This is a genomic window from Streptomyces yaizuensis (assembly GCF_034961445.1).
Classification (GTDB): domain Bacteria; phylum Actinomycetota; class Actinomycetes; order Streptomycetales; family Streptomycetaceae; genus Streptomyces; species Streptomyces yaizuensis.
On sequence record NZ_BSBI01000004.1, the window covers coordinates 115,344 to 173,014 of the forward strand.

Genomic DNA, 57,671 nt, shown 5'->3' on the forward strand with positions numbered 1-57,671 from the left:
CCGCCAGGCCGACGGAACGACGGAGGAGTGGGTCGAGCGCTTTCACCGCGATGCGGGCCGGGACGTGGGCCGGGACGTCGGTCGGGATGCAGGCCGGGATGTGGGCCGGGATGCAGGATTCCGCTTTCCGAGGCGCCGTTGACGCGCGGATTTACCGCGCTATCGTGCCAGATACCCATCACCGTATGCAGGGAGGGACCCATGAGCGCTGTCATGCCCGAGGCCACGATGGACGCCATAGCCGACGAATTCGCCGAGCTGGACGGGCTCGAAGTGATCGAGTCCAGCGAGCTGAAGATCGGCGGTGCGTACCACTCGTACACCTACATCACGTCGAACAACGAGGACGACGTCATCCGCTAGATCCCGTAGCGGATCCCACCAGTTCTCACCGGATCTCAGAGCAGATCCCCACAGCGAGGTGCGTCGAGTGTCGTCCGACGAACAGGCAGACGGCGGTGGCCCGGTCGACACCCTGCTGATTTTTCCGCCGCAGACCGAGGCCAGGTTCTTCCCGTATCTGAGCCTGCCGTACCTCGCCGGTCATCTGCGGCGCCGTGGCCGCCGCGTGCACCAGGCCGATCTGAACATCGGGCTGGTGCACGACGTGCTGCGGCATCCGTGGACGCTGGCCGACGCGGTCGCCGCCCGAGGGGTCACCGGCCTGGCGGGCTGGTACCAGCGGGCGCTGGCCGATGTCGTGATCCGGCACGCCGGCGAGGTCCGCGCCCAGGTCCTGAAGGAGACGGCACAAGCCCGTGCGCAGGCCCAGGCGCAAGCCCGTGCGCAGGCCCGTACGCAGGCTGCGCAGGCCCACGCGCAAGCCCCGGCACCCGCGCCGCACCCGCCGGAGACGGCCGCTCCCGCCGGGGCGTTCGACGCCCTGCGGCTCGCCGGGAACGCCGTCGAACTGCTCGTACGCGACACCTTCCTCGCCCGGACCTGGCCCGACCTCGGGCGACTCGACACCGCCGTGCGCGCCGCCGCCACCGGACCCCCCGCCGCCCACGGGATCGCCGTGGACCGACTGCACCGGCTCCTCGCCCCCCTGCTGACCCGCCACCGGCCCCGGACCGTCGGCCTGTCCGTCGCCTTCTTCAGCCAGCTCGGCCCGGCGCTCCTCATCGCCGCCTGGGTCCGGTCGCTGAGCCCCGGCACCCGCGTCTGCCTCGGCGGCCAGCAGGTGATGCTCCGCCATGAGGACCTGGCCGCCCTCCCCTCGGTCCGCGCGAGCGTCGACGCCCTCTGCTGGACCGCAGGTGAAGAACCCCTGGAGCGCTGGCTCGACGCCCTCGACGGAGACCTCCCGCACGCCGACGTCCCCGGCATGACCTGGATCTCCCCCGACGGTCCCGCCCACCGCGCCACCCGCCCCGTCCGGCTGCGCTTCCGCGACCTCGGCCCGCCCGACTTCGGCGACCTGCCCATCCACGGCTATCTCTCCGGAACCACCCAACTCGCCCTTGTGTCGTGCGTCGGCTGCTACTGGGGCCGCTGCGCCTTCTGCGCGTACGGCAACCGCTCCCTCGCCCCCGGCGCGTACCAGCAGGGCACCGCCGAGCAGATCGCCGACGCCGTCGAGGACGTGGTCCGCGCCACCGGGGTGGAACTCCTCGCGATAGCCGACGAGAACACCAACCTGCGGCTCGTCGCCCGCGCGATGCGACTGGCCAGGGAGCGGGGCATCCGCGTCCGGTTCGATGTGCGCGGCCGTCTCGAACGCTCCCTCACCGACCCGGAGTTCTGCCGTGAACTCGCCGACCTCGGCTGCGCCCAGATCGCCGTCGGGTACGAGGGAACGTCGCAGCGCCTCCTCGACCTCCTGGACCGGGGCGTGCGCGCCGCCGACTACCAGCGGATCCTCGGCAACCTCGCCGACGCGGGCATCACCGTACGGCTCTCCGTGATGGGCCATGTGCTGGACGAGAGCCCGGCGGAGTTCGAGGACTCCCTGACATTCCTCGTGGCCAACCAGGAGCGGATCGGCATCGACGCGCTGGAACTCCTGGTCGCCGAGCCCGGCAGCCGGCTCGCCCGCGACCCCGGGCGCTTCGGCCTCGCCCTGGACACCTCGGGACCGCTCACCGGCAACCCCGAGCTGAACTACCTCTCCGGCCGTGTCGGCTACCCCATGGCGGTCGGCGGCGGCCCGGCGCGGGCCGAGGCGCTGGACCGGCTGGAGCGCGTCTTCCGTACGGTCACCCCGGGCCGCGCGGGCAGGCTCGCCCCGCCGCGCACCGCACCGGGGGCCGGCCCCGGCGCGACGGGGCCGGTCCGACCGTACTCCTGGGTGCGGACCGTCCCCGCCGACGCCGGTCCGACCGGAGCCGGTGCCGGAGCCGGGGGCGCGGCGGACGACCGGATCGTGGTCGCCGACCTCGTCCGGGAGGAGTTCTACGGGCTGCCGCGCCGCGATGTCGAACAGCGCGCGGACGGGCTGCTCGCGGCACGCACCCCGCGCGGGCAGCGGCTGCTGGCCCGGCTGGTCGCCGCGTCGGCGGCCGAGCCCTGCCCCGAGCCCCGTTCCGGCCCCGACCCCGAGTACCAGGCAGTACACCAGGCAACACCCGTGGAGGGGGATGCCGCGTACATGAGGAGACCGTCGTGACCACAGCAGCGCCCGGCACGGTGACCAGACTGGGCCTCGGCCTGGTCATGGACATGCCCTGGGGTGGGGGGAGTCTGGGCAGCCGGGGCGTCGGCTTCGTGGAGACGCCCGACGGCGGGGACATCTCCCCCCGCGTACGTGCCTTCCTCCAACGGCACGGCGGCGACTTCGCGTACGCCTGCCCCTCCTTCCAGCCGCGTTCCCGGGCGGCCGTCCGGGCGGACGACTACCTCCCCGCGTACGACCGCTTCTTCGCCGAGCTGCCCGCCGGGACCGTCCGGGCCCTGCACCAGACCGAGCTGAACATGGGGACCCCCGAACCGTACGACCGGGGACCGGCCATCGACTTCACCAACCGGCTCGCCGAGCGGTACGACCTCGCCTGGGTCGTCGAGGATCTCGGCATCTGGAGCCTGCGCGGCTGCCCGCTGCCCTATCCGCTGCCCCCGCCGCTCACCGGACGCGGCCTGGAGATCGCCACCCGCAACACGGCGGAGGCGGCCCGCCGGCTGGTACCGCCGCTGCACGTCGAGTTCCCCGGGTTCACCGAGGGCGGATCGTTCCGCCTCGGCAGGGCCGACGCCTTCGTCTCCTTCGCCCGGCTGGCCGAGGACGCCGACGTCCACGTCACCCTCGACGTCGGCCATCTCCTCAGCTACCAGTGGCTGCGCGGCCGCACCGGACGGCACATGCTCGACGGGATCGACGCGCTGCCGCTGTCCCGCTGCCGCGAGCTGCATCTGTCGGGATGCCAGATCGTCGGCGGCAAGTTCCGCGATCTGCACCACGGCGTCCTCCTGGACGAACAGCTCGAACTCACCGAGTACCTGCTGCCGCGCTGCCCCGACCTGGTCGCCGTCAGCTACGAGGACCCGATGTTCCGGGACGACGGCCGGCTGGTCGAACGGTCGCGCCGGAACTACGAACGGCTCCGCGCGCTCGCCGGGGCCTGGCGGAAGGGAGAGACGGACCGCCCGGAGACCGACCGCCGGGAGACGGACCGCCGGGAGACGGACCGCCGGGAGACGGGCCGCCCGGAGACCGACGTCCGGGAGGCCATCACCCTCGCACCCCCCGCCCCCCACGCCCCCCACCCCGACGAGGTGCCCCCCGCCGAACAGCTCGACGGCGAACGCCTCACCGACCTGCTCATGCGCCTCTTCCTCGACGGCGACCTCCGCGCCCGCCTCGCCACCGAAGGACCGGCCGCCGTCGCCGCCGACGCCGGTGAGCGGGAGTGCCTGGAGACCGTCGACCTCGAAGAGCTGGACTCCGCCGTACGCCGCTTCCGTTCGCAGATCCGGCGACTCGGCCGCGACGGCGGACTCGCGGCCACCTTCCCCCGCAGCGTGCGCGCCCTCGGACACGACCGCTACAGCGAGGCCGATCTGCTCGACGGCTTCCTCGCCTCCCGGCACTTCGGCGGCTTCCGGCTGCTCCCCTACTGCGGCCCCGGCCTCTCGGCGGAGGAGGCGTACGCGCGCCACCTGCTCGACCTGCCCGAGGCGGCGGACGACCCCGCCGTGCGCGACACCGTCGGCCACGAACTGCTGCTCTCCCTCTTCCCCGCGCTCTGCCACGAGCAGCCCCTGTCGTTCGTGGTCGAAGCCGGGGGAGTCGTCGCGACCGAACGCGGCCACGCGGCCCTCCGCCGGTACGCGCCGGGGACCGTCGCCGGCTGGAACCCCGCGTCTCCCTCTTCCTCGCCTGGTACGACCGACTCGGAGGACACCGTTCCGTACGCCTACTTCGCCACGCCCACCGGCTTCGCCCACGGCCCCGTCTCCGCCCGCGTGGCCACCGCGTTCGAGACCACGCCGACACCCGAGGGCGCCGCCGCGCGCGCCGCGCTCGTCCGGCGCGGGCTGTGGTGACCGGCATGCGCCTCGTCCTGGTGGACATGCCGTGGTCGTCCATCGACATGCCCTCGCTCGCCCTCGGCGTCCTCAAGCGCCGGGTCCTCGACGTCTTCCCCGACGCCGAGGTCACCGTCGTCCACGCCAACATCGACTTCGTGGACTGGCTGGTCGCCCGCACCGGCTTCACCCCGAAGGAGTACGAGTTCTGCGCCAACTCGTACTTCTCCGGACTCAGCGAATGGATCTTCTCGGCGGCGCTGAACGACCGCCCCCGCTGGCAGGTGCCCGAGTTCGCCGCGCGCCTCGCCGGCAAGGTGTCCGACGACGTCCTCACCCGGACCCGCGAACTGCACGAGCTGGCACCGCTGTTCGTACGGGAGACAGCCGCCCGGATCATCGCGGCCGGGCCCGACATCGTCGGGTTCACCACCATGTTCGCCCAGAACGCCGCGACGCTGGCCACCGCCCGCGCCGTCAAGGAACTGGACCCCCGGGTGACCACCGTGCTCGGCGGCGCGAACTGCGACGGACCGCAGGGGGCGGCACTGCACCGGAACTTCCCCTACGTCGACGCCGTCGTCCGGGGCGAGGGCGAGGCCGCGTTCCCGAAGCTGCTCGCCGCCCTCACCGACCCCGGAGCCACGGACACGGGGACGGTCCTCGCCGGCATCGCCGGGCTCTGCTGGCGCACCCCCGACGGCACCTCCGTCGTCAACCCCATGGAGGCCCGCCCGCTGCCGCCGGGAGCGCTCGTACCCCCCGACTTCGGCGACTACTACGAACGGCACGCCCGCTCCGTCGCCGGCTCCTGGGCCGAGCCGAGGCTCGTCCTGGAGGGCTCGCGCGGCTGCTGGTGGGGCGAGAAGCACCACTGCACCTTCTGCGGGCTCAACGGATCGTTCATGACCTTCCGCAGCAAGGACCCGGGCCGGTTCGTGGACGAACTGCTCGCCCTGGTCGAACGCCACCGGATCCTCAATGTCTGGGTCACCGACAACATCCTCGACATGGCCTATCTCGGCTCCGTCGCCCCCCGGCTCGCCGAGTCCGGATACGACCTGCGGATCGGCTACGAGATCAAGTCCAACCTGCGCAGGGAACAGCTCGCGACCCTGCGCGCCGCCGGGGTCAGCCATGTCCAGCCCGGCATCGAGAACCTGAGCAGCCGGGTGCTCGGACTCATGGACAAGGGCGTGACCGGCTGCCTCAACGTCCGCCTCCTGCGGGACGCGGAGACCGTCGGCACCAACGTGAGCTGGAACTACCTCTACGGCTTCCCCGGCGAGGGGGACGACGACTACGCCGGCGTCATCGACCAGCTGCCCGCGCTCCACCACCTCGTACCACCCGCCGGCGCCACCCGGGTCAAGGTCGAGCGCTTCAGCCCGTACTACGAACGGCCGGAACTCGGCTTCGGCCCGCCCCGGCCCGCCGCCCACTACCGGCACATCTACGACCTCCCCGAAACGGAGCTGGCCGACCTCGTCTACATCTTCGACGCGCCCCGGCGCGGCATCACCGACCCCTGTCTCGACCGGCTGCGGCGGGCCGTGGACGACTGGGCCGACGCGTACGAGAGCAGCCGGCTGACCCACTGCGACCTGGGGGAGCGGATCGTCCTCGTGGACACGCGGCCCGGTTTCGACTGGCATGTGCTCGATATCGCCGACCCGTTCGAGGTCACCGTCTTCCGGCTGCTCGACACCCCGCGCAGCCCGGCGGCGCTGGTCCGCAAGGCGGGGGAGGCCCACGAGGGCGTCACCGCCGCGCGGATCGACGGCCTGCTCGCGCGGTGGCGGGCGCTCGGCGTCGTCTTCGAGGAGGGCGGACACGCGATCCACGTCGCCCCCGCCGGCGCCAACCAGGACCTGATGCGGCTGCGCCGGGGCCCGGCCGGGCCGCGCGGGACCCTCGTACCCGCGCTGGCCACGGGGGAGTGTGCCGATGACCGCTGACACATCGGTACGACTGGCGCTGTGGCGCGACCGGGACCCGGCGGCCCGGCGCATCCCCGGCATGTACCTGGGGGAGACCGACCTCCTCGGCGACCCCCTCGACGCGGTGGAGCGGCTCGCCGCGAGCGGCGTCCGCTTCGCCCGGCTGCGGGGCACGGTCGACCTGGCGCAGGCCGAGGCCGGGTCCGGTTCCGGGTCCGGTTCCGGCGGCGCGGCGGCGGTCGCGGCGCTCGTCGTCGTCCGCGAACTCACCGGCCACGGCATCGCCGTCGACTGGACGGTCCGACTGCCCGCCGGGGGCCCCGGCTGGCGCCCACTCGGCCATCTCCACCCGCCGGCGGACGTCCTCGGCGCCGGCGGGGGCGGCGACGTCACGGCCGCCTGGCGGGACACCTTCCACGCCGCGAAGTGCGGCTACCGCCACGGCCCCGGCTTCATCGAGGTCCGCGACCACCGCATGGACACCTTCCGCCGCCTGGTCATCCGCAATCCGCAGCACGAACAGATCGTCGAACCGCTGCTGCGCGGTGTCCCGGCGACCGACCTGGCCGAGGCGGTGTCCACGCGCTACCAGCGCGCGGGCCTGCTCCACCGGGCGGGAGGCCATCTGTGGTGGGCGCCGTACCGGCTCCGGCGCTGGCCGCTCAGTACGACGGTGTCGTAGGCCGGCACTCCGGCACTCCGGCAGTCCGGCAGCCGGACTGCCGGGCAGCCGACAAGCACCGGGAACTGCGCCGGCGCCCGGCGGCCCGGCAGCCCGCTCAGAGCGCCACGAAGGACCAGATCAGGAAGACCACCGGAAACACCAGCAGCAGCTCCGGCACACCCCACCGGACCCACCTCCGGGCCGGATCCGCCCCCTCCGCCCCCTCGTCCCTGTTCGCGGCGAGCCGCTCGCGCAGCTCCTGGCGGGCGGCTCGGGCCCGCGCCCCGTCGAAGACGGAACGCGAGAGCACCCAGGGGTGGATCACCCCGACCCCCTCGATCCACAGCCCCAGGGCCCCGCCCCGCCCGTGCAGCCGGACCCGGGAGAGCGGCGCCCGGTACGAGAAGACCGGATTCCGCACGACGATCGTGTCCTCCTCGCAGTCGACCACCGGCTGCACACCCACCCTGACGAAGAGCCACGAGGTGAACAGGAACAGGGCGATCAGCGCGGCGGTGTCCTCCGCGTTCCCGGAGAAGACCTGGTCGAAGAAGACGATCCAGACGAGTACGGCGGGCTGGGCGACGAGGCCCGCGACCGCCAGGGCGAAGACGAACGAGTTCCTGTAACGCAACGGATTCCTGCAACGCATGGATGGTGTCCCGGGTCGGGCGGGGGTGGCGCGTGCCGCGCACACGCTACCCCCGCTGTCGGAAGGGTCGGTTCAGCGGGCCCCGCCCCCGGTCGGGCCTCGGCATGACGAGGCCCGACCGGGGGCGGGAGCCGGGCTCAGCAGTAACGCATCTTCCAGCTCATTCCGCAGGTGAGCGTCCCCGTCCACGCGTTGGCCGCGTAGTTCAGGCCGGTCCGCCGGTACGAGAAGCGCTTCGCGTGGCTGCTGCGCCCGGCCGCGTGCCGGCCGCCCCTGGAGAAGCCCCGGCTGGACTTCCACCAGGAGCCGGCGGCGAAGCGCCCGGCGCCGACGCCGAACGCGGTCCAGGCCGCGTTCCGCGCGATCGACCCCCGGGACTTGCGCCAGCCGTGCCGCCGGACGTCCGCCGCCGACGTGGCCGCGAAGACGGCGACCGAGGCGACGGCACAGGTACCCGCCGAAGCGACGATGCAGGCGGCGGTCGCGCCGTACCCGGCGTACGTGCGCCAGTTCTTGCGGACATGGCGCTTCGCCCGCTGGAAGCCGCGCTTCACCTTCTTCCAGCTCCACCGCTTGCCGTCGAGGTCGTAACGGTTCAGCGGATCGCCGTTGACGTACTCGTACGCGTTGGCGCCGCCGCCGTACACCGGGTCGACGGAGAGGAACCGGCCGGTGGCCGCGTGGTAGAGCCGTACGCCCATCAGGGTCAGCCCGCTCAGGGTCTCGCTGGAGCGCTGCTTGCCGCCCAGCCAGCCGTAGCGGGTCGCGTCCTGCCCGGCGCGCGGATTGCCGTACTCGTCGCTCTCCAGCGCCACGGGCGCCGCGCCCCCGGACAGCGGCAGCTGGAGCGCCACACCGCCGTGGACGGTGGTGAGGTGGAGCACGGTGTCGCCGCTCTTCCCGGTGGTGGCGGCGAGGTCGCCGGACGCGGACTCGACCATGCGGGTCAGCGCGCCGGTGGTGGTGTCCTCGACGATCCAGCGCGGGTTGTCGCCGTCGCCGTCGTAGTGGTTCACCTTCGCGGCCGTACGGGTCCAGGTGGTGCCGGAGCCCGTCTCGACCGTCCAGGAGCGGAACCGCTGCGCGGCGTCCAGCTGCCAGGTCTGCCGCTGGCCGCCCACGGTCTGGCGGTGGACGAGGTCGTGGGCGTAGTAGCCGATGGTCCCGTTGCCGGGGACCGCCGTGGTCCGGCCGAACGCGTCGTACGCGTACCCGGCGTCCACGATCCGGTCGGCGCTGTCGTAGGTGTGCCGGGTGGTGGTCCCTCCGCTTGTGGGGCAGTCCGCGCCCGGTGTGCCGGTGGCGCTGGTCAGCGCGGTGCGGTTGGTCCGGGCGTCGAAGGTGTAGCCGCGCCGGGAGCACTGCGTGTTCCAGGTGTCGTCCACGCCGGTGAGCCGCCCGGTCGCGTCGTACCGGTAGGTCTGGTCCGACCAGCCGCTGTGGCCGGTGACCTGGCCGTGGACGGACTCGGTGGTCGAGTCCGCGTAGACGGTCGTGCCGTCGCCGTCCCGGGTGTAGACGCGGCCGACGGTGGCGCCGGTGGTGTCCTCGGTCTGCCGCAGGGTGTAGCCGCCGGGCAGCTTCTCCTCGGCGACCGACCCGTCCGCGTCGTACGTGGCCCGGAAGGCGCCCGCGACCGAGTCGGTGACGGTGGTGGCCAGACCGCGCGGCTCGGCGGCGTGGTCGTAGGTGTGGGTCACGGTCGACGGCACCGAGTCGGTGACCTTCACCGGCCGCCCGAGCAGGTCGTACTCGGTCCGGGTGGTGCCGCCGTCGGCGTCGGTGTACGCGATCTGCCGGCCGAGGCGGTCGTACGCCCGCGTGATGGTCCCGCCGGTCGGCGACACCGTCCGGACGGCCTGCCCCGACGCCGGGTCGTACTCGGTGACGGACTCGGGCGCCGCCTGCCCCACGCCGCCGGTGATCGCGGTCCTGGTCTGCCGGCCCGCTTCGTCGTAGGTGGTCGTGGTGGTGCGGGTGACGCCGTTCGCCGTCTCCGTGACCTTCGCCGGGTTGCCCCACCAGTCGTACTCGGTGGTGGTGGTCGGCAGGTTCGCCGGGTTCGAGCCGCCGCCGGTGATCGCACCGGCCGGGCCGGTGGAGCAGAGCAGGTCGGCCCACTCCGGGCGGCCCTGGCAGGCGCCGGTGCCGGTCGCGGACCAGTACGCGGTGACCCGGGTCGCCGCGTCGGTGCCGGTGGCGCCGGGCAGCAGCTGCCGGACCACCCGGCCCTGCCCGTCGTACTCGGTGCTCGTCGTGATCGCGAGCCCGTCCGGGTCCTGGACCGTCCTGGACGGCTGGCCCTTCGCCCAGTCGTAGTCGGTCCGCGTCACCCGCCGCTCACCGTGCACGGTGGGGTGCTCACGCACCTGCGCGCCCGTGGTGACCCGGGTGACCTGGTCCTTCACCTTGGCGGTGCCGTCGGTGGGACGGCCCTGGTCGTACGCGTTGACCGTCCACGAACGCGCGGTCACCGACGTGCCGGACGGTACGAGGGCGGTCGGCCCCGACACGAGGTCGGCGGTCAGGTCGACGCGCCGCAGCGGGCCGAACTCCTCCGTCTTGCGCGTGCCCGCCTCGTCGTACACGGAACGCGTCGCCAGCAGGGCCGCGCGTTCCGCCGTGCCGAGCGCGCCGATGCCCAGGTCCGCCTGGACGGCCCGGTCGGCGGCGGTCAGACCGAGGGCGACGGCGCGGTTCGCGGCGGTCAGCTCACGGACCGTGTTGCCGAAACGGTCGTACTCGGTGGTGGTGATGTGCCCGCCGGGGCTCACCGCGTTGGTCTCGCGGCCGGAGGCGCCGAGGTAGTGCACATCGGCCCGCCGGTAGTCGCCCGCGTTCAGCGCGGCACCCGAGTGGGAGGCCGGCACCGCGTCGGCGGGCAGGACCGCGGTGGCGTCGGTGGGCGTGTCCGTCTGCCCCCAGCCGGCCACGTCCCCGTCGCCCATCCGGTACGGGGCCCGGGCGCCGGTCAGCGGCACGTCGTACACGAGCGAGGTGGACGCGGTGCCCTCCTCGGTGTCGGCGCTGCCCTGCTTCAGACCGGAGCGGGACGCCTTCAGCAGCATGCCGTCACCGGCGGTGGCCGCGTTCCCGGCCCTGCCGTAGGTGAAGCTCCAGGGCAGTTCCCCGGGCGGCGCGAAGGAAGTGACCCGGCCCGCCGTGTCGTACCCGTACACCGACTTCTGCGCCGGGGAGATCTTCGGGTTCCACGCCTCGCGCAGCCGCCCGTTCCCGTCGTACGCGTACACCTGCACGGGCTGCGCGGTGGCGGCGGTCGCGCCGGGCGCGGTCGACCAGAGCCGGATCTCCCTGACCCGGCCGGTGTAGTCGCCGTGGGCGGTGCCGGTGGCGGTGGTGGTGTTCGCGTAGACGAACTCCAGCGCGCGGCAGCCCCGGGTGGCGGGCGTCGCCGTGCAGGCGGCGGCCGTGGCGGCCGAGGTGGGGGCGATGACCCGTCTGGGGCGGGCCAGCTTCTTCCCGTCGACGGTCACGGTCTCGGAGACGACGGTGGTCGCGGAGTTGGCGAGGCCGTCCAGCAGGGTGCTGGAGACCTGCCAGGTCGTCGCCGTCGCGTCGGACTTCGTGAACTCGGTGACGGTGCCCTCGGTGTCCGTGAGCGTGAAGGATCCGGAGACGGCGCCCGTGAGCGTCAGATCCTCCGAACCGGGCTCGGGGATCCACTTCTTCCGCGCGGCGTCGGCGGTGAAGTGGGTCTCCTCGCCCTCGGCGTCGACCACCGCGACGGCCGTGTCCGAGACCCGGCGCAGATGCGAGAAGTCGGAGTCCGTCAGTTCGGCCGCCGTGCCGGCCACCCACTCCGGGCCGAAGATCGCGGCCTGGCCCTCCTGCCGGGCGCCCTTGTCGGGGGTGCGGGAGGAGGCGGTACGGGTGAGGGCGAGATCGAACGCGGAGGCGTCGGTGGCGGAGAGGGTGTAGTCGCCGGTGAGCAGGTTCACCGAGCCGGGGCCGACGGTGTCCGTGGCGGCGCCGGAGGCGTTGCGGTCGACGACGACCGTGAGGGGCTGGGTGCTGCCGCTGCCGGTGCCCGTGAAGTCGGCCTTGATCTGGACGGTGCCGTCGGGGTCGACGGTGTCGGTCGCGTTCCAGACCAGCGGCGCGTTGCGGCCACTCGTCAGCGGGACGGGCCAGGCGGTGACCGGGCTGCCGCCGGAGGTCACATGGCCGGTGGGGATCGCCGTCCAGGGGTCGGCCTCGGAGCGGCGCCAGGAGAAGGCGACGGCGTCGTACTTGGTGCCGTCGGCCTCGGCCGCGAGGGTCAGCCGGCGTGCGGTGCGCTCGCCCTCGGCGGGCTGGACGAATCCGCCGGGTCCGGCGTGGAAGGTGTGCTCGACCGGCTCGGACTTGTTGTCGGCCTTGTCGACCGAGCGGACCTGGAGGGTGTGGGTGCCGTCCTTGGGCGGGGTGAGGGTGAGGTTCTTCGCTCCGGCGGTGCCGCCGGTGGGGACCTTGGTCCAGGTCACGCCGTCGAGCGACCACTCCAGCCAGTTGTGGTCGGTGCCGCTGGGGGTGACGGTGAAGACACCGGGCTGTCCGGCGCCCTTGACCCACTGCCCGGCCGGGTAGTCGGTCGAGCCGATGGCGGTGGGCGCGGAGGGGGCGGCCGTGTCGACGGTGAACGTCTTCCACGCCGACCAGCCCGTGTTGTAGTGCACCCCGTCATAGGGGTTGGTGCGGAACTTGTACGTCTTGCCGTTCGTGAGGACCCCCGCCGGGACGGTCACCGAGGCGGGCTGCCCACTGGGCACGTACTTCGACACGATCACATTGCCGACCTGTGCGTTGGTCGCGCTGTCGAAGATCTGGAAGGTGCCGTTGACCTGGTCCCCGTTGGCGTCCACGAAGGTGTCGCGCAGGGTGGGGGTGAGGGTGTTGACGGTGTAGGCGCCGCCGTAGGAGAAGTACGGCGGACCGGCCTCCTGCTTGGTGCCGGTCCGGGGCCGGTAGTTGTACGTGACCGTCAGCTTCGGCGGGTTCGTCGCGGCGTTCGCGGAGTTGACCCGCTTCCACTGCGCCGTCACCGTCTCACTGGTGGCCCGCAGACCCATGTGCCCCCGGGTCGCCTTCGCGGACGCCCACTCCTGCACCAGGGTGGCGACATCGGCCTCGATCCAGCCGTCCGGCGCCGCCGTACACGCGGGATTCCCCCGAGTCTGGGTCGACGTGGCCTTCTTCGCGGTCCACGCGGGCTGCGCGGTCCACCGCGAGGAGGTCGACGCGGCCCCGGTGGACCACACCTCCCACGGGTACGCCTTGCAGTCCGTGTTCCCCGAGTGGAAGTTCCACAGGGACAGCTTCGCGCTCGTCACCAGCGCGTCCTGGACCGGCGTCGTGTTCCACGAGATGAACGAACGCGCGGTACGGGGGGTGCCGTCGGCGTTCTTCGTGCCCGGGTTGCCGAGGTCCAGCTCGGTGTCCGTGGACCAGTCGCGGGTCTCGCCCTGCTGCACGTAGGTGTCGAAGACGTTCGACAGCGCCGACGTGGAGGGGTCCACCGTCACCGGGTACTTCGTCTCCGGGTCCGCGAGGAAGTCCGCGTCCGGCGTGACGACGAGGTCGATCGAGCCCTCGCGCCGCACCACCTCCATCGCGACGGGGACCCGGCGGGTGTGCTCGCCGGAGACCTTGTCGACGGTCGCGTCCCACATGATTGGCGCGGGCATGACCGCGCTCGTGTGGTTCTTCCGGTCGGTGAACAGCACACTGCCGTCGGGCTGCGGCTTCGCCGTCAGGCCCTTCGCCTTCAGCGGCAGGGTGTAGGTGTACCCGGCGGTGGCGGGCCGCTGCTTGATCTCGACGAACTGCTCGAACCCGGTACGGGTGGCCTCGACCACCACATCCGCGCCCGGCACGGCGTCCGTGTACTCGGCCCGGGTCCCCCTCAGCTTCGGCGCGGGCAGCCCGCCCTTCCACTGGAGGGTGATCCGCTCGTCGCCCTCGCCGAGGGTCACCAGATCCGTCGCCGCCGACGACCGCGCGGCCCGCAGCGAAGCGGCCGGGACTCCGGTGCCGCCCGCGAGGGTCAGCCCCTCGGGGTGCGCCCGGGGCCGGACCGAGCCGTCGGCGCTCTCGACCAGATCGAGGTCGACCGCGCGCCAGCTGCCGGCGCCGTCCTCGAACCGGACCGGACCGGCCGACAGTTCACTGGTCAGCGAACTGTCCTTGTTCACCCAGGTGGTGGAGGTCTCCGTACGCTCCGACAGCGCTTCGACCCGCTGGCCCGCGAGCCGGGCGGCCACCCGGGCGGAGGGTATGTCGGCGGCCGTGGTGGGCGGCTCCGGGGTGCCCCGCCCGTCGCCGGCGCCGGCCGTCACCGGGGCGGCGAGCGCCTGCTCGGCTCCGTACAGGCCCGACAGGGACATCACGAGCGCGAGCCCGGCGGCGATGGCGCGGGCCCCCGTCCCCTGTCCGAGCAACGGGTGATGGCGTTCCGGCAGCTGTCTGCGCCCGGGTTCGGGCTCTGCCGCGTGGCTGTTCACGTTCTCCCTGATCCTTCTCTGTGTCTCGTGTGTTGTGTGCTTTGCGTGGTGGTCTCGGTGCCGGAATCGGGCGCGGCGAAGCAGCCGCCCGGCGGGGCGGCTGACAGGTGCTTCGGAGCGGTGGGGGGAGGTGGAGCTACGGTTCGATCAGGCCGACCCTGATCGCGTAACGGGTGAGCGCGAGCCGGTCGCGCAGCCCCAGCTTCTGGAGCAGGTTGGCGCGGTGCCGCTCCACGGTCTTGGCGCTGATGACGAGGATCTCGCCGATCTCCTTCGAGCTGTGCCCCTCGGCGACCAGCTTCAGGATCTCCTCTTCCCTGGCGGTGATCGCCTTCTCCGGCAGGGGCAGCCCCTGCCGGGCGCGGTCCAGGTACTTGCGGATCAGGGTGGTCTCCGTCCCCGGATAGATGAACGGCTGGTCGCGCACCGCCGCCCGGCAGGCGGCGACCAGATCGCGGTCGGCGACGGACTTCAGCACATAGCCGCAGGCCCCCACCCGCAGGGCCTCGAAGAAGTACTGGTCGTTGTCGTACATGGTGAGGATGAGGATCCGCAGGCCGGGCTGGATCCTGGAGAGTTCGCGGGCGGCCTGGAGACCGGTGAGCCGGGGCATGGCGATGTCCAGGACCGCCAGGTCCACGGGCACGCTCCGGGCCGTCGCCACGGCCTCCGCGCCGTCACCCGCCTCGGCGACCACCGTCAGGTCCGGTTCCGCGTCCAGGATCAGCCGTACGCCCTGCCGGAGGAGGGCGTGGTCGTCGGCGAGCAGCACACGGACGGGGGGTGTCGTCGTCATCGGGATTCCCTCTCCACCGGGACGAGCAGCCGTACGGTGGTGCCACCCGTGCCGTCCGCGCCGCCTGTGCCGTCCCTGCCATCCGTGCCGCCTGCGCCGTCCGTACTTTTCGCGCGGCCGGCACCGGACTCCACGAGGAACCGCGCCCCGACCAGCAGCGCGCGCTCCCGCATGCCCCGCATGCCGAAGCCCTCGTCGGCACCCCGGAGGCCGTGCCCGTCGTCCTCGATGACGAGTTCGACGACTTCGACGAGTTCCGCGTCACCGTCGGCGGCGCGGCGCAGCCACAGCTCGATCCGGGAGGCGTCCGCGTGCCGTACGGCGTTGGTCAGCCCCTCCTGCGCCACGCGGTAGACCGCCAGCTCCGCCTCGTGGCCGAGCGGCGGCAGCCCCGGGCCGAAGTGGTGCCGTACGGTGATCCCGGGCGCCGCGAACTCGTCGAGCAGGGCCCGCAGCGCGCTCACGAGCCCCAGGTCGTCCAGGACCCCGGGGCGCAGCCGGCGGGCGATCCGCCGGATCTCGTCCAGGCTGTCGCGGGTGGTCTCCTGCGCCGTGCGCAGCCCGTCGCGCAGTTCGTCCGGCGCGGTGTCGGCGAGCCGCTTCAACTGGAGCAGGACGGCGGTGAGGGTCTGCCCGACCTCGTCGTGCAGCTCCCGGGCGACGCGGTGGCGTTCGGCCTCCTGGGCGCTGACCACCCGGGCGCTGCTCGTGGCGCGTTCGGTCTCCAGCCGTTCCAGCATGGTGTTGAACGTCTCGATCAGCTCCGCCACCTCACCGTGCCCGGTGACCTCCGGCCGACCGCCGGGGCGCAGCAGGTCGGCGGAGGCCATGGCCCGGGAGAGCCGCTGGAGCGGGGCGAGTCCGACCCGCAGCAGCAGCCCGTTGGCGACGAGCATGCAGAGCACACCGGCGATGACGACCAGGGCCTCCCGCAGCACGACGGGGGAGGAGACGGTGACCCAGGGGCCGAGCAGCAGGACGGCGGCCACGACGAGGACGGCGGCGTTCATCGAGAAGATCCGCCAGAACAACGACACCGCCGTCAGTCTCCCTGTCCCTCATCCGCTGTCTCCAGCTGCCCGGTTCTCACATCTCATGCTGCTTGTTGCTTGTCGCTCGCTGTCTGCTGCTCGCTGTCTGTTGCTCCGAGCCGCCCACCGGGACAGCCTCCGTCACAGGGCGCGGCCGGTCCATACATGCCGACACCCATCTTGGCGGCCCGGCCCGCGCGGGTGCCGGAGGCCGCGCGGGTCGCGGGGTTCGATCTGACGCCCCTGCACCTCTTCCCCGCGGGGTGAGCGCGGGCTCCATCCGCTGGTTCGAGGGCGGGGCCACCGACTGGTCTACCGGGGGACCGAGCTGGTCGAGGCGGGTCAGCCCGTACGCATGCCCGCGGTCATGCCCGCGGCCCCGGCTCCGGTTCCGGTTCCGGCCGTGGTCCCGGTTCCGGTTCCGGCCGTGGTCACGGCGGCGCGGTGGGCGGACGGGCTGACGCCCCGGACGCGTTTGAAGGCCGCGCTGAAGGCGAAGCCGTCCGCGTAACCGACCGCCCTGGCGACCGTGGTGACGGTGGCGCCGGGCGCCCGGAGGCGTTCGGCGGCGAGGGTCATGCGCCACTCGGTGAGGTAGGTCAGCGGCGGCCGTCCCACGAGGGCGGTGAAGCGGCGGGCGAAGGCCGTACGGGACATGCCCGCCTCGGTCGCCAGCAGGGCCACGGTCCACGGATGGGCGGGGTCCTCGTGGAGGCGGCGCAGGACATGACCGATCTCCGGGTCGGCGAGGGCCCGGTAGCCCGGCGGCGGAGTGGCGTCCGCGCGGGCGAACCACGACCGCAGGACACGGACGAGCAGCAGGTCGAGGAAGCGGTCCAGCACCACCTGCTGGCCCGGTTCCTCGTGCTCCACCTCGGTGGCGATCAGGTCGAGCAGCGCCGCCAGGCCCGGATCCGGCCGGACGACAGCGACCGGCGGCAGGGCGTCGAGCAGCGGTCCGCTCAGATCGCTGCCGACCCGGTAACCGGCCGTCAGGAGAAGATCCGTGCCGCCGGGATCCGTGGTCTCGCCGACGGTACGCGCCGTGATCCGCCAGGTCCGCCCGTCGCCCTCCCGCGTGGGGCCGCCGGTGAGTACGCACCGGTTGGCGCCGTCGACGTACACCCGTGGTTCGCTGTCCGGCCGGTCGGCGACGGTGAACGGGGACGCCGTGCGGACGAGGGCGATGTCCCCCTGCTCCAGCCGTACCGGGTCGGCGCCCTCCGTCAGCAGCCAGCCGCTGCCGCGTGCCAGGGCGCCGAGCGCGAGCGGCGCGGGATCGGTGAACCGCAGCCCCCAGGGCGGGGTGCTCACGGCGTTGCAGAACGCCGCCCCCTGGGCCCGGACACCGGTCAGATAGTCATCGAGAAGATCCACCCCGGGACGATCACACAGGTAATCGGCCTTTTCAACCATGGAACGTCCGATTCCACGCAGGTTGACTGATGTCCATGACAGAGATCCTGGTTCTGGGCGCCACCGGCAAGACCGGCCGCCGCGTCGTTCCCCTCCTGAAGGCCCTCGGCCACACCGTCCGCTCCGCCTCCCGTTCCGGCACCACCCGCTTCGACTGGGACGACCGCACCACCTGGGACCCGGCCCTCGCCGGGGTCGCCGCCGCCTATCTGGTGCCGACCGAGACCCTGGGGCTCGCCGAACGCGCCGAGTTCGCCGCGCGGGCCGCGGCCGCCGGGGTCCGCCGCATCGTCCAGCTCTCCGTACGCGGCATCGACACCGGCGGGGGCGTGCCGGAGACGGAGGCCGCCGTCCGCGCGTCGGGACTGGAGTGGACCATGGTGCGGCCCTGTTGGTTCTCGCAGGACTTCGAGGCACCGGACTTCTTCCTCGCGGGCGTGGCCGACGGAGTCCTGACGACCCCGGCGGGCGAGGGCCGCGAACCGTTCGTCGACGTGGCGGACATCGCCGGCGTGGTGGTCGCCGCGCTCACCGGCGAGGGCCACCACGGCAGGGTGTACGAGCTGTCCGGCCCGCGCGCGCTGACCTTCGGCGAGGCCCTCGGCCTCATCGGCGACGCGATCGGCCGCCCGGTCGTCCACCGCCACCGGGCCCCGGACGCCTACGCCGCCGACCTGGTCGCCGCCGGCTACAGCGCGCGGGACGCCGAGGCCGTCGCCGGCTACCTCGACGGCATCGGCCGGGGTGAGGACGACTACCTCAGCACCGGGGTACGCGAGTGCCTGGGCCGGGAGCCGCGCTCCTTCGAGGAGTACGTGAAGGAGGCGGCGGCGACCGGGGTGTGGGGGCGCGCCGAGAGGTGACCGTGCCCCGGACCCCCGGCCCCGGCCGTGGGTGACCGGCACGACCGCGCGGGCCCGCTCCCGGGCCCGCGCGGTCGCGTACCCTGCGTACCCGCCAGCCCGTGTGTCCGCCCCTCCGCCTGTCCGCCCGTCCGCCCGTCACTGGAATCCGAGGCCCGCCATGCCCGTACGACGCGTACCCGTACCCGTCCCCCGTGAACTCGCCGACCTCCCCTACGCGCACCATCTGGAACCGCTGCGGGACGACCCGGTACGGGAGGGCGACTACGACACCGTCCACGCCGACGGGAACACCTTCGAGGACACCGACGCCGGCGGCGCCCGCTTCACCGAATCCGTCCTCTCCTCCGTGACCTTCGCCGGCGGCCGTATGCGCCGGGCCCGGTTCAACGACGTCTGGCTGCACTCCGTCCGCTGGGTCGGGACCGACCTCGCCGAGACCGACTGGCTGGACGCGGAGATCATCTCGGCCGCCCTGGCGGGGGTGGAGGCGTTCAGCGCCCAACTGCGCCGGGTGACCTTCTTCCACTGCAAGTTCGACTCGGTGAACCTGCGCTCCACCACGCTGCGGGACGTCGCGTTCGTGGACTGCCTCCTGCGCGACGTCGACCTCGGCGGCGCGACCCTGGCCGGGGTGACCTTCCCCGGCTCGACCCTCGACGGCGTACGGCTGGGCGGGGCGCGGCTGAGCAAGGTCGACCTGCGGGGAGCGGCGGCGCTCGGGATCGCCGACGGGTACGAAGCGCTGCGGGGCGCCACCATCGACAGCGTCCAACTGCTCGACCTCGCGCCGATGTTCGCGCAGGCCCTGGGCGTCACGGTCGCGGACCGCTGACCCGGGGTCCCCCGACCGGCCGCCCGCCCCACCGGGTCGCCCCGACTCACCCCCGCAGGAAGTCCTCCAGGACCGTCAGCAGCGCCACCGGCGTCTCCTGCGGGGGATAGTGGCCGGCGCCGGAGAGGACGCTGAGCGTCGCGTTCGGGTACCAGGCCAGCCAGGTGGCACGCATCAGATCGGGAGTGAGCGCGAGATCGTACTCACCGGCGACGACCAGCACCGGGAGTTCGCTGCCGATGAGCGTGTCCACCAGATCCAGCGTCTGCCAGCTCGCCAGGTACGAGGCGAACGCCTCCTCCCGGGAGTCCTCCAGGGAGGTCCGCACCATCCCGTCCAGCCACCGCCCGCTCGCCCGCAACCCGGTGACCTGGTCGAGAATGGCCCGCCGCCGCGCCGGGTCCGTCGCCGCGCCGTAGAAGAGATCGCGGGTCGCCCCGTCCATGGGGTACGGGGAGGCCGGCACGGGGGCGATGCCCGCCAGCCGCCGGACGCGGCCGGGTGCCTTCGCCAGGACCTGCTGGGCGACCTTGCCGCCCATGGAGAGGCCGACCACCGAGAAGCCGTCCCAGCCCAGCTGGTCGGCGAGGGCCAGGGCGTCGTCGGCGATCTCGGGTACGTCGTAGCGGCCGGCGACGTCCTTGCGGTCGCCGTAGCCCCGGAAGTCCAGGAACGCGTAGGTGAAGGCGTCGGTGTCGAGGAGCCCGAGGAACGAGCCCCAGTGCGCCGCCGTGGCGAACCAGTCGTGGAGGACCAGCACCCGGTGCGGGCCGGTGCCGATGGTGCGGTGGGCGATGGCCGCCCCCGCCGCCGTACGAGCAGCCCCTCCGCCGCTCCCGCCGTCACTGCCGTTCGTACTCGTACTTGTACTCGTGTTGGTACTCATGAAGAAGTCCTCTCTCCGCCGGACGGGTCCGTGTTGATCGTGATCGGGTACGTACTGCCCGCGCGAGGTGAGAACACGCCAACCGGCGGTCGGTGGCCTCAGCGGGGCGGCAGGTGCCGGGCGAAGAAGGTCCGCACATGGTCGCGCACCCGGGGCACCGAATCCGCCGGGTCGATCGCGCCGACCAGCGCGATCCGTTCGGCGGCGGACATCAGCCCGGCGGCCTGCAACTGGGGCGCCATGGCGGCGTAGTCGGTGAACACCCCGTGCGAGGCGCCGTCGAGCTGCCGCCGGCGGGTGCGTCCCCCCGGGTGGGCGAGCATGGCCGACCAGGTGCGTACGATCCGGGCGTCGCGGAAGCCGTCGGTCCCGAAGAGCGACAGCGGCCGGTCCACCCCGTGCCGGGCGACCGGGAGCAGCTCGCCCTCCTGTCCTGGCCCGTCCGGCGGCCAGTCCAGATACCCCTCCAGATTGACGGCCGCGCCGATACGCCGGTCCTCGTACATCGTCTGCGCGGCGGCCGCCCCGCCCGCGGAGTGCCCGTACATCCCCACGCGCCGCAGATCCAGGGCGCGGCCGAGATCCCTGGGCAGTGGGCTGGCGTCCGCGTCCGGATTCCGGCCGGCCGCGAGCGCCGTCAGCTGGTCCAGGACGAACTGCGCGTCCGCGCTCCGGGTGCCGAGCATCGTGCGGTAGACCTGCGGGTCCGTGGGGATGCCCGGCAGCTCGTACGTGCGTACGCGGCCGTCGGGGAACTCGACCGCGCCGGGCTCGCCGGGATGGTCGATGGTCACCACCGCGCAGCCGTGGCCGGCCAGTTCCTCGGCGAGGCCGGTGCCGACCGTACGGGGGTCGGCGCCTCCGGGGGAGTACAGCAGCACCGGCCGCCGGACCGGCCGTGCGGGCGCACTCGTACGGGAGTGGGTCATCGTGGCCGCCCAGTCCACGCCGCTGTCGGGCAGCTCCTTGTGCACGTGGACGGGGTCGAACGCCGCGAACCCCGCTGCCGTCAGGGCGGTCATCTGCGGTGCGACCGGAAAGCCGTCGACGGTGCGGGCCGGGTAGAACACCGAGACCATCACCTCCCGCACGGAGCTCCCGTTCCACGGGTCGCGCCGGTGGTGATCGACCAGCCGCAGCGTGGTGACCCCGACCGGGTAGGGACCGGTCGGCGCCGGCAGCCGTACGGTGACGCCGCCCGTGGCCCGAGCGCTGCGGGCCCGTGCGTCGTGACCGCCCGCGAACAGCGTCCCGGCGGCCAGGACGGCCGACGCGGTGACGACGGTCCGCCGGTCCATGCCCCCGGGACCGGCCCCCGGGGCCCGCCCGGACGCACCGGCCCTGTTGTTCTTCCTGTGACCCATGGTTCCCCCTGTGTCCCGTTGTCCCGTTGTCCCGTGCGTCTCTGTGACGTCGGTTTGTGTCTTCAGGCGCCCCCTGAATGAATGAGGGAGGGGACATGGCTGAATGCTGGCGCTCGGCGGAGACACGGGCGAAGGTTTCGGCCCTGTCCGAAACGATGGCGCGGTCAGGGGGAGCTGTGGTCCGGATCCATTTCACGGCAGCCGACTTCACCCAGGTCCGGTTCGCGCCACGGCCGGCCCCGCTGGCCGAACTGCACACGGCACTGATGACGATGTGCCGCCCGGACCAGCAGGTACTGTTCGGCCGCTGGAGACAGCGGATGTTCCGTTGCCTGCCGGGCGCGGCCGGACCCCTGAGGGACCTGGTCCCGGGCGCGGAGGCCCCGCGCTTCCTCGACGTGTTCAGTGAGACGCTCCAGGACGCACGGGACACCGTCCGGGCCTTCCCCCCGGACCTGGTCCGCTCCGAGATCGAACGGATCCACGCCCCGCACCCGTCCCCCGTACCGCTGTGGATCCGCGATCTGCACCAGGGCGAACCCGCCGCCTGGCACCTCCTCCACCGGGCCCAGCACGCGGCCTTCGAAACGGTGGTGCGCCCCGTGTGGAACCTGGTGCAGGACCTGCACCGCACGGAGTTCACCCGCCACGCCCTGACCGTGGCCGAACACGGCATCGGCGCCGCGCTCACCGGCGGCGTCCCGGGCGCCCGGCTGCACGGGGACGTCTGGGAACTCGAAGGACCGGAGCGGGACATCACCCTGGCCGGGCGCGGTGTGCTGCTCCGGCCGACCTTCCACTGGACCGGGCACCCCCTCGTCGCCGACCTGCCCGGTCACCCCCTGGTCGTGACCTTCCCGGCCGGCCCCGGCCTGCCCCTCGCTCCGGCCGGCGCGAAGGACACGACCGAAGCCCTGGCCGGCGTACTCGGCCGGACCCGCGCCGACATCCTGCTCCGGCTCGCGGATGAGCACACCACGACCCTCCTCGCCCGCCGGCTGGGCATCAGCAACGCCACCGCCTCCGCCCACACCACCGCCCTGCGCGCGGCCGGCCTGATCACCACGGTCCGCGCGGGGCGTGCGGTCGTGCACCGGCGCACCGCCCTGGGCAGCCTGCTGGTCCACCACCGTACGGGGCCGCAGGGCGCGCCCGACGGCTCTGGAGGTGAGCCGATGGGTCAGCCGAGCGGGGAGGCGTTGCCCGGCCGGCACCCGTGAGGGACGCTGTTGCCGCTGATGTTGAAGTCCCCGCAGGTCAGAAACACGTCGTTCAGTCTGCCGAGCGTGAAGGCGAGCAGGCCGACGACCGCGATCGCGCCGACGATCCTCCGCTGCTGCCGCGCGGAGAGTTCGGCCTCCCCGAACAGCAGGATCCGCAGGAGCAGCCAGGTCAGCAGCGGGGTGCCGATGATGCTGAGGATGCCGCCCGCCAGGAACAGCAGCTCTCGCGATGTCCCGCCCCGGTGGGGCACGAGGGCGGCGATGCCGAGCCATACGGTGGGCAGCGCGAGGCAGGCCGCGTACACCCACCCGTGCGACGGCAGGCGTTCGCGCAGCAGCAGGGCACTGACCAGCACGCCGGTCGACACCGCCCAGAGGCTGAGCAGCTGATAGTAGAAGACGACGTCGTAGGCGCCGAGCGTGAAGGCGGGCTCCCAGACCACGAGGGCCCCACCGCCCGCGACCACGGCCGCCGTCCCTTCCCACCGTCCCCCGTCGGGCGTGCTCCGGGTCGCGGAGGAGGCTGGGCCCGGCGGGCGATTCTCGTCATCCATGATGATCCATATCCGATATGGCTACGCTTTTCGGACATCGTAGAAGTGACAGCCGGGAGACCGGGGTCGACGGCCCGCATGTTCTGGATGTTTCGCGGCGCGGTGGTGTCAGGGTCGCCCTGCGCGGCCTCGGGGAGGTTCGGGTCGTGACCGAGTGTCCCTGGGTCGTTCACCCATCAGTTGGCAGCCGTAGGGGGCGATGAGGCACCGTCGTCCCCTACGGTGGGCGCCGCGTGCAGTCCGCCGGTGAACGTATCGCTGAGACGGAGCGATCGGTTCTGGCCAAAGTTTGGTCCTCGTGCTGTGCCGTGGGTCGTTGCGCAGCATGGCGGAATCTGCCGAGAGGGGCTCGGTCGCAGCAGGGAATGGAGGAGTTGTGCCGTGTTGGCCGCATCGGGATCCGCGTGGAGTTCGTGCAGGTAACGGCACCTGCGTGTAGTGGTGGAGCCGCTGGATCTTCCTCCTGACGCGTGCTTCGCCGACTCTGCTCGCTGGTCGAGATGTTGACTCGGTCAAGATCCGGCCGGTAGTAGATTTTCAGAAGTAGAGATGTCTTATCGAACTTGATCATCGAGGTGGGTATTGGCGCGATGACGATCGGTGCCGTAAAAAGGTTCTGCCGACTGAACGGGTACGGCCGGATGTGTCATGGCATAGCCCCGCATTCGCGGGGATCACGTGCCTTGATGCGAACGAGCCCATCTCGGCAGTGGAGCATCCCCGCAGTGCGGGGTCGGGCAATCATATGTGAATTCTGCGTCTAGGTGCGAACCTTGGAGGTTGCTGATGTCTGATTCACCCTCTGCGCCCAAGCCCGGTGCCCCTGTGTGGCCACCCAAAAGCAGCGACTACGTCATGGTCATTGATGCCTACGTCCGGGTGATGGACTGGCGTCTCCTGGTGGACGGCATCCCTTGCGCGAAGGAAGAAGTCTTTCTTGCTCATAAAAGTCGGCCTGTCGCTGTCATCAGCACGGTATCCGAGGGATTCGATGAGGTCAGGATCCCGGTGGAGGTAGGCCGCCAAGTGTTGATGCGCATGGAGGGCAGCTCGTATCCAAATTGGGATGAGAATGATGTACCCGCTCTGCGCAGCCAGAAAACGTTTTCATTCCTCGTGCGCGTAGGATCTGCGAAAGCCTTGACGAAACTCCCGGAAGTGCAGGTGGTTTCGGAGGGTGGTCGGCTGATTCTGCCGCCCACCGAGAAGGTGCATTGGAATGTTTTTCCCTGGCGTACTGATCGTCCCGAGCCACGTACCTTCCCAGAATCCGGTGATCTGATGGCCGAACTGGCTGAGATCCTGCGCAAGAGGCGTGCCAGTCGTCGTAGAAATTCCTCCCGAGCCGTCTCCGCCGGCGGGGGATCCGAGGAGCCGTCCCGGCCTCGCCGGACCACGTGTGCTCCCTCACAGGGCAACGCAGTCACGAGCTGACGGAAACAGCGCGCGCGGGCTCAGCCCGGCGAACGTGGCTGTCCAGGAAGGCTCCAACGCCGTGATCACACGAGACATACCAAGATAATTTCACCGTGCCCGGCAGCTACGGGACGGCCAGGAGTGGTGTCTCACGACGTTGGTTCCACGGAAGTCGTCCAGGCCGGCTGAGCCGAGCCGTCCGATCGCTCAGGCCGGACCATTCGCGGCATCGCGCAGCAGTTGCCGCACTCCGCGAACGGGTCGGTAACCGAACGCGTTCGCTGCGGCAGTCGAGTCGTACACCCGGTCCAGGCGATCGGGCACCGGCCACCCCCGGTCGCGGAATGCCTGGACGACATCCGGAACCCGTTCGGCGAGCACCGCGCCCGCATCGTGGGAAAGGGCAGGGCAGTCCTCGCGGTGAAACGGGTGCGGCCCGGAGATATTGAACCTGCCGGTCACGGTGGGGTGTGCCACGGCCAGGACCCCCGCCGCCGCTACGTCGGCAACGTCGACTGCCCGATGGAGCAGGTGGCGGGCCCGCACCGGCAATGGCTCCGGAAAGCATCGCGCTATGCGCAGCGTGACCGAAGAAACGGCGCAGTCGGCGACCAGCTCCTCCGCGGCCAGTTTGGTCTCGTCGTAGATGTCCCTGGGAAGCGGCGTGAGCTGCTCGTTCACCCAGACAGCACGGTCGGTGGGCTCCAGGGCGTGTCCGTACACACTCGTACTGCTGATGTAGAGAACCCGCCGGGCGCCGAGGCGGCCGGCGTCGTCGAGCAGGCCCGCGGTCGCGTCCACGTTCACGGCTCGGAACTCTTCATCGGGCAGGCGACCGACATGCGGGGCGTGCAGCGCGGCACTATGGACCAGGACATCGGCCGACTGCAATGCGGCCCGTCGCACCGGCCGGCTTCGCAGGTCTCCGACGACGCCCGTCCAGCGGCCGGGAATCCGGTCCACCCCGCGGACCACCCAGCCGGCCGCGTCCAGTGCCTCGGCCAGGGCCGCTCCGACCTGGCCCGAACTTCCGGTAACCGTAACCACCCCAGCGGGGGCTCGTCTCGTCGCTGAGTGCACGCGTCCGACTGTACGGCGTGGAACCGATCTCCTGAGATGGAACAGCCGAACAGGGAGGCGGACTCAGCTCGCGGTCTCGGTCGCGGTTCGAATCCCCAGGGTGATCAGCACAGCTCCCGGAGTGGTGACGAAGGGGTCGTACCGGCCTGGCTGGTCCGGCTGGTGTCGCCGGGTATGCCCTGGATACGGTGCCCGACCGCGCTGTGCCGGAATCTGCCAGAATCCAGCGCATGTCCGTTCGATATCCCCGCCCCCTGCGTCCCGGTGACCGTGTCGGTGTCACCTCCCCGTCGAGCGGCGTCGCGCCGGAGCTGAGCGCGCGGCTCCAAGTGGCCTTCGGCGAGGTGCGAGCACGCGGCTACGAGGTCGTCGTCGGGTCGTGCATGGACGGCACCGGGCACGTCAGCGCCCCGGCGGCCGACCGGGCCCGTGAGCTGACGGCGATGCTGACCGACCCCACCATCCGGGCCGTCGTGCCGCCGTGGGGTGGCGAGACGGCGATCGACCTGCTGCCGCTGCTCGACTTCGACCGGCTGCGGGAGGCGGAACCGACCTGGCTCGTCGGGTACTCCGACATCTCGACCCTGCTCACCCCCCTGACCCTGTTCACCGGCGTCGCGACCGTCCACGGCAACAACCTCATGGACACGCCCTACCGAGTGCCCGAAGGACTGCTGTCCTGGCTCGACATCGTCACCCTGCCCCCGCGGCACCGTTTCGCGCAGACCCCGCCGCGCCGTCACCGGTCCCCGGGTTTCGACGACTTCGCGGCCTTTCCGGACGTACGCGCGTACACGCTCGACACCCCCGGGACCTGGACCCGGCTCGACGGCGACGGTGACGTGGACGTCCGGGGCCGGCTCATCGGCGGCTGCGTCGAGACCCTCAGCAGCATCGCCGGAACGCGTTTCCTCGACGCGTCCGCATTCGCCGCGGCGGAGGCCCCGGAAGGGCTGCTCGTGTATGTCGAGGCGGCCGAGGACAACGCGTTCACCATCTGCCGGAACCTGCACGGCATGCGACTCGCCGGGTTCTTCGACCACGCGAACGCGGTCCTCGTCGGCCGGACCCACGCCCCGGACAACGGCTCCCTCAGCCAGCACGAGGCGGTACTCGACGCGCTCGGCCCGCTCGGGGTGCCGATCGTCGCGGACGTGGAGTGCGGGCACGTACCGCCGCATCTGCCGATCGTGAACGGAGCACTTGGCCGGCTCGTCCACTCGGCGGCCCGCAGCGAGCTGACACAGACCCTGACCTGACGGAGCCGGGCCCCGGCACGCACACCGTGCGGGCCCCGGAACCTCGTCGGCTCCGGGGCCCGCACGGGGCACTTCGCTTGACCACCCCGTTCAACGACGGGCTGAGCCGGGCGTCACGGCCGGCCCTCCACCCGTTCCACCGGGGGGAATCCGCCACCCGTGCCCGCCGGACGACCCGGGTGCGCAGCGTGCGGATTCAGGGTGAGCCGGGGCAGGCGGGGCAAGCAGGGCAGCCGGGGGTGGCTAGGCTGTCACGCCCCTTCCTGTGATGGCCGACTCGGGGGCGCTGCGCTGGGTACGGTGAGTGGAGCAGTCTTGGACCTCGCTCGAAGTCGGAAATGGCAGACGTGTCGGATATGCCGGAGTCGATGGAAGTGGGTAAAAACCGTGCTCCGCCGGGACAACGCCGCAGGTGGGGTCCTGTGCTCCCCGCGCGTGCGGGGATGGTCCCTCCTGGGCATCTCGCAAAACGCCGGTGCCGGTGTGCTCCCCGCGCGTGCGGGGATGGTCCCTCCTGGGCATCTCGCAAAACGCCGGTGCCGGTGTGCTCCCCGCGCGTGCGGGGATGGTCCCTCCCTGTGCCGGGCCCCTTCCAGAGCAGCGAGGTGCTCCCCGCGCGTGCGGGGATGGTCCCGCCTCGGCCCAGCCGCACGGTTCGGGCGGGCCCGCCGAGTTCCACGCGCTCCTCGTCGGCCAGAGCGTCCCGGAGTGGCGGGCGGTCGTGGACGCGGTCCAGGGGATCGATTGTGTCGGCGTCGGCCCGGTGGGGTATTGGGGGCTGTCGTTGGGCTGCGCGATCGGCGTTCCGTTCATCGCCGCCGAGCCCCGCGTCCGCGCGGCCGTGCTGGGGCTGCACGGGGAGGAGACCTCGGCCGGGGCCGCCGCACGGATCACCGTCCCGGTGGAATTCCTGATGCAGTGGGACGAGCGGGTGTCACGGGCGGCGAGCCTGGCGCTGTTCGACACGTTCGCCTCGACGGAGAAGACGCTGCACGCCAACCCGGGCAAGCACGCCGAGGTACCGGCGTTCGAGCTGGACAGCTCGCTGCGATTCTTCACCCGGCAGCTGGCCTGACACCCCTGGTGTCCGCGACACGACGCCGACCGGGGGAGCGGAGGTGGCGCTTCCTCTGTCGCCGTACCGCCGGGCCTCCTACGCTCGCGAGGTTTGGCGCGGGGCCCACGGGCCGTCACCCCGTCCCGCCATCGCCCCGTCCCGCCGTCACGCCATCACCTCGGCACAGGAGGAAACTCATGCGGATCACCCGTACCGCACTCGCCGGCGCCACCCTCGCGGGCGCGTTGCTCGCCGGTGTCGCGAGTCCGGTTCACGCCTCGGAACCCGTACGCGCACCCATATCCGCACCCGCACCCGCACCCGCACCTGCACCCGCACCCGTATCCGGGACCGTCCCGTCGGAAGGACCCGCACGGGCCGCCCTCGGCCGTTGGCACGACCACGACTGGTACTTCCTCTACGACCGGTGCATGGCCCAGGGGAAGGATCTCTACGGCAGGAACAACGTCCCGTACCGCTGCCTGGACATCGGGTTCGGCAGATACATGTTGCAGTACTACGTGTAGGCCCACGCACAGGCGCTGACCGCCGGCGGCCCCGTTCCAGTGAGACGGTTCCGTACCCCGGCGGGTTCACCGGCAGCGGGGGGATCGTCCGAAAGACCGTGTGCTGTCGTGTCTTTCGGACAGATCCGGGCCCGCTGTCCAACCTGCGGCAAGGGCATCCCGCTTTCCCTGTCAGAGACGGGGGCCGCTCGTGGCCCCCGGACTCCCCACAGGAGGTCGGATGTTCACCAGACATCAACACACCGGAGCCGCCGCCCTGACAGCGGCCGTCTCGCTGGCGCTCGTCGCCGGACTCACCGGAGCCGGACCGGCCGGCGCGTCGGCCCCCGCAGCCCCGTCGGCCCCGGCGGCAGCGACGCCGTCGTTCCCGGCGACGACGGCGACGACGGCGACGACGGCGGAGACCGCGACGGCCCGTGGCGCCGCCGCCGGGACGCACTGGGTCACCCTGATCACCGGGGACCGCGTCCGGGTCGACGCCAAGGGCAAGGTCACCGGCTTCACCCACGGCGCGGGCCGGGACGGCATCCCCGTACAGACCTATGTCCGGAACGGTCACACCCATGTCGTGCCGCTCGACGCACGTGACCTCATCGCGGACGGCACCCTGGACCGGCGGCTCTTCGACGTCACCGAGCTGAGCCGGCCCGCGAGCCGGAAGGCGTACGGGAACGGGCTGCGGCTGATCGTGGCGTACGGCGGGCACGCGGGGCCGGCCGCCCGGGGCGGGGTCCGGGCCACCGATGGAACGGAGGCTGTCCGTCCGCTCGTCTCTCTGAACGCGGACGCGGTGACGGTGACCAGCCCGTCCGCGCTGTGGGACACGCTCACCACCACGGGCACGGAAGGCAGGGCGCGGGCCGCCGCGTCCGGTATCAGCCGGATCTGGCTGGACGGCATCCGCAGGGCCACCCTGGAGAAGAGCACCGCACAGATAGGCGCCCCCAAGGCGTGGCAGTCGGGACTGGACGGCAGGGGCGCCAAGGTCGCCGTCATCGACACCGGCGTGGACGGCGACCACCCCGACCTGCGGGGCAAGGTGGTCGCCGCGAAGAACTTCACCCCTGCCCCGGACACCGCCGACGGCCACGGTCACGGCACCCACGTCGCCGCCACGGTGGCCGGTACGGGAGCCGGGTCCGGGGGCAGGTACAGGGGCGTCGCGCCCGGGGCCGCGATCATCAACGGCAAGGTCTTCGACGAGAGCGGCGAGGCAACCGACTCCACCATTGTCGCGGCCGTCGACTGGGCCGTCGGGGAGGGCGCGGACATCGTCAACCTCAGTCTCGGCGGCCAGGACACCCCGGAGACGGATCCGCTGGAAGCTCAGATCAACCGGCTCACCGCCGAGAAGGGCGTCCTCTTCGCCGTCGCGGCGGGCAATGAGGGCCCGGGGGTCATCGATTCGCCGGGCAGTGCCGACGCCGCCCTGACCGTCGGTGCCGTCGACGCGAAGGACGCGATGGCGTACTTCTCCGGCACCGGCCCCCGGACCGGTGGCGGCGGGATCAAGCCCGACGTGACCGCGCCGGGCGTGGACATCGTCGCCGCGGCGGCCAAGGGAACGGCGGCGGCCAAGGGGACTGCGGCGGCCAAGGGGATGTCGGGCGCCGAGAACCCGCCCGGCTACACCGCGATGTCCGGTACGTCGATGGCGACCCCGCACGCGGCCGGCGCCGCCGCCCTGCTGAAGCAGCGCTACCCGGCGTGGAAGGCGCGCGAGCTGAAGGGCGTCCTCACCGGTTCGGCGCAGGACGGCGGGCACACCCCGTACCAGCAGGGCTCGGGCCGGATCGCCGTCGACCGGGCGATCACCCAGGACGTCTTCGCCGAGGAGACCTCCGTCGACTTCGGCGAGCAGCTGTGGCCGCACAGCGACGACAGGCCCGTGGTCAAGAAGGTCACCTACCGCAACGCGGGTACGGAGCCGGTCACCCTCGACCTGAAGGTCACCGGCACCGGCCCCCAGGGCAGGCCCGCCCCGGCCGGATTCTTCACGCTCGGCGCGGACCGCGTCACCGTCCCGGCCGGCGGCACCGCCTCCGTCGACATCACCGCCGACACCCGGATCGGCGGCGGTGACGACGGCCTCTACACGGCCGCGCTCACCGCCTCCGGCGCGGGCCGGAACGTGCGTACCGCCGCCGTGGTCGAACGCGAGGTCGAGTCGTACGACCTGACCGTCAAGCACATCGGGCGCGACGGGAAGCCGGCCCGGCACTTCCGGACGATCCTGGAGGGCATCTCGGACCACCGGAACAGGCACTGGATCGAGCCGGGCACCGGTGACACCACGATCCGGCTGCCCAAGGGCGTCTACGCGCTCGACTCCAGCGCATCCGCCGACCCGTCGAACGTCAAAAGCACACTGGATGTGGTCCTCCAGCCCCGGCTGGTCGTCGACAAGGCGCGGACCGTGACCGTCGACGCCCGGACGACCAGGCCCACCAGGGTCACCGTGCCGGACGGCGGGGCGAAGCCCGTCTACGGCATGCTGGCGTACGACCTGAAGCGCCCCGGCCGCTTCTCCGCCGGCAGCGCCTACCAGGTGAAGTCCTTCGACGGTCTGCGGGTGTCGCACCTCGGTCCCGAGGTCACGGACGGCTCGCTGGTCCAGGAGTGGCGGGGCAGCTGGCGCAAGGGCACCGGCACGGAGTACAACGCCACGTCCGGCGGCCCGGCGAAGCGGATCGCGGCCGGTCACACCCGGCACTACAAGGCCGCCGAGTTCGCGAGGGTCGAGGTCGGCTTCGGCTCCTCGGTCACGGGCGCGAAGGGCAATCTGGACACGTACGGCGGGGTCCCCGGCATCCCGTGGGCGCACAGTTCCACGGTGGTCCCGCAGCCGCTGCCCGGCAAGCGTGTGGTGTACATGTCCACCGGCGACAAGGCCGAGTGGGCGATGAACGCCGATCAGCTCGGCGCGAGGGACCCGGTGACCGGCGACCAGTTCTACGAGAGCTTCCTCATGGGCGACCTGAAGCGGTATCGCGCCGGGAAGACCTACCGGGACACCTTCAACACCGGCCCCTTCGGGCCGCAGCTCGACTGGCAGTCGGGCATCTGGCGGGTCGGCGACGTGCTCGGGAACATGATCCCGCTCTTCTCCGACGGCCAGGGGCACTCCGGCACATCGGATGTCGAGTCCGCGCGGACCGTCCTCTACCGGGACAAGACGAAGATCGCCGAGAACGACGACCCGATGAGCGGCGGGGGCCCGCTCCCGATGGGCGGGTACGAGGCCGGTGACTTCACCCTCACCACCTCGGCCCAGCGCAAGGCGGGGGCGGCCCGGGCGGGCAGCCGCGTCGACGCGAGCTGGAGCTTCCACGCCGCCAAGGCGGTTTCCGACGACTGGGTGGCGCTGCCGGTCTCCACGGTCCGGTTCGCCGGCGCCCGCGTGGCCCTGGACAGCACCGCTCAGGCCGGGGCCACCCAGAACCTGTCCCTCGTGGTCCAGGGCGCGGCGGCCAAGGGCAACACCAGGGCACTGACCGCCGAGGTCTCCTACGACGGCGGGAAGACCTGGCGGAAGCTCACCGTGACCCGGGGCAAGGTCACCGTGAAGAACCCGGCCAAGGGCAAGGCGATCACCCTCCGGGCCCAGGTCACCGACAAGCAGGGCGGCACGGCCAAGGTGACCTCGTACAACGCCTGGTTCGGCAGGTAGGCACCGCCCTGTACTCGGCCGTACCGGGCTCTCCTCCCCGGGGGTGGCCGTGCGGCTGCGGGGAGACTCGTCCGGGCGTAGAACGGGAGAGGCGTACCGGGCACCGGGCCGAGGGCGGCGCGGGAGCCGCATGAGTGGTGCGGGAGCCGGAGGAGTGGTGCGGGAACCGGAGGAGCGGTGGTGCCGGATGCTGCGGATCGTGGTCGACCTCAATCGCTGTCAGGCGTACGCGCAATGCGTGTTCCTGGCGCCGGGCGTGTTCGCGCTGCACGGTGAGGAGTCGCTGATGTACACCCCGGCCGTACCACCCGACCAGGAGGAACGGGTCGGCCGGGCGGTGGCGGCCTGCCCCGTGCAGGCCATCACCGCCGGCGGGGCGGCGGGCGCCGATGCAGGGTGACCGGATCGTCGTGGTGGGGGCGTCGCTCGCCGGGCTGCGGGCGGCGGAGGCGCTGCGCGACGAGGGCTTCACCGGCACCCTGACGATCATCGGGGACGAGCCGCGGCCCCCGTACGACCGGCCACCGCTCTCCAAGCAGGTACTGCTCGGACGGGCACGGGCGGCCGACGCGGGACTGCCGGCCCACCGCCCACTGGACGCCCGGTGGCTGCTGGGCACCCCGGCGACCGGGCTCGACCCGGTGGGCAAACGGGTGCTGCTCGCCGACGGTCGCGACGTGCCGTTCGACCGCGTCCTGATCGCCACCGGGACCCGGGCCCGGCCCTGGCCCCATCCGGGCGAGGCCGCGCTCGAAGGGGTACTGACCCTGCGGACCGCCGCCGACGCGGACCGGCTGGCCCGGCTGCTGGACGCGGGGCCGCGCAGGGTCCTGGTGATCGGCGCGGGCTTCACCGGCTCGGAGGTCGCCTCCGCCTGCCGTGAGCGCGGCCTCGCGGTGACGGTCGCCGAACGGGGACCGGCACCGCTGGTCGGCGCGCTCGGCGGCACCTTGGGCGGGTTCGCGGCGGAGGTACAGCGGTCCCACGGCGTCGATCTGCGCTGCGGAGTGACCGTCACCGGACTGTGGGGGAGCGGGAGCGGTGGCGACGGCGGCCGGCTCACCGGCGCCGACCTCTCCGACGGCTCCCGGATCGACGCGGACATCGCGGTGGTCTGCCTGGGCGCCGTCCGCAATACGGAGTGGCTCGCCGGCTCGGGGCTGGCCGCCGGGCCGCGCGGGGTGGCCTGCGACGCCGGCTGCCGCGCGTTCGACATGTACGGCATCGTCACCGACGACGTCTTCGTCGCCGGGGACGTGGCCAGGTTCCCGCATCCGCTGTTCGGGTACCAGCTGCTCGCCCTGGAGCACTGGGGGAACGCCGTCGCCCAGGCCCGGGTCGCCGCGCACAACATGGTCAGCCCGCCGCCGGCCAGACGCCCCCACCTGGCGGTGCCCGCCTTCTGGTCCAGCCAGTTCGGCCTGAACATCAAGTCGGTGGGGGTGCCCACCTACTCCGACCGGGTGATGATCGCCCAGGGCTCGCTGGAGCAGGGGCGGCTCGTCGCCGTCTACGGGTACCGGGGACGGGTGACGGCGGCGGTCAGCGTGAACCGGGCCAAGTGGCTGGAGCACTACGAGCGGCTGATCGAGACGGCGGCGCCGTTCCCGCCGGCGGGCGCCGTCGACGGGCCGCTGTCGCCGAGCCCCGTCCCGTCGGACGTGCCCGATCCGCGGGTGCTCTCGCACGGGCCGACCGTCGCCCTCACGGGGCATCTTCCCGACCGCCGGCTGCAATGGGTCCAGCAGGAGGAATGAGCGCGGTGGCCGCCCTTTCCCGTCCCTTCCCGTCCCGTGCTATCGCTGCCGGGGAAGCCCTGCCGGGGCGGTCCGGCTCTCGCCCGCCCGCCCAGCCTCCGTTCCGGAAGCCTCTCCGCGGCCCCTGAGAAGCCCCTCGACGAGTCCTGAAGCCGAAGTCCTGAAGCCGAAGTCCCGAAGTCCCTACGTCCCGAAGTCCTGCGGAAGCCTTTCCAGGAGCCCCCGATGCCCACTGACGACCACCGCCCCGGGACCCTGCTCCGGCGCATCTCCGACTACGCCAACCGAGCCGACCCCTACCCCCTCTACGCCGAACTGCGCGAACACAAGGTCGCCCAGCAGGACGACGGCAGCTATCTGGTCGGCACGTACCACGAGATCGTCTCCCTGCTGCACGACCCCCGGATCAGCTCGGACCCGCGCCACCGCACCGAACCCCCCGAGCAGGAACCCGGCGCCCAGAACCTGCCGCCGTCGTTCATCGCGCTGGACGACCCCGAACACGACCGCCTGCGCCGTATCGCGAACCGCCCCTTCGGCCCGCCCCACACCCCCGGCCTGATCGACTCGCTCACGGACGACATCACCGCCATTGCCGACGAACTGATCACCGCGCTCGCCAGCCGGGACCGGATCGACCTGGTCGACGACTTCGCCTTCCCGCTCCCCGTCACTGTCATCTGCCGACTGCTGGGCGTACCCGCCGAGGACATCCCCCAGGTCCACGCCTGGACGACCGACATCATCGCCAGCCTCGACTTCGACGCCGGCGACGACGTCGACCAGCGCCGCCGCACCGCCCTGGCGGCCCGCGACGAGATGGCCGACTACCTGGGGAGACTCGCCGGACAGCGGCGCGGCCACCCCACCGGCGACATGCTCTCCGCCTTCGTCGGAAACCCAGGCGGCTCCGGCGATCCCGGTGACCCTGGCGCCCCCGGTGACCCCGGCGACGGCCGGCCCTACAGCGAACCCGAACTGAAGGCCACCACGCTGCTGCTCCTCATCGCCGGCCACGAGACCACCGTCAACCTCATCACCAACGGCATGCTCACCCTCCTGCGCAACCCGGACACCCTCACCCTGCTCCGCGAGACACCCGACCTCATGCCGGCGGCGGTGGAGGAAATCCTGCGCTACGAGCCACCCCTCCAACTGCTCCCACAGCGCACGCCCCTCACCGACATCGACATCGCCGGGGTCACCGTCCCCCAGGGCGTGCCCCTGATCCTCGCCCTCGCCGCGGGCAACCGCGACCCGCTGCGCTTCGCGGACCCGGACCGCTTCGACATCACCCGCGCGGACAACCAGCACCTCGGCTTCGGCAGCGGCGTCCACAACTGCTACGGAGCGCCACTGGCCCGGGTGGAGACCCGGATCGCCCTGACCCTGCTGCTCACCCGCTTGGACCGGCCGAGCCTCGCCGAGGACCCGCCGCCGTACCGCCGCAGCCCCATCCTCAGGGGCCCGCGCCATCTGCCCCTGGCGCTGGGGAATCGTTCGTGAGGGACCCGTAGGGGGTCAATCCACCCACGTACGCACGGTGCCGCCGCCACGCGTCGCGCCCAGGGCGAGGAGATCGCGGAGCGCGCACAGCACGGTCGACGCGGTGCCGGGGTCGGTCCGGTCGTCCTCCGCCACCTCGGGGGACAGCCGGACTCCCGATCATCTGCCCCTGGGAGTCGACCGGATACAGCGTGGGGATTGACCAGGAGGGTGCCGCCGACCCGGGCGGGGATGCGGTTCGATCTGCCGGGGTTTCGTGATCGCCGGTGCTGGTGGGGTTGTGATGGATCCGGTGAGGGTGACGATCCTTGGTTTCGTTCGAAGTCGGAGGTGCCGGTTGTGCCGGAGTCGGTGGCAGTGGGTAAAAACCGTGCCCCGCCGGGACAACGTTGCAGGTGGGGTGCTGTGCTCCCCGCGCGTGCGGGGATGGTCCCAGGGCCGGTTCGAGAACGGTGGGTGTCCCGGAGTGCTCCCCGCGCATGCGGGGATGGTCCCTCTTCCCACGCGAAGGGGGTTGGGGATCTCGAAGATATCGATCAGGGATCCGGCCCGAACCTCCAGTGGGGGCGGATCGCGCGGTGCCCCCTGTCCTGAGTCGGCAAGGGCCGCCCCCCCCGCTCCAGACCGGCACCGAGTCCTACCGGGACCAGGCCACCGAAGCCGAACGCCGAAACCCGTCCTGATCCCGGTAGTCGGCTCGCCTGGCACCCGGGCGAGCCGACCGGGTCGGCCTAGGTACAGGCGCTGACGTGAACCGTCCTGGTGGAGGAGCTGTCGCCCCACGGACCGGGCGGGTTCCAGGTGGGGCTGTCGCCGTACTTGCGGTGGGTGGCGGACTGTTCGAACTTCCAGTCGCCGACCACGCAGGGGACCTCGGGGGTCCCGTAGTTGTCCCAATAGGTGCCCGTGCCGTCGGGCATGGACCCGTTGTGGACCTGGCCGTTCGGGTCAGTGAGCCTGAACCGCAGGTCCTTGGCATCGCACTGGGACGGGGCCCAGCCCCAGTTCCCGTTGAACTTGCACTCCGAGGTGAGTGTCGGCGTGAGCTGCCCGAACTTCTCACCCAGGCACAGGAGCGTGCGCACCTCGAATGTGCTCTGCGGGTAGTGCCACCCGGAATCGCCGGCGCAGTGCCAGGCGAAGTTCTGCGCGCTCGCCGGCGCAGCCTGGACAGTGACCGGGAGGCTCAAGACCGCGGCGCAGGCCACAGCGCCCGCAGCCGCAACCATCCGCGAACCCCGCCCCAGACCTACACGTAACGCTGTCATCCGTTGCTCCTTCTGCTCAACCCGCTGGAATCACCGGTCACGGGAAACAACATCGCGTCCCGGAAGCCGATGCTTCCGCTCGGTCGGCGGTCGCAACCCGACGGACCCCGCGTTTCACCTCTCCGCGTGAACGGGTGGAACAAAGATGGGATTCATTCTCGTGGGCCACAGTCGGCTCCAGTATGAATTTCCACGAGGGCGCGGACCGTAGCAGCCACCCAGGACAGTGTTCGAGGATCACCCGCCGAACCACCGCACGGGACCGAGCGCCGGTGCCGGCGCAAGTCGTTTTGGGCCGCTTCTGTTGAGACCCCTGACATACGGCCCGGAACCCTCTGCTCCGCGCCTGTCGGGGACACGGACCAGCAGGGCTCGGCAGCAAGGCCATCGCCCCGCGTTCCTTCACCACCGCAGGACTCCCGTACGCGACCCGGCACCCGCCCATGTCATCCCGTAGATGGATCTCACTCTCGCCGCCGATCATGGAGCTGTGTCTCTGCCCATCCCTTCCGCATGACGGGCCAGAGCGGCCAGGCGGCGATGGCGGGCCCGGTCCGCTGCAGGTGTGCGCGCCCGTGGTGGTGACGGTGAGGACGACGGCCCTGGGTTTCGCTCGAAGTCGGAAGCGCCGGTGATGTCGGAGTTGAAGGAAGTGGGTAAAAACCGTGCCCCGCCGGGATATCGTCGCAGGTGGGATCCTATGCTCCCCGCGCGTGCGGGGATGGTCCTTGGCCTACCCTGCTCGCCATCCTGACAGGGCCATGCTCCCCGCGCGTGCGGGGATGGTCCCCGCTTGATCTCGTAGTACTCGCCCCAGGGGTGGTGCTCCCCGCGCGTGCGGGGATGCGGATGGGTCAGGTGGGCAGGACCCAGCTCGGGCCGTCCGGGGTGCCGAGGTCGACCCGCTGTTCGTTGGGGTTGACGGTGAGAGTGAAGGCGGTCTGCGGCGGCGAACCGGCAGCCCGCCATGCATCGACAGCCGCCTCGATATCGTCCCAGAGCCGGTTTGGCCCGCCTTGATGTACGAGGAACGCGTCGTTGCCATCAGGGGCCAGGGTGGCGAAGGAACCGTCGCGGATGTCAATGGCATGGGTCAACCAGGGGCCCCCGGCCACTCTCGTTCGCTGGTACTGGGCTCCAGGCGCCGCGACCTGGGCGAGGAACCGTGGGACCCATTCCTTCAGCACCTCCGGGCCGTGGCGCGCGGGGCGCATCTCGGCCGGTTGCCGCAGCTGGTGGGAGATGTCGCCGAGGCCGGGGGCGGCCTGAGGGCGGGCGATCATGAAGGACACCGTCCCCGGCAGAAACCGGCCCTCGGCCGTGTTGTTATCGCCGACGGTCAGGCGGACGAGGCCGGAGCCGTAGAGCCAGCCGGACAGCGTGGTCAGGATCGTGCCTCCCGGTTTGACCTGGTGCAGCCAGGGGCCGGGGATGGTTCGTACGGAGCAGGTAGCAATCAGACGGTCGTACGGTGCGCCTTCGGAGTCGCCGAGGAGACCGTCGCCCTGCACCAGTCGAGGGGTGTATCCGGCTGCGGTGATCGCGGTGCGGGCGCGGGCAGCCGCCGCCGGGTCGTACTCGATCGAGGTGATGTGATCGCCGCCGAGACGGTGGCACATCAGTGCGGTGGAGTAACCCGTCCCCGTCCCGATCTCCAGGATGCGGTCACCGTCCTGCGGTTCCAAGTCCTCCAGCATCCGGACGACAAGGCCGGGGAGGGTGGAGGACGAGGATGGTGACCCAGTGACAGGACCGCCGACGTCGCCAGGATGCACCCCGCCGTCGAGCTGGGTGACCAGGGTCTGGTCCTTGTAGACCTCCTCCAGCAAGGTGTCGGCGCCTTCTGTGGCCGGGGTGACCGGGGTCCACACCGTGCCCTGAGGGCCGCTGCCCTGGCGGAAGAACTCGGGGGCGAAGACCTCCCTGGGTACCGCTGCGACGGCTGCCCGCCAGGCGCCCGAGCGCAGCAGGCCGGCGTTCTGCAACTGGTCGGCCAACTGTTCGCGAAGGCGGGCCGCGAGCCCGCCGGGCGCCGGGTTGATGGGGGCTGTCATGCCGGGGGTCCCTTCTTGAGTACGTCGGCGATGGCGCTGGCTATGGCAGTACGGGTCGGAGGATCCACGAAGGCCCACTGCCCGCTCGGGTTGCATTCGTACATCCACCAGCGGTCATCCTGACCGATCCCGAAGTCGAACGCTCCGTAGACCAGCCCAAGCCCGGTCATGAACCGCTGGATGCCGGTTCGGACATCGGAGGGTAGCTCGATGGGGCTGAAGGAGATTCGTTCGTAGTCCCACCGCCAGTCCAGGTGGTCGCCGTCCACGTTGATACGACTACCGAACATCTTGTTGCCGACGACCGCGACTCGGACGTCTGCCACCTTTTTCACCATCTGTTGGAACAGGTGCGGGCAGACGGACACACGGCTATCTATTTCCTCGGGATCGACCTCTTGGACCCAGATGGTCCGGTGCTCCCCGTCTTTGACGTACGTGGTGGAGCGCAGCGGCTTGTAGACGACGGGGCCGTGTTGCTTGGCGAAGGCGTGAGCCGCGCCGGGATTGTTCGTGATCAGCGTAGGCGGGACGGTCAGGCCGGCCCGTGCGGCTTCGGCGATCTGGCGTGGCTTGAACTCCGCGGCCAAGTTCCGGTGCGGATGGTTCACGTACAGGCAGTCAAGCGCTCCCAGGACTCCACCCAGGCCATGCCGGGCATGCGCTGTGACGAAGGACCGTTGCTGGGTGTCCAAATGGTCCGGTGCGGCGTACGGGGACGGCCTCCGGTGGTAAACCGCACGGACATCGCCGAGAAACAGTTCGCGGTCCCCTGTCATCAGGGAGCCTGTCCATGGGCGCCCGGGCGACGAGGACGCGGAGAACGTCACCGCGTCCTTTCCTGGATCGAACCGGACTACGGGTACGTTCCGTTCGTTCAGCTCGCGGATGACGTAGTCGGCCGTGGGGTCGTTCAGCTCCGTGAGCACCACCACCGGACGACGAGCGCTCCTGATCAGGAGCTCTCCTCGGTTTCGTCCTGCTCCGTCCGTTGGTCGTGATCCTGGTCCGACATGTCGGGGCCGGCGCCGTCGCCGGGGCTGGTCTGGGTCTCCGTCTCGACCCCACGGTGTGTCGAGTGCCTGCCCATCTCCAGTCGCTGTCCTGCGGTGTCTTCGTAAATCGCTGTCTGCGTCTGGGGATCCAGCCCGACTACCCTCGTGGTCGGTTTCACCAGCGTCGGGTACGGCTGCATCCTGCTGAGGCCCCACGGCACCATCCGATCCATATTGCTGCTCCTCTGGGAGAGGGGGTGCGACCGCCGCATTCTCCTCGTGGCGGGCTCCTGTGGGTACTTGTGGTAGTCGCTTTCGGCCACCCGGTGCTCGGCCGCAAACGCCTTTACCCGATCAGAGAGGTTTCGTGAGTGCCGGTGTCGGGGCGTTGTGGTGAATATGGTGAGGGTGATGGTGCTGGGTCTCGCTCGAAGTCGGAAGAGTCGGTTATGTCGGAGTCGGTGGAAGTGGGTAAAAACCGTACCCCGCCGCGACAACGCCGCAGGTGGCGTCCTCTGCTCCCCGCGCGTGCGGGGATGGTCCCGGCAATCCGACGCCTGGCGTCGTCCAGCGCCGCTGCTCCCCGCGCGTGCGGGGATGGTCCCCTGCTGCTGGAAACCGACGACCCCGCCACGGTCTGCTCCCCGCGCGTGCGGGGATGGTCCCAGGGCGGGCAGGGACTCCTCTCCGGCATGCGCCTGCTCCCCGCGCGTGCGGGGATGGTCCCGCCCGCAGGTCGCTCCCGCTTCCCTCGTTGTACTGCTCCCCGCGCGTGCAGGGATGGTCCCGTGTCTACCTCCTGCGCCGGGCCGCCCTGATGCTGCTCCCCGCGCGTGCGGGGATGGTCCCGGCTGGCTCGCCCGTGCCCTCGCCGAACGCTCCTGCTCCCCGCGCACGCGGGGCCAGTGCCAAACCCCCGCCACCCAGCCCGGCCCCCTAGCCACCCAGATACCCCCATGGGTATTTGACAGCGCCCATTCCCCGTGCCTACTGTCGACACGGAAAATACCCCAAGGGGTATAGCCCGCCCCGACTCGCCTCCCCCCTGCGCCCCCCGGCACCACCCCCACCCCGACCAGCGCGCCAACCCCCGTCCGTCCGCCCAGAAAAATACCCCCCAGGGTATTCCCCACGACGAGGAGGACCCCATGTTCTTCACCCAGTACTACCTCGACTGTCTCTCCCAGGCGTCGTACATGATCGCCGACGAGCGCACCGGTCAGGCCGTCGTCGTGGACCCCCGGCGGGACGTCGGTGAGTACCTGGACGATGCCGAAGCCCGGGGCTTCACCGTCGTCGGGGTGATCAACACCCACTTCCATGCCGACTTCGTCGCCGGGCACCTGGAGCTGGCCGCACGCACCGGGGCGTGGATCGGATACGGGTGGCGGGCCGAGACCGAGTACCCCATACGGAAGCTCGCCGACGGCGACCGCATCGTTCTCGGAGACATCGTCCTGGAGATCATGGAGACCCCCGGGCACACCCCCGAGTCGATCAGCGTGCTCGTCCGGGAGCGTGCCGACGACCCCGTTCCCTACGGGGTGCTCACCGGCGACGCCCTCTTCATCGGCGACGTCGGGCGGCCCGATCTGCTCGCCTCCGTCGGGGTGAGTGCCGAGGAGCTGGGTGGCATGCTGCACGACAGCGTGCAGCGCAAGCTCATGGGGCTGCCCGACGACGTGCGTGTCTTCCCCGCGCACGGGGCCGGGTCGGCGTGCGGGCGGAATCTCTCCGCCGAGAAGCAGTCCACCATCGGGGAGCAGCGTGCCACCAACTACGCCTGCGCGCCCATGAGCCGGGCGGAATTCGTCGGTCTCGTCACCGCCGGGCAGGCCGCCGCGCCCGGGTACTTCTCCTACGACGCCGACCTCAACCGCCGGGACCGGGACCTGTACGACCCGGCCGCCTCCGCTCCCCGGCCGCTGGCAGTCGCCGACTTCCTCTCGCGGCGAGCCGGTGGCGCGGTCGTGGTCGACGCGCGCGGGCCGCAGGAGTTCGGGGCCGGGTATCTGCGGGGCGCCGTCAACGTACCCCTCGACGGGCGGTTCGCCGAGCAGGCCGGGACCGTGCTCGACCCCGGGTGGGAACTCCTCGTCATCGCTCCCGACGGCCGTGAGGAGGAAGTCGTCACCCGGCTCGCGCGGATCGGGTTCGACCGGGTGGCCGGGTACCTCGCCGAGTCCGACGACGTCCTTGCCGGGCTGCCGCACGACGTCACCCCCGCCAGCAGGCTCACCGCCGCCCGGCTCCGTGCCGCGCTCCGGGAGGCCGGAGCGCCCCTCGTCATCGATGTCCGCACCTGCGGCGAGCGGGCCGGCGGGGCCATCGACGGGTCCTGGCACATTCCCCTCGGCGAGCTGCCCCACCGACTCGCCGAGATCCCCGCCGACCGGCCCCTCGTGCTCCACTGCGCCGGTGGCCACCGCTCCTCCGTCGCCGCCAGCCTGCTGCGGCACCACGGCTTCACCGACGTCTCCGACATCCTCGGCGGCTACACCGCCTGGGCCCTGACCGGCGACGACACCCCGCACTCCTGACCGTGAACATGAGCATGAACGGAAACAGCCCCATGGCCGACCCCACCGTCACCTCCACCGTCACCCCCGCCGCCCTCCAGCTCCTGACCAGCGGCGGACGCGGCCCCCTGCTGCTCGACGTCCGCACCACCGGTGAGTTCCGCACGGTCCACATCCCCGGCGCCCGCAACATCCCGCTGGACGTCCTCCGCGCCCACCGCGACGACCTGCTCGACCACCTCGACGCCGAGACCGTCCTCGTCTGCCACTCCGGCGCCCGCGCCGCCCAGGCCCGGGAGCTGCTCGCGGACGCCGGCCTGTCCGGCCTGCCCGTACTCGACGGCGGCATGGTCGCCTGGGAGCTGGCCGACGCCCCCGTGGAGCGCGGCCCCGCCCGGTGGACCCTGGAGCGGCAGGTCCGGCTGGTCGCCGGGTCCGTCGTCCTGACCACCGGCCTCGCCGGGCTGGTCGTACCCGGGCTCCACCTCGTCGGCACCGCCATCGGCGCCGGACTCACCTTCGCCGCCCTCACCAACACCTGCGCCCTCGGCATGCTGCTTTCCAGGCTCCCCTACAACCGGGGGCCGCGCGCCGACCTGTCCACGGCCGTCACGGCGCTGCGCGCACCGCGCTGAACCCATACCCCATGGGGTATCCTGGTAGGTCCGTGTCACGACGTCGCGACGCCACGGCGCGGCGCCACGAGACCCGCCACGACAAGGAGAACCCAGGTGAAAGTAGGAGAGGACGTCTCCGGGGCCGTCCTGAACCGGCTGCGCCGCGCCCAGGGCCAGCTCACGGGTGTCATCGCCATGATCGAGGCGGGGCGCGACTGCAAGGACGTCGTCACCCAGCTCGCCGCCGTCTCGCGCGCCCTCGACCGGGCCGGGTTCAAGATCATCGCCAGTGGGATGCGGCAGTGCCTCGCCGACAGCGACGCCGACGCCCCTCCCATGAGCGAAGAGGAACTGGAAAAGCTCTTCCTCGCCCTCGCCTGACCGGCCCCACCGGAGGCCGACGATGACATGATGACGATGGCCTGTACGACCCGATCAGGTCGTACAGGCCATCGTCACGTACGGATCAGCGCGCCACCGGCACCGTGGCCGCGCTCACCGCCGAGCCGTCGGCGTGACCCGTCCGCCGCGCCGTCACCTTCACGGTGATCTTCTTGCCGCGCTGGGCCGACTTCAGCGTCAGCGTCGACTTCGTGGCGCCCGAAATCGCCCGGCCACCGGCGTACCACTGGTACCCGTACGACGTCGGCGCCGGCGTCCACGTGCCCGGCTTCGCCGTGAGCGTCCTGCCCACCTTCGCCGCACCCGAGATCACCGGAACCTTGGTCGCCTTCGGCGCGCCGCCCTTCCCGACAGCCGCCGCCGACGATGTCGCCGGCTTGCTCACGGCGTGCCCCGCGCGGAGCGCCGTGACCGTGACGCTCACCTTCCTGCCCAGCAGGTTCGCCGGAACGGTGTACGTCGGACCGGTCGCCTTCGCGATGTCCTTCCCGTCCGCCTTCCACTGGTAGCGGTACGACGTCGGCGCCGGCGTCCACGACCCCGGCCGCGCCGTGAGCTGCGCCCCCACCTTCACCGCGCCGCTGATCGACGGCGCCTTGGTGTTCACCGGGGCCGGGTGGGTGACGGTGAAGACACCCAGCGGGGTCCGGGTGCCGTCGTACGCGACGACGCTCATCCTCCACCGCTCCGGCGCGGCCGTCGTCAGGTCGAGCCGCGCGGTGAGCGACGTGCGGTCGGCGGCGACCGAGACCGTGGTCGACTCGATGCTCCGGCCCGCCGACTCGATCAGGATCCGGTCCTTCTCGTGCAGCGATTTGCCGAGCAGCTTGACGGTGACGCCGGCGCCGGTCGGCCCGGTCGGACCCGTCGCCGGCGTCACCGCGTCGAACCTGCGCGACTCGGCGCCGCAGGGCTCGTACGAGCACGTCAGGGTTGCGCGGTAGGAACTCTTCGACGCCGTGCCGGCCAGACCGATCACCAGTGTGCGGGGGCCGGATCCGTTGGTGTGGCACCGGTAGCCGCCGGGGCGTCCGGTGTCGGTGCACTCATTCCGCATGTTGGCGTCGTACAGCGCGAGCGCGGCCGTCCCGGCGGCGTCCGTGCCGTCGGCGACCGTGGCGTCGAAACTGTCACCCGTCCCCGTGGGCAGCACCGCGCAGTACGCGGTGCGCCGCTCGTCCAGGGTGCCGGTGACCGGCCCGAGCCCGAAGGCGACATTGGGCACCTGGACGCATTCGCGCACCGGTCCCTTCCTGGTCCCGACCCGCAGGGCGTCGAGACGGTAGGAGTCGGCGGCCCGGTGGCCGGACCGGACCTCCATGACCACCTGGTAGTGGGTGGAACCGTTGGTTCCGCAGGGAGTGGCGGTGCACGCGGTCCCGCCCCAGGCGTCGTACACGGTGGCGCCCAGGGTATCGAGCGGGTCACGGACATTCAGATGCAGGCTGTCCTGGCTTTCGGGTGTGATCACTTGACGGCAGATCAGCGTGCCGGGCGCGCCGGGCCTGCCGATCGTGGACGGCCCGCCGACCGGGACGACCGGGGCCGCCGTGCACCCCTTCGCCGTCCTGGTCACATCGCGCCGGGTGAGGGTGTAGCTCGCGGGGTCGTCGATCCCCCGGAACAGGACGGTGTACGCGGTGCCCTTCTTGAGGACGCAGTTGCTCAGGAACCAGTCCCACCGCTTGTCGATGTCGCAGACCTCGCCGCCCTGTGGGTCGAGGACGAGCACATCGGCCTTCTTCGGCTCCCCGGAGAGCCTCCGGAGCTGAAGGGCCTCCACGGTGCTGTGGTCCGAGGCCGGAATGCTCAGGCACTCCGCGAAGGCACCGCCGCCCGTGCTGATCCGGGCCGACGCGCTCGTGGCGGTGAAGTCACCGGCCGGGAGTACCCGGCAGCCGGTGGGGCTGTCCGTACGGGTCAGATGGAAACGGTACGAGCCGGTGCCCGGTTCGTCGTCCCTCGTGTAATAGGAGACCAGTACGCGAAACGGTGTCCTGCCGGTCAGCTCGCAGGTGCCGTTCTCGGGTCCCACCAGGTCGCAGGTCTCCTTGCCGTCGGCATCGACGACTCTGGTGGAGACGTCCAGATCGGGACCGGCGCCCGGCAGGGTCAGGGCGATCCGGGCCCGCGCGGGCAGCGGCAGGGTCAGGCAGTCCATCTCACCCGGGGCCGAGATGGAGCCCTTGTCGACCCCCAGGCGGGCGGGCTGACAGCCCGCGGTGGAGGCGTGGTCGAGAATGAGGGTGGGGCGGGTGGTGTGCAGGACGTACTCCACGCCGGCGGTCAGGGCGCACCGGTACTGCCAGTCTTGGCAGACGGTCTTCCCGGCGCGGTCGAAGACGGGTCGCGGGGACCTGTTGCCGTCGACGATGACGTTCACCGAATAGTGGCCGGTGGCCGGGACGGTGAAGGTCTTGCAGCCGATGGCCGGGTCACCCGCCGTGGGCGCGGAGCCGTAGCGGTTGACCGGGACGGGCTCGCAGCCCTCCGGCTCGTTCAGCCGCTGGATCCGCAGCGTGTACGCGGCGGGGAAGCCGCCCTCGGGAGACAGGGCACGGGCGATGATCCGGTACGGACCGCTGCCGGGCAGTACGCATCCCCGGCCGCCCGTGCCGAACGGGCAGACGGCCGCCCCGGTCCCGTCGGTGATCCACGCGAAGGTGTTGGCGTTCCGGACAGTCTTGAACTCGTGGACGATCCGGTCGCCCGGCTCCCCGGTGAACGGCTGGCAGACCAGCGCCAGCGGACCGGGCACGGCGCCGGTCAGGGGCGGCGCTCCCATCGCGGTGCCGGCGGGCGGCAGACAGCCGGGAGTGGCGGCACCGAGCGGGACGACGGTCACGGAGACCGTCCTCGGCTCCGGGCTCCGGTTGAGGACCTTCAGCGTGAAGTCGCCCGTACGGGGCAGAAGGCACTGGCTGCCGCAGTCGAGCCGCCTCTCGCCGTCGTAGAACTCGGTGTACGTGTCGCCCCCGTTGGCGTCGTACACGGCATTGTGCAGTCCGGCCCGTTCGACGGTGAAGGCGAAGCAGGCCGAGCCCCGCTCGGGGACGGTCACCGTGCCGACGGCCGCGCCGGGGTCGCCGAACGCCGCCGGCGGCAGCGCGGCGCACTCCCCGGGGGCGGGTGCCCGGGCGGCCGGGGTCTCCCTCGGCTGGGCGGCCTTGCCGGCCCTGGCGGCGGGGCTCCTGGGGTCCGACCGCTCAGAAGTCCCCGACGACAGAGGTGGCGTGCCGGCGGGGGCCGACGCCCACGCCGTTCCCGCCGGGAGCAGCAGCGAGACCAGGACCGACAGGGACAGCAACAGCGCGGTGTACGCCGCGGGTCTCGCGGCCGTACACGGTTGAGCAGGCATCGGGATTCCCCCCAGGGCATGCGGGACAGGACGCGCCGGGCGGTCCGCCGGAATCCGGTTGTGCCGGGCGCGTGAAGATCGTCGTGATGATCGCACAGCGCTCCGACAGCCGGCGCACAGATACGCCCCTGCTCTCCTGTTCCGCTGTTCCTCTGCTCCCCTGTTCCGCTTTTCCCTGCCGCCCGGTTATCCGGCCGTACGCCCCGGAGTGCGGCCGGCCCGGTCCACCGCCGCCGTCGTCAGGACGGCCGACGTGCCCACCACCGTCCCCGCCGGACCCGCCGCGCCCGACTCCGTCAGCACCGTCCGCTCGCCGAGGAACGCGTACGTCGTCCGGTCGAAGATCCACTGCGTCTGCTGCCCGTACGCGGTACGGGCGACCGCCACCCCCGTGCGCCCGGAGGCGTCCGTGGCGGAGGGGATCACCGTGACCCCCGGGATCCTCGCGGCCGCCCGGTAGAGCGCGGCGCTGACCTCCGGCGGCGCCCAGGTCTCCGTCAGCAGCTCACCGATCGCGGTGAAGGCCCGCTGGTCCGGGTGCTGCCCCTGGCCCCGGGTCTCCTCCCGGATCAGCCGCAGCAGCGCGCCCGGGTCCGTGGGCAGCGATGCCACGTACCGATGCGTCGGAGCGGTGACCGACGGCCTCTCCGGGCGCGGGTGCACCGGTCGGGGCGTCGCCCCCGGGCCGTCCACGACATGGACCGGCGGGCCGTCGCCGAGCACGGTGTCCGGGCGGCCCTCCTCCCGCAGCAGACCGGGTCGGCTGCCGTCGGCGGACAGCCAGATCCGGCGGGTGCGGACCGGTTCCAGGACCGCCGCGCCGCCTCCCGCGTTCTGGGCGGTGTGCGCGACCCTGCTCTCCACGTACACGAACTGGTCGGCACGGACCGCAGGTCGGCTCCGCTCGGCGGCGGCGAGCGCGACCCGGTCGAGCAGCCGGGCCGCCGGGTGAGCGCCCGGAGTGCTGTCCCCCGCGACCGGCGCGGCCTCGCGCGCGGACCGGTCCGGGGCATCGAGGTCCAGGACCAGCACGCCACCGACGGCCAGCGAACAGGCCAGCGCCGGGACCAGCACCGTGAACAGCCGCCGGCGCGGGGCCCGCGCCTCGCGCCTCCCCGGTGCACCCGGTGGCACGGTCGCGGCCGCCTTCCGCAGCACGGCCTCCCGCAGCATCAGCTCACGGTCGGGAGCCAGTCCCGGGACCGGCGGCGGGGGCAGCAGGCCTCCGAGTTCCCGCAGTTCGCCGTCGTCGAAGGGGGGTCGGTTCATCTTCATCCGTGGTTCTCCTGGGGCGAAACGCGGGATATGCGGGATACACGGGGTACGCGTGATACACCGGATACACCGGATACACCGGATGCGCCGGACATGCGGGCCACAAGAGCGTGGCGCGGTTCCTGACGTCTGTGGGCAGGGCTGGTGGTTTCCGTACGAGGGAGCGGGGTACTGAGGGCTGCCGCGTCGCTGCGCCGGTCCCGCCCCCGCGCGGACCGGGCCTCCGCCTCCGTGAGTTCGCGCAGCCGGCCCCGCGCGCGGGAGAGCCGCGAACGGACGGTGCCGACCGGTACGCCCAACGCCTCCGCGGCGGCCGTGTAGTCCAGGCCCGCCCACACCACCAGGGTGAAGACCTCCCGGTCCCGGCGGCGCAGCCGGGCCAGCGCGGCATGCGTGGCGCGCAGCTGCTCGGTGTCCGCGAGCCGGCCGACCAGGTCGTCGGCGAAGTCCGGGATCGAGCCGCGCTCGGGGACGCGGGCGAGCGCGATGTCGCGGCGCCTGCGCGCGCGGGCGTTGCGGCGCATGATGTTCGTCGCGATCCCCAGCAGCCAGGGGCGGAGATCGCCCCCGTCGGGGTGCAGCCCCTCCCGTCCGCGCCACGCTTCCAGGAAGGCCGCCGACACGACGTCCTCGGCCTCCGCCCAGTCGCCCGTCACCCGCAGGGCGTACCGGTACAGCACCTGGGCGTGCGCGTCGTACACCTCGCCCAGGGCGGTCCGGTCTCCGTCACGGAGGCGATTCCTCATGAGTGATTCCACACTCGGCACTGCCCGGACCGTTGCACCGGTTCCGGTGAGCTGCGCCACACCCGTACCCAGGGCCACATCCGCATCCAGGACCGCACTCGTACGCGTTCGCCACGACGAACGACCGGATGTGCCGATCCTGGCGTGCACGAGGAGCACGGCACCGCCCGGGTCGACCTTCCACCGCGAGCGGACGAACTGTTGCAGCGCGAGCGCCGCCACCGGCCCCGTGTTCGCGCGCAGGATCACGTACGCGTAGGTCCGCTCCCTGAGACGGATGCCGGGTCCGGCGACCACGCCGGCGTCGTGGACGGAGGGGTGGGCGAGGACGTGGCTCTCCGCCGCCGCGATCCTGTTGCCGCCCCCCGGGCGCGTTCCAGTAGCCCCGGATGGTGTGCGGACCATGGGTCGACGGATGTCCCGTGACACCCTCCACAGCTGCGTCGTCCACGTCGTCCACGACCCGGATCTCGTCGCCGGGGGAGAGCGGACGGCCCTGGGCGGTGACCACCGTCGCCGGGGCGCGGGCCGGTCTCCCCTGTGCGAAGGCCCGCTGTCCGGCCGTGCCGGCCATGGACACTCGTCCTCTCCTCCGCACCTCGGTACTGTCTGCGGCGCGGTGAATGATTATCAGCCAGATGAGGTTGGCCAGGCAAAGCTTGCCCAGCTAGCCATTCTTGGTCGGAGTCAAGCCGGCGCACTGGCCCGACCAGGTGGCCGGCGACTCCCGACTCCACGAGAGAGAGAAGCCGATGTCCACGGCGATGTCCACGGCGATGACCAGCGAGACGGCCGATTCCGGGCTCCGCCTGACACACGCCACCACGCGGGACGCGGAGCGCCTGTACCGCCTCTCCCGCCCCTTCGTGCGCTCCGGCGCACTGCGGGAACGGACCCTGGAGCGGTACGCGCGCGACGCGGGCGACTTCCTGCTCGCGACATCCGGGGACGGCGCCCTCGCCGGCTGTGTGGCCCTGCGCCGCCATCCCCCGTACGGCACCACGGCGTGCCCCGGCCGGCCCGCGGTCCTCTACAACTTCTGTGTGACGGGCGGCGGTCAGGGCCGGGGCGTCGGTTCCGCGCTGCTCACGGCGGTGCTCGCCGAGGCGCTGGAGCTGTCGGTCACGGTCGTGTACACGGCGACGACCGGCGACGGGAGGCTCTTCCTGCGGCACGGCTTCACCGTCGGCGACGGCTCGGGCGCTCCGGCGGAGTGGCTTGCCGCGCTCGACCCGAGCAGGGGTTCGCGGATCCTGAGCCGGACCCTGCCCGGGATGGACTGACCCGGCCCCGCCCCGGGCCCCGCCCCATTGTTCGGAAACCGCGCCCCGACCTGTCCGGACAATGCCTCCGCACGCTTCGATGGCCCCACCGACCCGGTCCCGGCCCGGAGCCGGTGTCCGCGACCGCCGGGGTACGCGAGAGGGTGGGGCCGATGGCGGGGCGCCGGGAACGGCCGTTGGACCGGGAGGCCGGTCCGGTCGAAGCGTTCGCGTACGAGCTGCGCGGACTGCGGGCGGCGGCCGGCGGGCCGACGTACCGGGAGATGGCCCGCCGGGCCGGGTACTCGGTGACCACCCTCGCGGCGGCAGCGGGGGGCGACCAACTGCCCTCACTGCCGGTGCTCCTCGCCTACGCGGCCGTCTGCGGCGGCGACCCGGACGAGTGGGAGCACCGCTGGCAGGAGGCGGCCCGTGCGCTGGAGGAGCGGACCTCGCCGGTGCCGGTGCGGGACGACGACGGCGCAACGCCGCCGTACCGGGGCCTCTCCCGGTACGAGTCGGGCGACCGGGAACTCTTCTTCGGCCGCGACGACCTGGTCGACCAGCTTCTGCGGACCCTGGGCGACCACCGGTTCGTGATCCTCACCGGCGCCTCGGGCAGCGGCAAGTCCTCCCTCCTGCGCGCCGGGCTGATCCCCCGGCTCCAGCACGCCGACGGCGGCACCCCGCGCTGCGCGGGGATACGGATCCTCACCCCCGGCGACCGGCCCGCCGCGACCCACGCCCACGCCCTCACCGCCCCCGGGCAGGCCCCCGGGCAGGCCGGCGTCGCGGGTGCTCCCCGGCCCGGGGACACCGTCGTCGTCGTGGACCAGTTCGAGGAACTCTTCACCCTCTGCCGTGATCCGGCCGAGCGGACCCGGTTCCTCGCGCTCCTGCGGGCCGCGTGCGAGCCCGGCAGCGGCCTGCGGGTGATCGCGGCGGTACGGGCCGACTTCTACGGCCACTGCGCCGAACACCCCCACCTCATCGAGGTGCTCCGCGAGGCCCATCTGCTCGTCGGCCCGATGACACCGCAGGAACTGCGCCGGGCGGTCGTCGGCCCGGCGCGCGCGGCGGGACTGATTGTCGAACGGGAACTGACCGCCCGCATCGTCGAGGAGACCACGGGCCGCCCGGGCGCCCTGCCCCTGATGTCCCACGCCCTCCTGGAGACCTGGCGCCGCCGCCGTGGCCGCACCCTCACCCTCGAAGCGTACGAAGCCGTCGGCGGGCTCCACGGCGCCGTCGCCGACACCGCCGAGGACGCCTACACCCGGCTCACCCCCGCGCAGGCCACGCATGCCCGCCGCATCCTGCTCCGCCTCATCACTCCCGGCCAGGGTGCCCGTGACACCCGCCGCCCCGCCGCCCGCGCGGAACTGGCGGCCGAGAACCCGCAGGACACCGCCGCCGTACTCGAACACCTCACCCGGGCCCGGCTCGTCACCCTCGACGGCGACACCGCCGACCTCGCCCACGAAGCCGTGATCACCGCCTGGCCCCGGCTGCGGACCTGGATCGCCGAGGACCGGGAGGGTCTCGGCATCCACCGGCGCCTGACCGAGGCCGCCACCGCCTGGGCGGAACTCGACCGGGACGAGGAGGCGCTCTACCGGGGGACCCGCCTCGCCGTGGCCGCCGAATGGGCCGCCCGGGACGGGCACACCGCCGATCTCAACCCGCTGGAACGGGACTTCCTGGACGCCGGCACCGCCCGACGGGACGCGGAACAGGCGGCGGCCGCCCGCCGCGCCCGCCACCTGCGCCGGCTCTCCGCGAGCCTGGCCCTGCTCCTGCTGGTGGTCACGGGCGTCAGCGTGATCGCGTGGCAGCAGAGACGCGTCAGCGAACAGCAGCGCGAGAAGGCGGCCGCTGCCCAGCGCACGAGTCTGTCCCGGCAGCTCGCCGCCCAGTCGACCGCACTCCTCGACACCGATCCCGACCTGGCCTCCCTGCTGGCCCTGCACGCCCACCGCACCGCGCCCACCCGGGAGTCCGTCGCCGTCGTCCACCGGGCGGCGGCGCTCCGGCTCCTCGGCGAGCGCCCCGTCCCCCTGATGGGCGCCGCCACCGCGTTCAGCCCGGACCTGCGGACCCTGGCCGCCTCGGGGGGCATGCACGAGACGGTGCTCCACGGCACGGTCGCCGGCAGCCGCAGGATCGCCCACCCCGCGTATGCGGGGTCCGTGCTCGCCCTGGCGTACAGCCCGGACGGTGCGACGATCGCCGCCGCCGGCGACGACGGCACCGTACGGCTGCGGAACGCCGTCTCGGGGGGCCTGCGGGCCTCGCTCACCGGACACACCCGGGCCGTTCTCCTCCTCGCGTTCAGCGGCGACGGACGCACCCTGGCCACCACGGGCGACGACGCCACCATCCGGCTGTGGGATCCCGGGTCCGGCCGGGTCCGCTCCGTCCTCACCCCTGCCACCGGACCGACCGGCGGCGTCACCGCCCTGGCTCTCGGGCCCGATGGCGGCACCCTCGTCACCCAGCACGCGGACGGCACGGTCCGGCTCTGGAACACCCGGACCGGCCGCCACACGGTCCTCACCCGTAACGCCGTGCGGATGACCCACCCGGTGGACGTACCCCGCCACCCCGATGAATGGACCGTGCTCCGGAACGGATTCCCCCTCGCCTTCGACCCGTCCGGCGACACCCTGGCCACCAGTCACGAGGACGGCACGGTCCGGCTGTGGGACATGGCCACCCGCACCGTGCGCCGCACCCTGTCGGAGCACACGGACCGGCCCCTGTGGACGGTGTTCAGCCCGGACGGGGGGACGCTGGCCACGGTCGACGGCGAAGGCGGCGGCGTACGGCTCTGGGACGTGGCGGGCGGCCGGTCGTTCGCCACCCTGGGGGGCCACAGCCCCTGGGGCGTCACAGCGCTCGCCTTCGGGCCGGACAGCAGGACCCTGGCCACCACCGACGACACGAGCATCCGCCGCTGGAACGTGACCCGTCCCCTCCAGTGCGAGGTCAAGGGCACCACGGGCAGATTCCACTCCCTCACCCACCGACCCGCCGGCGACATGCTCCTCACGTCGGAGGTCTCCACCGGTCCGGTGGCGCCTCGGGGGAACCCGTCCCGGACCCTGCGGCTGTCGCACGCGCGGACCTGCCGCACCCGGCTGGCCCTCGACGCCGTGGAGCCGTTCGCCCTCAGCCCGGACGCCAGGACCCTGGCCACCGCCGACGACCGGGGCACCGTCCGGCTGAGGAACACCGCGGGCGGCCGGTCCCGGCTGATCCTCCACCGCACCGCCGGGCCGCCCCTCCACCTGCTCTTCAGCCCCGACGGCCGGACCCTGGCCACCGGCGACGAGGACACCGTACGCCTGTGGGACCCGGCCTCCGGGGCGCTGCGCGCGACCATCGGCGCGGGTACGCGGGAGTTCGTCTCCTTCGCGTTCAGCCCCGACAGCAGGTTCCTCGCCACCGGCGGGGGCGGTGCGGTGCGGCTGTGGGACGCCGCCACCGGCAGACCCGGCCGTACGCTGAGCACGTCCGTGCACCGGGACGCGGACGTCACCTTCAGCCCGGACGGCCGCACCCTGGCCGTCACCACCGGGTACTTCCGGGACATCACCCTCCTGGACCCGGCGTCCGGGAAGGTCCGTGCGACCAGCCGGGCCGTGCGGCAGGAGTTCACCTCCCTCGCGTTCAGTCCGGACAGCAGGTTCCTGGCCACCGGCGGGGACGGCGTGATACGGCTGTGGGACGCCGCCACGGGCAGCCCCGGCCGCGTGCTGAGCAGGTCCGACTCCGGCGAGGTGGCCCTCGCCTTCAGCCCGGACAGCAGGACCCTGGCCACCGCCATGACGGGCATCCCGGACATCACCCTGTGGGACACGGCGTCCGGCGTCTCGCGCGGAGCCCTGGAGAACGACACGAGGAGCGTCGGGAAGCTCTCCTTCGGCCCCGGCGGACGGACCCTGGCCGTCGCGGCCCTCGACCGGCCGGTCCGCGTGTGGCGTACCGACCTCCCCGGTCTGAAGGAGTCCATCGCCAGGATCTGCCGGGCCGCCGGCCGCGACCTCACACTTGCGGAACGCGCCGAGTACCTGCCCGGTGGGCGCCCCGGCCCCGGCTGCGCCGACAGGGCCGGAAGGTGACGGCGGTCAGCGCTCCTGGTGCCGACGGCCGGCGCGACTCACGGAGCCGAGTCCGTGTACCCCGATCCGCCCGATCTTCAGCTTGGCGTTCGCCCGGCTGTAGCGGAGGTATTCCCTCATGAGTACGGTGCTGTCTCCGCGCGGGACCGGGAGCAGCCCGATGCCCACGATGATCGGACCGCCCCGGAGCGCGTGCCGACGCCAGGCCGGCCCGGGCTGGTCCACCTGGAGCAGATACTCCGGATGGCCGTAGTCCATCTCCACCACGACGCCTCCGACGAAAAGCCTCGGCCCCGAACCGATGAACGTACTGTCCAGGGGCCTTTCGGGATCCTCGGGGTCGTGCAGTCCCATGGCCTGGCACATGGCCCGGAGATGCAGTTCGCTCTGCTCCCGCTGATACCGGGGCTCGCTCTCCCGCACCGGCCGTCCCACCAGCAGCCACGCGATCGCCGGGTGCCCGATGTCGTTCCGCAGCCAGGTGCGCGTGATCAGCCGGTCCACGAAGGCCTTTCCGGGGATCGGCAGCTCGGGCAGCTTGTCCGTCCCGGTCATGCGGCGCACCCGCACCGACCGCACCGGCACCGCGGGTACACCGACGTCACCATGACCGTCGCCGGATGCCCGCTCGGGGTCACGGGGGCGACCGACGGGATGTCCTCCCGGCCGCCCTCCCCGCTCGTCCGGTACACGCCCATGGTCATCCGTACGGGATCCCCGGCACGCTCGTGCGTGTCCTGCGGGGAGTCATTACGATTCATCTGTCGCCCCAGTCGTCTGGTCAATGTGGGCCGGCCACGTCCCGGGGCGCCTGCCAGCGCCGCCGGGACACCTTCGTGTCGCGCTATCCATGGAACGCGCGAGTTCCGAGGTTGGGTATGCGTAGTGTGTTGCTTACGCTGAGCATCAGAAGACAACACCCATCCGAGGTGAACACGTGCTGACCGGAGTCGAGTTCGCTAGCATCGCGCGCCGCGCCATGGCTGCCGCCGGGCTCAGCCTGCGCGCCACGGCCAGAGCGGCCCACTTCGACGTCACGCATCTCTCCCGCGTACTGAACTGCCATCGCCCCCCGTCCTACGCCCTCGCGTGCGCCTTGGACGACGTACTCGGCACCGACGAGGCACTCAGGTCACTGGTTCCGGACCCCGACGCCCCACCACCGAGTGAGGCCGTGCAGCGGATCCGTGACTCCGTGGCGGCGCTTCTCCGCCATGACAACGAGTACGGGCCGAACCATGTGGCGTCAGCCGGCGTCCAGGTGTGGAAGTCCGCCGTGCGCAACATGATCGTGGACGACCGCAATTACGTGACTGCCGCGGCGGAGGCCGCCCAGGTGGCCGGCTGGCTGCTGCACGGGGCGAACCGTCCTGCCGAAGCGTGGCGGGCACTGACAGAAGCTCTGGCGCTGGCGGCTGACATCCGGGACCGCCCGATGATGTGGTTCTGCAAGGACTTGCTGGCGATGGCTGCCATCGCCGATCAGCAGCCGCGTGACGCGTCGGCGCTGGCCGACAGCTTGCTGACCGACGCCCGTGTGCCGCACCGCGTTGCTCTGATGGCCCATGTGCGGCAGGCGCGCGCCCTGGCGCAGTCCGGCGACACCGTACGGGCGTCGAACACCATGGCGCGGGCACTGGGCGGATTCCAGGATTCAGACAGTGACCGGGATCCCCAGTGGACCTGGTGGATCGACGAGGGAGAAGTGACGCATCACCACGGGCTCATGCTGGTGGACGCCGGCGACGCCCGGGGAGCGCTCCCGTACCTGGACGCCGGGCTGTCCCTGGCACTCAGTACCAATCCGAAGCGCAATCGGGCGAAGCAGTACGCGGTGGGGTACGTAGGAGCGCTGGTGTCCGTCGGTGCGTGGCGGGACGCCGAGGAGATCATCACCCGCCATATCGCCCCACTCGACTACGTTTCGGGGCGTGTCGCGCTGCGATGGGAGCGGACATTGGCACTAGCCGATCGTCATGGCCCTGCCTGGTTCAAGGATCTCGCTTCCTCGGTCAGTATCTGACCGGTCTACCGCAGGAAGGTGACGGGGGTCAGCTCGGGGACGAGGTCGCTCCACCGGTACCGCTCGACCCGCAGATGCCAGTACACGTACCCGTTCATGTACGTGGCCAGGTAGGGCCGCTGGGTGTCGTCGGCGCAGGCGAGGGCCCGCCGTCGGCTGAGCAGGGCGCGTTCGAGGGTCCGCCGGTAGGACTCCGTGTACGGGATGCGCCGCCGCACGGCCTCGCGGTAGATCGCGCTGGTGGTGAACTCCCGTTCGTCCAGGGACTCCTTGTAGAAGGAGAGCGCGTCGTTCATGTCCGCCAGGTACAGGGACGTCCAGGGCAGGACATGGGCCCAGAAGGACGTGTTGCGGCAGAAGTCCAGGCCGGGATGGAGGAACTGGATCATCCCCGACCAGAAGGCGTTGTACCCGCTCCGGATGCGTACGCCGTCGGTGTCGATGGCGTCGTCCGCGTCCGGTGCGAACTCCGCCTCGAAGAGGACTCCCACCAGCGCCTCGATGAGGAACCCCCGGTGGACGCCGAGGAAGACCGGGTCGCAGAACGGCTCGAACGCGCGCAGCGTCCGCTCCATGTACGCGGCGTGGGGGGAGTGGGTGGGAGTGGTGCCGAGGCCCGCGAGGACGGCACGGGTCAGGGCCCCGTCCTCGTTGCACATGTTGTCGAACGCGGTGACGAAGACGTGGGTGCGGGCGAGTGCCAGGGAGAGGGCGTCGTCCTCGGTGGGCAGGATGAGCTGCTGCATGGTGACCAGGTCGCGTGCGGTGCCGGGAGGGCAGGGCAGCCCGGCCTCCTCCAGCTCGCGTGTGACGACGGCGAGGTTGCGCTCCCCCTGCGCCCGGTCGAACCGGGGCTCGAAGCGCCGGACCTCGGCCAGCAGGGGTTCCAGCAACCCGGCTTCCAGAACGGACTCCACCAGGGTTCGGTGTCCGCTGTCCGGCACCTCGCCGGCCGGCCGTGCAGAGTTGAGGCCCATGCGCTGACGGATCCTTCCGTGGAGGTCGGCTGAGCGTCGTACGGCTGAGTTCCCCGTACCTCTGTTCGCACGGCGGGTCATCCCCTCGGCGTCCGGGCGGCACACCCCGGGGGGATGCCTGTGCCCTGATCTCTATGGGTGCGTCTGTACGAAGACCGAAAACATGTGTGATCTGCGCGGCGGGAGGGCGGGCCGGTCCTCGACGCGACATTTTTAGGTCGGGTGACCTATAGTCGTTCTCATGAACACCGACCAGCTCATGCACGACCCCGACGGCCCCGTCCTCCTCGTCGGCGGATACGGAACCGTCGGCACCGAATTCGCCCGCGCCGCACACGGCCGCTGGCCGCTGCTGCTCGCCGGGCGTTCGCCCGGGAAGGCGGCGGACCTGTGCCGGGAGGTGTCCGCCGAGGCCCGGCGGTGGGATCTCGCCGACCCCGAGCCGTTCCGGGCCGCCGTCCGGGCGGTCGTGAGTCTCGTCAACGACCCGGACGACCGCGTCCTGCGCGCATCCCTCGCCGCCGGTGTCCCGTACGTGGACGTCACCCGCTGGACGGCCCGCGTGCAGCGCGCCGCCCTCCTCGTCTCGGT

General features: G+C 72.1%; 41 protein-coding genes, 2 pseudogenes and 1 CRISPR repeat array (2 of these 44 cut by a window edge). Of the genes and pseudogenes, 24 read left to right on the forward strand and 19 right to left on the reverse strand.

Annotated elements, in window-relative coordinates; all coding sequences use genetic code 11:
• The 6 genes from SYYSPA8_RS11565 to SYYSPA8_RS11590 all read left to right on the forward strand — a co-directional run.
• Window positions 1–142, forward strand: partial view of a Stf0 family sulfotransferase gene (locus SYYSPA8_RS11565; RefSeq protein ID WP_323447002.1) — the final stretch only. Its footprint begins 689 nt before the window's first position; the window shows 142 of its 831 coding nt (coding positions 690–831); its start codon lies off the left edge, out of view; its stop codon occupies window positions 140–142.
• 59 nt (window positions 143–201) lie between these two features.
• Window positions 202–363 (forward strand): hypothetical protein, encoded by a 162-nt coding sequence (locus tag SYYSPA8_RS11570; RefSeq protein ID WP_323447003.1) that lies wholly within the window; start codon window positions 202–204, stop codon window positions 361–363.
• Window positions 364–430: 67 nt separating this feature from the next.
• Complete coding sequence (locus tag SYYSPA8_RS11575) at window positions 431–2,608, forward strand: B12-binding domain-containing radical SAM protein (protein WP_323447004.1); 2,178 nt, start codon at window positions 431–433, stop codon at window positions 2,606–2,608.
• Window positions 2,605–4,482 carry a multinuclear nonheme iron-dependent oxidase gene (locus tag SYYSPA8_RS11580; RefSeq protein WP_323447005.1) on the forward strand — a complete coding sequence of 626 codons (1,878 nt, stop codon included), beginning with the start codon at window positions 2,605–2,607 and terminating at the stop codon, window positions 4,480–4,482. The genes SYYSPA8_RS11575 and SYYSPA8_RS11580 overlap by 4 nt, the downstream gene beginning before the upstream one ends.
• Before the next feature lie 5 nt (window positions 4,483–4,487).
• Window positions 4,488–6,422, forward strand: coding sequence for a RiPP maturation radical SAM C-methyltransferase (locus SYYSPA8_RS11585; RefSeq protein WP_323447006.1), 1,935 nt, complete (start codon window positions 4,488–4,490; stop codon window positions 6,420–6,422).
• On the forward strand, window positions 6,412–7,086 hold the full coding sequence (locus SYYSPA8_RS11590) for a DUF5825 family protein (RefSeq protein ID WP_323447007.1): 675 nt from the start codon (window positions 6,412–6,414) through the stop codon (window positions 7,084–7,086). Before SYYSPA8_RS11585 ends, SYYSPA8_RS11590 begins: the two co-directional genes overlap by 11 nt.
• Window positions 7,087–7,183: 97 nt before the next feature.
• Here the strand turns inward: SYYSPA8_RS11590 and SYYSPA8_RS11595 are convergent, their stop codons facing one another.
• From SYYSPA8_RS11595 to SYYSPA8_RS11615, 5 genes are all read right to left on the reverse strand, one after another.
• Entirely contained in the window at window positions 7,184–7,702 is a 519-nt protein-coding gene (locus SYYSPA8_RS11595; protein ID WP_323447008.1) for a hypothetical protein, read from the reverse strand.
• A 155-nt stretch (window positions 7,703–7,857) separates the two neighbouring features.
• Complete coding sequence (locus tag SYYSPA8_RS11600) at window positions 7,858–14,103, reverse strand: DNRLRE domain-containing protein (RefSeq protein WP_323447380.1); 6,246 nt, start codon at window positions 14,101–14,103, stop codon at window positions 7,858–7,860.
• A 253-nt stretch (window positions 14,104–14,356) separates the two neighbouring features.
• Entirely contained in the window at window positions 14,357–15,016 is a 660-nt protein-coding gene (locus SYYSPA8_RS11605; RefSeq protein WP_323447009.1) for a response regulator transcription factor, read from the reverse strand.
• The gene (locus SYYSPA8_RS11610) at window positions 15,013–16,053 is read right to left on the reverse strand and encodes a HAMP domain-containing sensor histidine kinase (RefSeq protein ID WP_323447010.1); all 1,041 of its coding nucleotides are present in this window, start codon (window positions 16,051–16,053) and stop codon (window positions 15,013–15,015) included. Before SYYSPA8_RS11610 ends, SYYSPA8_RS11605 begins: the two co-directional genes overlap by 4 nt.
• A gap of 336 nt (window positions 16,054–16,389) precedes the next feature.
• On the reverse strand, window positions 16,390–17,424 hold the full coding sequence (locus tag SYYSPA8_RS11615) for an AraC family transcriptional regulator (protein WP_323447011.1): 1,035 nt from the start codon (window positions 17,422–17,424) through the stop codon (window positions 16,390–16,392).
• A gap of 74 nt (window positions 17,425–17,498) precedes the next feature.
• Between SYYSPA8_RS11615 and SYYSPA8_RS11620 the strand changes: the two genes are divergently transcribed.
• Together SYYSPA8_RS11620 and SYYSPA8_RS11625 are read left to right on the forward strand one after the other, a co-directional pair.
• Window positions 17,499–18,326, forward strand: coding sequence for an NAD(P)H-binding protein (locus tag SYYSPA8_RS11620; protein ID WP_323447012.1), 828 nt, complete (start codon window positions 17,499–17,501; stop codon window positions 18,324–18,326).
• 160 nt (window positions 18,327–18,486) lie between these two features.
• Window positions 18,487–19,161, forward strand: a complete 675-nt coding sequence (locus SYYSPA8_RS11625; protein WP_323447013.1) for a pentapeptide repeat-containing protein — start codon at window positions 18,487–18,489, stop codon at window positions 19,159–19,161.
• 46 nt (window positions 19,162–19,207) lie between these two features.
• Here SYYSPA8_RS11625 and SYYSPA8_RS11630 read toward each other — a convergent pair whose 3' ends face one another.
• Both SYYSPA8_RS11630 and SYYSPA8_RS11635 read right to left on the reverse strand, forming a co-directional pair.
• Window positions 19,208–20,047, reverse strand: a complete 840-nt coding sequence (locus SYYSPA8_RS11630; protein WP_323447014.1) for an alpha/beta fold hydrolase — start codon at window positions 20,045–20,047, stop codon at window positions 19,208–19,210.
• Window positions 20,048–20,145: 98 nt separating this feature from the next.
• A complete protein-coding gene (locus SYYSPA8_RS11635) occupies window positions 20,146–21,411 on the reverse strand; it encodes an alpha/beta hydrolase (protein WP_323447015.1) in 1,266 nt (421 codons plus the stop codon).
• A gap of 176 nt (window positions 21,412–21,587) precedes the next feature.
• Here SYYSPA8_RS11635 and SYYSPA8_RS11640 point away from each other — a divergent pair, with 176 nt between their 5' ends.
• The gene (locus tag SYYSPA8_RS11640; RefSeq protein ID WP_323447016.1) at window positions 21,588–22,631 is read left to right on the forward strand and encodes an ArsR/SmtB family transcription factor; all 1,044 of its coding nucleotides are present in this window, start codon (window positions 21,588–21,590) and stop codon (window positions 22,629–22,631) included.
• Here SYYSPA8_RS11640 and SYYSPA8_RS11645 read toward each other — a convergent pair.
• Entirely contained in the window at window positions 22,592–23,188 is a 597-nt protein-coding gene (locus SYYSPA8_RS11645) for a hypothetical protein (RefSeq protein ID WP_323447017.1), read from the reverse strand. The two genes, SYYSPA8_RS11640 and SYYSPA8_RS11645, sit on opposite strands and share 40 nt — an antisense overlap.
• An 855-nt stretch (window positions 23,189–24,043) precedes the next feature.
• Between SYYSPA8_RS11645 and SYYSPA8_RS11650 the strand changes: the two genes are divergently transcribed.
• Window positions 24,044–24,622 carry a hypothetical protein gene (locus tag SYYSPA8_RS11650; RefSeq protein WP_323447404.1) on the forward strand — a complete coding sequence of 193 codons (579 nt, stop codon included), beginning with the start codon at window positions 24,044–24,046 and terminating at the stop codon, window positions 24,620–24,622.
• On the opposite strand, the pseudogene SYYSPA8_RS11655 reads toward SYYSPA8_RS11650, so the two are convergent.
• Both SYYSPA8_RS11655 and SYYSPA8_RS11660 read right to left on the reverse strand, forming a co-directional pair.
• A pseudogene (locus SYYSPA8_RS11655) lies at window positions 24,559–24,700 on the reverse strand (IS5/IS1182 family transposase); the annotation flags it as partial. The gene SYYSPA8_RS11650 and the pseudogene SYYSPA8_RS11655 sit on opposite strands and share 64 nt — an antisense overlap.
• Window positions 24,701–24,811: 111 nt before the next feature.
• Complete coding sequence (locus SYYSPA8_RS11660) at window positions 24,812–25,684, reverse strand: NAD-dependent epimerase/dehydratase family protein (RefSeq protein WP_323447018.1); 873 nt, start codon at window positions 25,682–25,684, stop codon at window positions 24,812–24,814.
• A gap of 230 nt (window positions 25,685–25,914) precedes the next feature.
• Here SYYSPA8_RS11660 and SYYSPA8_RS11665 point away from each other — a divergent pair, with 230 nt between their 5' ends.
• The 7 genes and pseudogenes from SYYSPA8_RS11665 to SYYSPA8_RS11695 all read left to right on the forward strand — a co-directional run bounded on the left by SYYSPA8_RS11665 (window position 25,915) and on the right by SYYSPA8_RS11695 (window position 35,460).
• Window positions 25,915–26,943 carry a S66 family peptidase gene (locus SYYSPA8_RS11665; RefSeq protein WP_323447019.1) on the forward strand — a complete coding sequence of 343 codons (1,029 nt, stop codon included), beginning with the start codon at window positions 25,915–25,917 and terminating at the stop codon, window positions 26,941–26,943.
• A gap of 667 nt (window positions 26,944–27,610) precedes the next feature.
• A pseudogene (locus SYYSPA8_RS11670) lies at window positions 27,611–28,018 on the forward strand (alpha/beta hydrolase); the annotation flags it as partial.
• A 179-nt stretch (window positions 28,019–28,197) separates the two neighbouring features.
• Window positions 28,198–28,527 (forward strand): hypothetical protein, encoded by a 330-nt coding sequence (locus tag SYYSPA8_RS11675; RefSeq protein WP_323447020.1) that lies wholly within the window; start codon window positions 28,198–28,200, stop codon window positions 28,525–28,527.
• Window positions 28,528–28,747: 220 nt separating this feature from the next.
• Window positions 28,748–32,197: a S8 family peptidase gene (locus SYYSPA8_RS11680; RefSeq protein WP_323447021.1), complete on the forward strand. Its 3,450-nt coding sequence runs from the start codon at window positions 28,748–28,750 to the stop codon at window positions 32,195–32,197.
• A 190-nt stretch (window positions 32,198–32,387) separates the two neighbouring features.
• Window positions 32,388–32,597: a ferredoxin gene (locus tag SYYSPA8_RS11685; RefSeq protein ID WP_323447381.1), complete on the forward strand. Its 210-nt coding sequence runs from the start codon at window positions 32,388–32,390 to the stop codon at window positions 32,595–32,597.
• Window positions 32,587–33,954 carry an NAD(P)/FAD-dependent oxidoreductase gene (locus tag SYYSPA8_RS11690; protein ID WP_323447022.1) on the forward strand — a complete coding sequence of 456 codons (1,368 nt, stop codon included), beginning with the start codon at window positions 32,587–32,589 and terminating at the stop codon, window positions 33,952–33,954. Before SYYSPA8_RS11685 ends, SYYSPA8_RS11690 begins: the two co-directional genes overlap by 11 nt.
• A 225-nt stretch (window positions 33,955–34,179) precedes the next feature.
• Window positions 34,180–35,460 (forward strand): cytochrome P450, encoded by a 1,281-nt coding sequence (locus SYYSPA8_RS11695; protein ID WP_323447023.1) that lies wholly within the window; start codon window positions 34,180–34,182, stop codon window positions 35,458–35,460.
• Window positions 35,461–36,191: 731 nt separating this feature from the next.
• On the opposite strand, the gene SYYSPA8_RS11700 is transcribed toward SYYSPA8_RS11695, so the two are convergent.
• From SYYSPA8_RS11700 to tgmA, 4 genes are all read right to left on the reverse strand, one after another.
• Window positions 36,192–36,545: a hypothetical protein gene (locus SYYSPA8_RS11700; RefSeq protein ID WP_323447024.1), complete on the reverse strand. Its 354-nt coding sequence runs from the start codon at window positions 36,543–36,545 to the stop codon at window positions 36,192–36,194.
• Window positions 36,546–37,582: 1,037 nt separating this feature from the next.
• On the reverse strand, window positions 37,583–38,782 hold the full coding sequence (tgmC, locus tag SYYSPA8_RS11705; protein ID WP_323447025.1) for an ATP-grasp peptide maturase system methyltransferase: 1,200 nt from the start codon (window positions 38,780–38,782) through the stop codon (window positions 37,583–37,585).
• On the reverse strand, window positions 38,779–39,717 hold the full coding sequence (tgmB, locus tag SYYSPA8_RS11710) for an ATP-grasp ribosomal peptide maturase (RefSeq protein ID WP_323447026.1): 939 nt from the start codon (window positions 39,715–39,717) through the stop codon (window positions 38,779–38,781). The genes tgmC and tgmB overlap by 4 nt, the downstream gene beginning before the upstream one ends.
• A 20-nt stretch (window positions 39,718–39,737) precedes the next feature.
• A complete protein-coding gene (tgmA, locus tag SYYSPA8_RS11715) occupies window positions 39,738–40,010 on the reverse strand; it encodes a putative ATP-grasp-modified RiPP (RefSeq protein ID WP_323447027.1) in 273 nt (90 codons plus the stop codon).
• A 282-nt stretch (window positions 40,011–40,292) separates the two neighbouring features.
• Window positions 40,293–40,626: a CRISPR direct-repeat array (repeat unit 29 nt; unit sequence CTGCTCCCCGCGCGTGCGGGGATGGTCCC).
• Between the two features lie 299 nt (window positions 40,627–40,925).
• Between tgmA and SYYSPA8_RS11720 the strand changes: the two genes are divergently transcribed.
• The 3 genes from SYYSPA8_RS11720 (at window position 40,926) to SYYSPA8_RS11730 (ending at window position 43,294) form a co-directional block, all read left to right on the forward strand.
• Window positions 40,926–42,317, forward strand: a complete 1,392-nt coding sequence (locus tag SYYSPA8_RS11720; protein WP_323447028.1) for an MBL fold metallo-hydrolase — start codon at window positions 40,926–40,928, stop codon at window positions 42,315–42,317.
• 14 nt (window positions 42,318–42,331) lie between these two features.
• On the forward strand, window positions 42,332–42,931 hold the full coding sequence (locus SYYSPA8_RS11725; RefSeq protein WP_323447029.1) for a rhodanese-like domain-containing protein: 600 nt from the start codon (window positions 42,332–42,334) through the stop codon (window positions 42,929–42,931).
• A gap of 96 nt (window positions 42,932–43,027) precedes the next feature.
• On the forward strand, window positions 43,028–43,294 hold the full coding sequence (locus tag SYYSPA8_RS11730) for a metal-sensitive transcriptional regulator (RefSeq protein ID WP_323447030.1): 267 nt from the start codon (window positions 43,028–43,030) through the stop codon (window positions 43,292–43,294).
• An 85-nt stretch (window positions 43,295–43,379) separates the two neighbouring features.
• Here the strand turns inward: SYYSPA8_RS11730 and SYYSPA8_RS11735 are convergent, their stop codons facing one another.
• From SYYSPA8_RS11735 to SYYSPA8_RS38340, 3 genes are all read right to left on the reverse strand, one after another.
• Entirely contained in the window at window positions 43,380–46,673 is a 3,294-nt protein-coding gene (locus SYYSPA8_RS11735) for a cell surface protein (protein WP_323447031.1), read from the reverse strand.
• A gap of 186 nt (window positions 46,674–46,859) precedes the next feature.
• Window positions 46,860–47,942, reverse strand: a complete 1,083-nt coding sequence (locus SYYSPA8_RS11740) for a CU044_5270 family protein (RefSeq protein ID WP_323447032.1) — start codon at window positions 47,940–47,942, stop codon at window positions 46,860–46,862.
• A gap of 2 nt (window positions 47,943–47,944) precedes the next feature.
• Window positions 47,945–49,099 (reverse strand): RNA polymerase sigma factor, encoded by a 1,155-nt coding sequence (locus SYYSPA8_RS38340; protein ID WP_407705982.1) that lies wholly within the window; start codon window positions 49,097–49,099, stop codon window positions 47,945–47,947.
• A gap of 347 nt (window positions 49,100–49,446) precedes the next feature.
• Between SYYSPA8_RS38340 and SYYSPA8_RS11755 the strand changes: the two genes are divergently transcribed.
• Both SYYSPA8_RS11755 and SYYSPA8_RS11760 read left to right on the forward strand, forming a co-directional pair.
• Entirely contained in the window at window positions 49,447–49,977 is a 531-nt protein-coding gene (locus SYYSPA8_RS11755) for a GNAT family N-acetyltransferase (RefSeq protein ID WP_323447033.1), read from the forward strand.
• A 152-nt stretch (window positions 49,978–50,129) separates the two neighbouring features.
• The gene (locus tag SYYSPA8_RS11760) at window positions 50,130–54,080 is read left to right on the forward strand and encodes an nSTAND1 domain-containing NTPase (RefSeq protein WP_323447034.1); all 3,951 of its coding nucleotides are present in this window, start codon (window positions 50,130–50,132) and stop codon (window positions 54,078–54,080) included.
• 6 nt (window positions 54,081–54,086) lie between these two features.
• On the opposite strand, the gene SYYSPA8_RS11765 is transcribed toward SYYSPA8_RS11760, so the two are convergent.
• Entirely contained in the window at window positions 54,087–54,635 is a 549-nt protein-coding gene (locus SYYSPA8_RS11765) for a hypothetical protein (RefSeq protein ID WP_323447035.1), read from the reverse strand.
• Between the two features lie 382 nt (window positions 54,636–55,017).
• Between SYYSPA8_RS11765 and SYYSPA8_RS11770 the strand changes: the two genes are divergently transcribed.
• A complete protein-coding gene (locus tag SYYSPA8_RS11770; RefSeq protein WP_323447036.1) occupies window positions 55,018–56,103 on the forward strand; it encodes a helix-turn-helix domain-containing protein in 1,086 nt (361 codons plus the stop codon).
• Between the two features lie 5 nt (window positions 56,104–56,108).
• Here the strand turns inward: SYYSPA8_RS11770 and SYYSPA8_RS11775 are convergent, their stop codons facing one another.
• Window positions 56,109–57,080, reverse strand: a complete 972-nt coding sequence (locus SYYSPA8_RS11775; protein WP_323447037.1) for an isoprenoid biosynthesis enzyme family protein — start codon at window positions 57,078–57,080, stop codon at window positions 56,109–56,111.
• 241 nt (window positions 57,081–57,321) lie between these two features.
• On the opposite strand from SYYSPA8_RS11775, the gene SYYSPA8_RS11780 reads away from it, so the two are divergent.
• A protein-coding gene (locus tag SYYSPA8_RS11780) for a saccharopine dehydrogenase family protein (protein ID WP_323447038.1) crosses the window boundary here: on the forward strand, window positions 57,322–57,671 show its beginning. It continues 751 nt past the right edge of the window; only the first 350 of its 1,101 coding nucleotides appear in the window; the start codon lies at window positions 57,322–57,324; the stop codon falls past the right edge of the window.

Bases quoted from the DNA above. Each gene is read 5' to 3' on its own strand.
- SYYSPA8_RS11630 (WP_323447014.1), bottom strand. From the start codon at position 20,047: ATGAGTACCAACACGAGTACAAGTACGAGTACGAACGGCAGTGACGGC.
- SYYSPA8_RS11735 (WP_323447031.1), bottom strand. From the start codon at position 46,673: ATGCCTGCTCAACCGTGTACGGCCGCGAGACCCGCGGCGTACACCGCG.
- SYYSPA8_RS38340 (WP_407705982.1), bottom strand. From the start codon at position 49,099: ATGGTCCGCACACCATCCGGGGCTACTGGAACGCGCCCGGGGGGCGGC.
- SYYSPA8_RS11590 (WP_323447007.1), top strand. From the start codon at position 6,412: ATGACCGCTGACACATCGGTACGACTGGCGCTGTGGCGCGACCGGGAC.
- SYYSPA8_RS11755 (WP_323447033.1), top strand. From the start codon at position 49,447: ATGTCCACGGCGATGTCCACGGCGATGACCAGCGAGACGGCCGATTCC.
- SYYSPA8_RS11775 (WP_323447037.1), bottom strand. From the start codon at position 57,080: ATGGGCCTCAACTCTGCACGGCCGGCCGGCGAGGTGCCGGACAGCGGA.
- tgmA (WP_323447027.1), bottom strand. From the start codon at position 40,010: ATGGATCGGATGGTGCCGTGGGGCCTCAGCAGGATGCAGCCGTACCCG.
- SYYSPA8_RS11645 (WP_323447017.1), bottom strand. From the start codon at position 23,188: ATGGATGACGAGAATCGCCCGCCGGGCCCAGCCTCCTCCGCGACCCGG.
- SYYSPA8_RS11740 (WP_323447032.1), bottom strand. From the start codon at position 47,942: ATGAACCGACCCCCCTTCGACGACGGCGAACTGCGGGAACTCGGAGGC.
- SYYSPA8_RS11765 (WP_323447035.1), bottom strand. From the start codon at position 54,635: ATGACCGGGACGGACAAGCTGCCCGAGCTGCCGATCCCCGGAAAGGCC.
- tgmC (WP_323447025.1), bottom strand. From the start codon at position 38,782: ATGACAGCCCCCATCAACCCGGCGCCCGGCGGGCTCGCGGCCCGCCTT.
- SYYSPA8_RS11635 (WP_323447015.1), bottom strand. From the start codon at position 21,411: ATGGGTCACAGGAAGAACAACAGGGCCGGTGCGTCCGGGCGGGCCCCG.
- SYYSPA8_RS11725 (WP_323447029.1), top strand. From the start codon at position 42,332: ATGAACGGAAACAGCCCCATGGCCGACCCCACCGTCACCTCCACCGTC.
- SYYSPA8_RS11665 (WP_323447019.1), top strand. From the start codon at position 25,915: ATGTCCGTTCGATATCCCCGCCCCCTGCGTCCCGGTGACCGTGTCGGT.
- SYYSPA8_RS11675 (WP_323447020.1), top strand. From the start codon at position 28,198: ATGCGGATCACCCGTACCGCACTCGCCGGCGCCACCCTCGCGGGCGCG.
- SYYSPA8_RS11570 (WP_323447003.1), top strand. From the start codon at position 202: ATGAGCGCTGTCATGCCCGAGGCCACGATGGACGCCATAGCCGACGAA.
- SYYSPA8_RS11680 (WP_323447021.1), top strand. From the start codon at position 28,748: ATGTTCACCAGACATCAACACACCGGAGCCGCCGCCCTGACAGCGGCC.
- SYYSPA8_RS11625 (WP_323447013.1), top strand. From the start codon at position 18,487: ATGCCCGTACGACGCGTACCCGTACCCGTCCCCCGTGAACTCGCCGAC.
- SYYSPA8_RS11760 (WP_323447034.1), top strand. From the start codon at position 50,130: ATGGCGGGGCGCCGGGAACGGCCGTTGGACCGGGAGGCCGGTCCGGTC.
- SYYSPA8_RS11620 (WP_323447012.1), top strand. From the start codon at position 17,499: ATGACAGAGATCCTGGTTCTGGGCGCCACCGGCAAGACCGGCCGCCGC.
- SYYSPA8_RS11650 (WP_323447404.1), top strand. From the start codon at position 24,044: ATGGTCATTGATGCCTACGTCCGGGTGATGGACTGGCGTCTCCTGGTG.
- SYYSPA8_RS11695 (WP_323447023.1), top strand. From the start codon at position 34,180: ATGCCCACTGACGACCACCGCCCCGGGACCCTGCTCCGGCGCATCTCC.
- SYYSPA8_RS11600 (WP_323447380.1), bottom strand. From the start codon at position 14,103: ATGTCCCTGTCGGGCCTGTACGGAGCCGAGCAGGCGCTCGCCGCCCCG.
- SYYSPA8_RS11690 (WP_323447022.1), top strand. From the start codon at position 32,587: ATGCAGGGTGACCGGATCGTCGTGGTGGGGGCGTCGCTCGCCGGGCTG.
- SYYSPA8_RS11605 (WP_323447009.1), bottom strand. From the start codon at position 15,016: ATGACGACGACACCCCCCGTCCGTGTGCTGCTCGCCGACGACCACGCC.
- SYYSPA8_RS11585 (WP_323447006.1), top strand. From the start codon at position 4,488: ATGCGCCTCGTCCTGGTGGACATGCCGTGGTCGTCCATCGACATGCCC.
- SYYSPA8_RS11720 (WP_323447028.1), top strand. From the start codon at position 40,926: ATGTTCTTCACCCAGTACTACCTCGACTGTCTCTCCCAGGCGTCGTAC.